The organism is Bradyrhizobium sp. RDI18 (assembly GCF_043203335.1).
GTDB lineage: Bacteria > Pseudomonadota > Alphaproteobacteria > Rhizobiales > Xanthobacteraceae > Bradyrhizobium > Bradyrhizobium retamae.
Genome location: NZ_JBICRN010000006.1, coordinates 171,920 through 229,590, shown reverse-complemented (window position 1 = coordinate 229,590; position 57,671 = coordinate 171,920). Strand labels below are relative to the sequence as shown.

Here is a 57,671-nt window from a genome sequence, read left to right as displayed (position 1 = left end):
GTTCTCGCGCACGATGCGCTTTGTCTCGGCCCATTCGGCGGAGCCGGGTGCCTTCACGCGGATCCACGCAGGCTTGCTTTGTATGGGCGTGTCGGGGCGGTTGGCCTTTTCAGGGTGGCGGTGCTTCTCGGGCCGCATCTTCTCTCGCGGATCGTTGTTGAGGAGATCAAGTAAGACTGTCATGTGGTCAGCCTCGTGAATGCGCCGTCGCGGACATTCAGCATCCAAGCGAACTTCGTCAATTCGATTCTTCATTTCCCGGCAGCGACCCTGTCGGACGCTGCGTTGCGCGTGCGCTCTCGCTTCGAGCGCGCAGACGGGTTTCTGACTTCGAGCCTTGCATTTGGAACCCGCCGCCGCGCCGTTCCGACATTTCGGGTGATCCTTCCGACCGGTTTTCCGGATCTTCAGACAGATCCGGACCGATCGCATCCGAGGGCGCGACGGCTTGCATCGCAATCTCAAGCAAAATGAAAGGCATGCGCGCGATTGGCTGCGCTCTTCGTAGTCTGGCACGAATGCTGCTTGGGTATCTGCAAAAGAAGAAGCAATAGCTCGAGAACAAGCAACCGAGGGGACGTTCAGATGCCGGCCAGTATTCAACTCATCATCTAGAGCGCAGGCGATATCGCCCGTGTTGCATTGCGCTTCCGCGCCTACGTGGAACGCAGTGAGCGTTGACGCTTGACTTCGGCTTGGCATGCAATGGAGAGGGTAATGAAGGTCGCGGACGCGCACGATTTGGATCCGCAGGAAACCCGCGAATGGCTTGATGCACTATCTGCCATCCAGGGTCACCGCGGAAATGAACGGGCCGAATTCGTCGTCAATGCGGTGGTTGACGCCGCTCGCAGCGGCGGCCTCGGCATCCAGCAGACGTTGACGACGCCCTATTGCAATACGATTCCGCTGGATCAGCAGCCGGCGTTGCCGGGCGACCGCGCCATCGAGCACAAGCTGCGCTCGATCATCCGATGGAATGCGCTGGCGATCGTCCTGCGCGCCAACAAGGAAAGCTCGGAGCTTGGCGGCCATATCGCCAGCTTCCAATCGGCTGCCACACTCTACGATATCGGCTACGGCCATTTCTGGCATGCGCCGACAGACAGCCATGGCGGCGATCTGATCTTCGTGCAGGGGCACTGCTCGCCCGGCATCTACGCGCGTGCCTTTCTCGAAGGACGGCTGAGCGAGGAGCAGCTGCTCAGCTTCAGGCAGGAGACTAGCGGCAAGGGACTGTCGAGCTATCCGCATCCCTGGCTGATGCCGGACTTCTGGCAGTTCCCGACGGTGTCGATGGGACTGGGGCCGCTGATGGCGATCTATCAGGCGCGCTTCCTGAAATATCTCGAGAACCACAAGCTCGCCGATACGTCCAATCGCAAGGTCTGGGCTTTCATCGGCGACGGCGAGACCGATGAGCCGGAATCGCTCGGCGCCATCTCGCTTGCGGGTCGGGAAAACCTCGACAATCTGATCTTCGTCATCAACTGCAATCTGCAGCGGCTCGACGGACCGGTCCGTGGCAACGGCAAGATCGTTCAGGAGCTCGAAAGCGTTTTCCGCGGCGCCGGTTGGAACGTCATCAAGGTGCTGTGGGGTTCGGGCTGGGATCGCCTGCTGCAGAAGGACAAGAGCGGGCTCTTGCTGAAGCGCATGGAGGAATGCGTCGATGGCGAGTACCAGGACTTCAAGAGCAAGAGCGGCGCCTATATCCGCGAGCACTTTTTCGGCAAGTATGACGAACTGAAACAGCTCGTCGCCGACATGAGCGACGACGAGATCTGGAAGCTTGCTCGCGGCGGTCATGATCCGGAAAAGGTCTTCGCAGCCTATGCGGCGGCGGTGAACCACAAGGGCCAGCCGACGGTGATCCTGCCGAAGACCGTCAAGGGCTACGGCATGGGCGAGTCCGGCGAAGGCCAGATGATCGCGCACCAAGCCAAGAAGATGACGCAGGATGCGCTGCGCGGATTCCGCGACCGCTTCCAGGTGCCGGTCGCCGACGCGGACTTGGCGAAGGTTCCCTTCATCCGCATGCCGGAAGACAGTCCGGAGATGAAGTATTTTCGGGCCCAGCGCGAAAAGCTTGGCGGCAGCCTGCCGCAGCGCCGGCGCAAGTCCGCATCCCTGCAAGTTCCGCCGCTGTCGACGTTCCAGCGCCTGCTCGACTCGACGGGCGACCGTGAAATCTCGACCACAATGGCTTTCGTGCAGATGCTCGGCAGCCTCGTGCGCGACAAGGCGATCGGCAAGCACATCGTGCCGATCGTGCCCGACGAATCCCGTACCTTCGGCATGGAAGGCATGTTCCGCCAGCTCGGCATCTATTCATCGGTCGGCCAGCTTTACCGGCCGCAGGATGCCGATCAGCTGATGTACTACCGCGAGGACAAGAGCGGACAGGTTCTGCAGGAGGGCATCAACGAAGGCGGCGCCATGTCGAGCTGGATCGTCGCGGCGACGTCCTACAGCACGAACAACGTGCCGATGATCCCGTTCTATATCTACTATTCGATGTTCGGCCTGCAGCGCGTCGGCGATCTCGCCTGGCTCGCGGGCGACATGCGCGCGCGCGGCTTCCTGCTCGGCGGCACCGCCGGCCGCACTACCCTCAACGGCGAAGGGTTGCAGCACGAGGACGGCCACAGCCACGTGCTTGCTGGTACCATCCCGAACTGCGTCTCCTACGATCCGACCTTTGCCTATGAGGTCGTGACGATCGTTCGCGAAGGCATGCGCCGCATGTATGAGGCGCAGGAGGACGTCTACTACTACATCACCCTGATGAACGAGAACTATCCGCATCCCTCGTTGGCCGAGGCAGGCAAGGGGGCGGAGGAGGGGATTCTCAAAGGACTCTATCTCCTGAAGCGCGGCGGCGAGACGGCCAAGAAGGGACTTCGCGTCCAGTTGGTCGGATCTGGCACGATCCTGCGCGAGGTGATCGCGGCAGCGGATCTGCTCAAGACGGACTTCGGCGTGACGGCGGACGTGTGGAGCGCGACGAGCTTCAACGAACTGCGTCGCGATGGCATGGCCGCGGAGCGCTGGAACCTGCTGCATCCGACCGAGCCGCGCCGCAAGAGCTGGGTGGAAGCGCAGCTGGAAGGGCATCCGGGTCCGGTCGTGGCGTCCACCGACTACATGCGCAACTACCCCGACCAGATCCGTGAATATGTGCAGGCGGCCGGACGCCGCTACGTCGCGCTGGGCACGGACGGTTTCGGACGCAGCGACTATCGCGTGAAGCTGCGGAAATTCTTCGAGGTCGACCGGCATTACGTCGCCGTCGCTGCACTCAAGGCGCTTGCCGACGATGGCGCGATCAAGCCGGCCATCGTGGCCGAGGCCATCGCCAAATATCAAATCGACGCCGGGCGCGCTGCGCCCTGGACCATGTGACGCGGCCGAGCCGAGGACAGAGCGATGAGTGGTCTGATCGACATCAAGGTTCCCGATATCGGTGATTTCAAGGACGTCCCGGTCATCGAGGTCTTCATCACGCCGGGCGACAAAGTGAAGGCTGAAGATCCACTGGTCTCGCTGGAGTCGGACAAGGCGACCATGGAGGTGCCGTCGCCGCGCGATGGCGTCGTGAAATCAGTGGTCGTCAAGGTAGGCGACAAGGTGAGTGAAGGCACCGTGATCATGCAGTTCGATGGCGCGGGCGCGGAACAAGCCGAGGCGCGCCCGGTCGTCAGCGCGCCGCCGTCGCCCGTTAGCGCGCCAGCCGGCATCGCCGAGGTGCGCGTCCCTGATATTGGCGACTTCAAGGACGTTCCGGTCATCGAGATCTTTGTAAAGCCCGGCGACTGCGTAAAGGCAGAGGATCCGTTGATCGCGCTAGAGTCGGACAAGGCGACGATGGAAGTGCCGGCGCCGCTCTCAGGCACCGTGCGCGAAATCAAGCTGAAGACGGGTGACAAGGTCAGTGAAGGTTCAATCATTCTATCGCTTGTAACCGGGGAATCGCCTGTGCAGGCCGACGGGCCTCCCGCGTCGCTGCCTGCGTCCTCACCGACCGCCGCCGCCGGAACGGCGGTGGTCGGTGCCTTTGACGAAGGAAGCTTTGCGCTCGCCTATGCCGGCCCGGCGGTGCGCAAGCTGGCGCGCGAACTTGGTGCCGATCTCGGCAAGATCAAGGGCTCAGGCAATCACGGCCGCATTCTGCGCGAAGACGTTGAGGCTTTCATCAAGGGCGGGGCGGCGCCTCCCAAATCGCAAGCCGTAGCTGCAAGCGGAGGCGGCGTCGGCGGCATCGACCTGCTGCCCTGGCCCAAGATTGATTTCGCAAAATTCGGGCCGGTCGAGCGCAAGGAGCTCGGCCGCATCAAGAAGATCTCGGCGGCCAACCTGCACCGCAACTGGGTTGTCATCCCGCACGTCACCACGCACGACGAAGCCGATATCACCGACCTCGAACAGTTCCGCGTCCAGATGAACAAGGAGCTGGAGAAGAGCGGCGTAAAACTCTCGCTCCTGCCGTTCATGGTAAAGGCCGCGGTAGCGACGCTGCAAAAATTCCCGGAATTCAATGCAAGCCTCGACGGCGACGCGCTCGTCTACAAGAACTACTGGCACATCGGCTTTGCCGCGGACACGCCGAACGGCTTGATGGTGCCCGTCATTCGCGATGCCGACAAGAAATCGGTGCCGGAAATCGCAAAGGAAATGAATGCACTCGCCAAGCTCGCGCGCGAGGGCAAGATCAAGCCCGACCAGATGCAGGGCGGGACTTTCTCGATCTCCTCGCTCGGCGGCATCGGCGGCGTCTATTTCACGCCGATCATCAACGCGCCGGAAGTCGCGATCATGGGCGTGTGCAAGGGTTATTGGAAGCCGCACTCGGCCGACGGCAAGACAGTCAACTGGCAGCTGACGCTGCCACTGTCCCTGTCGTGGGATCACCGCGTCATCGATGGCGCGGCGGCAGCCCGCTTCAACGTCTACTTCGCCAATGTGCTCGCCGATTTGCGGCGCGTGCTGTTCTGAGGTTGGGGAGCGCAGCATGGCTCAGCAGATCGAAGTGAAGGTTCCTGATATCGGCGACTTCAAGGACGTCGCTGTCATCGAGGTCATGGTGAAGGCAGGCGAAACTGTTGCCGTCGACACCAGCCTCATCATGGTGGAGTCCGATAAGGCGTCGATGGAGATCCCATCTTCGCACGCCGGCGTCGTCAAGGAAGTGAAGGTCAAGACTGGCGACAAGGTGAGCGAGGGGGCGGCCATCCTGGTGCTCGAGGCAGCTGGCGCCGCTGCTGCGCCAAAACCCGCGCCGGCGTCGCAGCCGGCCGCCGCCGCTCCGCCGCCACCCGCGCCATCTGCGGCATCCTATTCCGGCAAGGCGGACATCGAATGCGACATGCTGGTGCTGGGCGCCGGTCCTGGCGGCTATTCGGCGGCCTTCCGCGCTGCCGATCTCGGCATGAAGACCGTGCTGGTCGAGCGTTACGATACGCTCGGCGGAGTCTGTCTCAATGTCGGGTGCATTCCGAGCAAGGCGTTGTTGCATACGGCGTCTGTGATCGACGAGGTCAGGCATCTTCCTGACCATGGTATTTCCTTTGGCACGCCGCAGATCGAGCTTGGCAAGCTGCGCGCCTTCAAGGACGGTGTGATCAAGAAGCTGACTGGTGGCCTGGCGGGCATGGCCAAGGCCCGCAAGGTTGAGGTCGTGACAGGCGTCGGCTCGTTCCTCGATCCGCATCACCTCGAAGTCGTCTCGGCGAGTGGCAAGAAGACTGTCAGGTTTGCCAAGGCGATCATCGCCGCCGGCAGCCAGGCGGTGAAACTGCCGTTCCTGCCCGAGGATCCGCGCATCGTCGATTCGACTGGCGCGCTGCAGCTCAAGTCAATTCCCAAGCGCATGCTGGTGATCGGTGGCGGCATCATTGGGCTCGAAATGGCGACGGTCTACTCGACGCTGGGCACCCGCATCGACGTCGTCGAAATGCTCGATGGATTAATGCAGGGCGCCGACCGGGACCTGGTGAAAGTGTGGGAGAAGATGAACGCGCCGCGCTTCGACAAGGTCATGTTGAAGACCAAGACGGTTGGCGCGAAGGCAACCGAGGCTGGAATCGAGGTGAGGTTCGAGTGCGAGCAGGCGCCCGCCGAGCCGCAGCTGTATGACCTCGTTCTCGTAGCGGTCGGCCGAAGCCCGAATGGCAAGAATATCGGCGCTAAGAAGGCCGGAATCGCGGTGACCGAGCGAGGTTTCATCGACGTCGACAGGCAGATGCGCACCAACGTGGCGCACATCTTTGCGATTGGAGACATCGTGGGGCAGCCGATGCTGGCGCACAAGGCCGTGCACGAGGCCCACGTGGCCGCCGAAGTCGCCCACGGCGAGAAATCCTATTTCGATGCGCGGCAAATTCCCTCCGTCGCCTACACCGATCCCGAAGTCGCCTGGGCCGGCAAGACCGAAGACCAGTGCAAGGCCGAGGGTATCAAGTTCGGCAAGTCGGTGTTCCCTTGGGCGGCGTCCGGCCGTGCCATCGCCAACGGTCGCGACGAGGGTTTTACCAAGCTGCTGTTCGATACGGCGACCCATCGCGTGGTCGGCGGCGGCATCGTCGGCACCCACGCCGGCGATCTGATCAGCGAGATCTGCCTTGCGATTGAGATGGGCTGCGAGCCGGCCGATATCGGCAAGACCATTCATCCACACCCGACACTCGGAGAGTCCATCGGCATGGCGGCCGAGGTGTTCGAGGGCCACTGCACGGACCTTCCGCCACAAAAGAAAAAGTGACGCCGCGGTTTGAGATGAAGGAGACAGTCATGGTTTCAAGCGCGTGGCGAATTCTAATCCTTCTCGCATTTGTCCTGCCTGCGCCCAAGTTGGCGTCGGCGGCGGAGGCGCATTGGCCCCAGGTGCTCACTCTCGGCACCGCGTCGGAAGGCGGCACCTATCACGCCTATGGCGAAGGGCTGGCCCGATTGCTCACGCAAGAACTCGGCATCGCGGTGGTGGCGCGGCCGACCGGCGGCCCGATCGAGAATATCAAGCTGCTCGAGACCGGTGAAATCCAGCTGGCCTTCGTCACGCAAGGCGTGGCGTTGCAGGCGTGGAGCGCCAGCGCTGCCTGGACCGATGGGCGGCAATACCGAAACATGCGCGTCATGTTCGCGATGTATGATACGCCGTTTCAGTTTCAGGTGCTCAGTGACTCGCCGATTCAATCGTTTGCCGAATTCGCCGGCAAACGTATCGGTGTCGGGCCCGTGGGCGGTACCACCGCCAACTACTTCCCCGAGTTCCTCAAGACACTGAAGATCGAAGCCACCTTAGTTCACGGCGATTGGGCAGAACTCGCGGAGAAGTCGGTGGCGCGGAGCATCGATGCGCTCGCGGTCGGCGCCGGCGTGCCGGCTCCGTTCCTTATCGATATCGAGCGAAAGGCGAAGGTGCGTTATCTCCCTCTCACGCGGCAGGAGATCGCAACGCTGCGCCTGGCGATGCCGGAACTCTCCGCATCCGTTGTCGCGGCGGGTTCGTATCCTACTTTACGGCGCCGGTACGACACGGTCGGTCTGTTCAACTTTGCCGTTGCGCACAAGGATCTGCCGAACGATCTGGTCACGGCCATCGTCGACACGGTGTTCGCCAATAACGAGCGGATGATCGAATTCCATCCGGCGGCGGCGGAAACGATCCCCTCGAACATCGCACGCAACAATTTCATTCCGTTACATGGTGGCGCGGTCAGTTGGTATCGCAGCAGGGTTACGCCTGGGGTCGTGCAATCGGACTGAGAAACAGTTTCTAGGGAGGGAATGAGACATGGCAACAGCAGCAACGACGGACGGTCACCAATCCGTAAAATGGTATCAGCACCTCTATGTGCAGGTTCTGGCTGCAATCACCGTTGGCATATTGCTGGGACATTTTTATCCTCAGATAGGCGAGCAGATGAAGCCGCTCGGCGATGCGTTCATCAAATGCATCAAGATGATCATCGCCCCGATCATTTTCTTCACGGTTGTGCATGGAATTGCGAGTATGCGCGACATGAAGAAGGTCGGACGTGTTGGTTTGAAGGCATTGATCTATTTTGAGGTGCTGACGACGGCTGCGCTGATCATCGGACTTGTGGTGATCAATTTGTGGAAGCCGGGCGTCGGTATGAACATCGATCTGTCGACCGTTGACACGAAGTCGATCGCGGCCTTCACCGCAAAGGCGAATGAGCAGGGCACGGTCCAGTTTCTGATGGCCATTATCCCGTCGACGGTCGTCGGCGCTTTTGCCCAAGGTGAAATCTTGCAGGTGTTGTTCTTTGCGATCCTGTTTGCATTCGGGCTGCAGGCTCTCGGTCAACACGGCGAGGGCGTGCTGCGGCTGATCGACGTCGTGAGCCATGTGTTCTTCAAGATCGTGGGCTACATCATGAAAGTGGCGCCGATCGGAGCGTTCGGCGCAATGGCGTTCACGATCGGCAAGTATGGCGTTGCGACGCTGATTTCCCTGGGGAACTTCATGTTGGCGTTTTACGCAACATGCTTGTTGTTCGTCTTCGTTGTGCTCGGCTCCGTTGCTGCCCTTAGCGGTTTTTCGATCTTCAAGTTCATCCGTTATATCAAGGAAGAACTCCTGATCGTGCTTGGCACTTCGTCGTCGGAAACAGTGCTGCCGCGCATGATCGCCAAGATGGAGAATCTTGGCTGTGAAAAGTCGGTCGTCGGTTTGGTCATTCCGACCGGCTATTCGTTCAATCTCGATGGCACTTGTATTTACTTGACAATGGCCGCGATCTTCCTGGCGCAGGCGACCGGTACGGATCTGACGATCTGGCAAGAGCTCGGCATCATCGGCGTTCTGCTCCTGACATCCAAGGGCGCCGCCGGTGTCACGGGATCCGGCTTCATTGTTCTGGCCGCAACACTTGCGTCCGTCGGGACAATTCCGGTCGCGAGCATCGCCTTGATCCTTGGTATTGACCGCTTCATGTCGGAAGCGCGCGCGCTCACCAACCTCATAGGAAATGGCGTTGCGACAGTCGTTGTCGCCAAGTGGGAAGGGGCGCTCGATGAAAGAGTGCTCCATCAACGCCTGGACCTGGATCGCGATGTCGAAGCGGACGATCCGGAGGCCGTAAAGATTGCGGATGACGAGATAGAGGCAGGCGTCCCCCGGCCAGTCGTCGCTTGACGTGAAAGCGGCAGAAAGTGATGCGGAAAGCTAAACAAGGAGTTGATCATGACTGAAGTAGTAATTGTATCTGCCGCGCGAACGCCGGTTGGTTCCTTCAATGGGGCGTTGGGATCGCTAACTGCCCACGAACTTGGAGCGGTGGCGATCAAGGGAGCGCTCGAACGCGCCAGGGTCTCGCCGGCAGAAGTTGATGAAGTCATCCTGGGCCAGGTGCTGGCCGGCGGCGAGGGACAAAATCCGGCACGACAGGCCGCCATGGCGGCCGGCATTCCGCAGGAGAAGACGGCGTGGGGCATGAACCAGCTTTGCGGTTCGGGCTTGCGGTCGGTGGCTCTCGGCTTGCAGCAGATCGCCAACGGCGATGCGAAAGTCATCGTTGCCGGCGGCATGGAGTCCATGTCGATGGCGCCGCATCTGTCGCATATGCGGGGCGGCACCAAGATGGGCGACGTCAAGTTCGTCGACTCCATGCTGAAGGACGGCCTGCTGGATGCATTCCACGGCTACCACATGGGCGTCACGGCCGAGAATATTGCCACCAAGTGGCAGATCAGCCGGGAGGAGCAGGACGCCTTCGCGACCAGCTCGCAGAACAAGGCTGAGGACGCGCAAAAGGCCGGCAGGTTCAAGGACGAGATTGTTCCCGTCACCGTCAAGACTCGGAAGGGCGACGTTGTTGTCGACCAGGATGAGTATATCCGCGCCGGCACGACGCTGGACGCGCTTGCCAAGCTCAAGCCCGCCTTCAACAAGGAAGGCTCGGTGACCGCCGGAAATGCCTCTGGCCTTAACGACGGCGCGGCCGCCATGGTGCTGATGAGCGCGGACGAGGCCAAGAAGCGCGGGCTCACGCCGCTTGCGAAGATCGTCTCCTGGGCGACCGCGGGCGTGGATCCCGCGGTGATGGGGTCGGGACCAATCCCGGCTTCCCGCAAGGCGCTCGAGAAGGCCGGCTGGAAGGTCAAAGACCTTGACCTCGTCGAGGCAAACGAAGCCTTCGCCGCGCAAGCGATCGCCGTCAACAAGGACATGGGCTGGGATCCGTCGATCGTCAACGTGAACGGCGGCGCCATCGCCATCGGCCATCCGATCGGGGCATCCGGTGCGCGCGTTCTGACGACTCTCCTGTTCGAGATGCAGAAGCGTCACGCGAAGAGGGGGCTCGCGACGCTGTGTATCGGCGGCGGCATGGGCGTCGCCCTGACGGTCGAGCGCTAGGCCGATACGATCGATCGTTTCGATCGCGATAAGACGCGGACGGCATGACGCCGTCCGCGGAAGAGAATGGCTCTCCAAGAGCCACGGGAATTCAGAACAAGCTCAGCATCAGGAGGGAGATCATGTCCAGGGTTGCAGTGGTGACTGGCGGTACTCGAGGCATCGGAGAAGCGATCTCAGTTGCGCTCAAGGCGGCCGGCTACAAGGTCGCGGCGAGCTATGCCGGCAACGACGAGGCGGCGGCGAAGTTCAAGGATCAGACCGGGATCAATGTCTACAAGTGGGATGTATCGAACTACGAGGCCTGCGTCGCCGGTCTGCAGCAGGTCGAAGCCGAGCTGGGGCCGGTGGAGGTGCTGGTCAACAACGCCGGTATCACCAAGGACGGCATGTTCCACAAGATGACGCCGGAGCAATGGTACGGCGTCATCAACACCAACCTGAATTCGCTCTTCAACATGACGCGGCCGGTGTGGGAAGGCATGCGCGAGCGCAAGTTCGGCCGTGTGATCTGCATCTCCTCCATCAACGGCCAAAAAGGCCAGATGGGCCAGGTCAATTATTCCGCCGCCAAGGCAGGAGACATCGGCTTCGTGAAAGCATTGGCGCAGGAGGGGGCGCGCGCCGGCATCACCGTGAACACGATCTGCCCGGGCTATATCGCCACCGAGATGGTCAAGGCGATCAACCCGGACGTCGTGGCCAAGAACATCCTGCCCCAGATCCCGGTCGGCCGTTTGGGCGAGCCGCATGAGATCGCGCGAACCGTCGTCTTCCTGGCATCGGACGATGCCGGCTTCATCACGGGCTCGACGATATCCGCGAATGGCGGCCAGCACATGAACTGAGCGACCGCCATGACGATCCAGCCACGAGGGGACCTCACGACACGGACGCTCGCCATGCCCGCGGATGCGAATCCGAGCGGCGACATCTTTGGCGGCTGGGTGCTCTCACAAATGGACATTGCGGACGGCATCCATGCCGGACAACGGGCGCAGCGGCGCGTCGCGACGGTTGCGATCGAGGCGATGCATTTCATCAAGCCGGTGCATGTCGGAGGCGCCTTGTGCGTCTACGCGGCGCCCGAGCGTGTCGGGTGCACCTCGATGGCGATCCGCCTCGAGGCCTGGGCACTGCGCCGCCGGCTTGGAGACCGCGTGAAGGTGACGGAAGGCATCTTCACATTCGTCGCACTGGACGCCGAGGGGCGGCCGGCGCCGATCGCGTCCGATGGGCAGGGGGAAGCATCGCAGTAACCACCAATGAAGGAGAGGGAAATGTCCGACGACAAATCGAAGGCAAATGATACTGACTGGGGCTTCGCCGGGTTCGACTTCGCCAAGCTCATCGAATCCTGCCAGATCAGCGGTGTCGACATGACGTCCCTGATCAATATGGAGAAGAAGAACATCGATGCGCTGATTGAGGTCAACCGTTCGGCATATGACAGTTGGCGAAGCTTGATGGCGCGACAGAACGAGGTTCTCCAGGAAACCATGAAGGCGATCGCCGCAGAGGCCAGCAACGAAACGGTCGCGGGACGGCGCGCTGAAATCGCCCGGCAGGGGTTCGAGAAAGCTCTCGCCAACATGCGTCAGCTCGCCGAGGCAGCGACCGAACAGCAGAAGCAAACGATTGAGATATTGCGCCGGCGTTTCGAAGACGGATTGGCGGCCATGCATACGCGGGATGGGAGCGTCTGAGGTCACTTGACCGGCAGCGGGAAGAGGGGCGGAAGCGTCCGCCTCTCGAACAAGGGTAGAATCGGGGAATACGATGAACCAGGATCTGAGGGAAGCCGCACTCGAATATCACCGCCTGCCGAGGCCGGGAAAAATTTCCGTGGTGCCGACCACGGCCATGGCGACACAGCGCGATCTGTCGCTCGCGTATTCGCCGGGCGTGGCGGAGCCTTGCCTGGTCATCGCCAAGGACCCTTTGCAGGCCGATGTGCTGACCGCACGCAGCAATCTCGTGGCTGTCGTCACCAACGGCACCGCCGTGCTTGGTCTCGGCAATATCGGCCCGCTGGCCGGCAAGCCCGTCATGGAAGGAAAGGCGTGCCTGTTCAAGAAGTTCGCCGGAATCGACGTGTTCGACATCGAACTTGCCGAAGAGGACCCTGACGCGCTGATCGAAACCATCGCCAGGATGGAGCCGACCTTCGGCGGCATCAACCTGGAGGATATCAAGGCGCCGGAATGCTTCTACATCGAACAAAAACTCCGCACTCGCATGAAGATTCCGGTCTTTCACGATGACCAGCACGGCACTGCGATCATCGCCGCGGCGGCAATCCTCAACGGCCTGAAGCTGGTCAAGAAGGATATTGCCGACGTCAAGCTGGTGTGCTCCGGCGCCGGCGCGGCTGCGCTGGCATGTCTTGATCTCATTGTCAGCCTTGGCCTGCGGCACGATCGTATCATCGTGACCGACGCAAAAGGCGTCGTCTATGCGGGCCGCACTGAGGGCATGGATGACAACAAGGCGCGCTATGCGGTGAAAACGGATGCGCGAAAGCTGGACGAGATCATTCAGGACGCGGACATCTTCCTCGGCTTGTCGGCCGGCAATGTGCTGACATCAGACATGGTCAAGAAGATGGCGCGAGATCCCCTGATCTTCGCCATGGCCAACCCGATCCCGGAAATCATGCCGGAAGACGCGTTGGCGGTCCGTCCGGATGCGATCATCGGCACGGGGCGATCGGACTACCCCAACCAGATCAATAACGTCCTGTGCTTCCCGTTCATCTTCAGAGGCGCTCTCGACTGCGGAGCGACGACGATCAACGAGGAAATGAAGCTTGCCACCGTCCGTGCGCTGGCGGATCTGGCCATGACGGAAGTGCCCGAGGTGGTGGCCGCTGCGTATAAGGGGGAGAAGCTTCGATTCGGCCGCGACTATCTCATTCCAAAGCCGCTCGACCCGCGGCTCATCGAGGTCGTCGCCCCGGCGGTGGCCAAGGCCGCGGCCGACAGCGGTGTCGCCAAGCGTCCGATCGCGGACATGGAAGCCTATCGCCAGCAGCTCAGCCGGTTCGTCTATCAATCCGGCAACGCGATGCAGCCGGTCTTCTCGGTGGCGAAGGGAAGCGGCAAGTCCCTGCTTCTGGCTGAGGGCGAAGACGAGCGCGTGCTACGAGCTGCCCAGGTGGTCGTTGACGAGAGGATCGCAAGGCCATTGCTGGTCGGCCGGCCCTCGACGATCGAGGATCGGATCAAGTCGTTCGATCTCCGGCTACGGCCGGGCATGGACTGCGACATCATCGATCCGCATGATGCGGAGATCTATTCCAAATGCGCGGAAGTGTACCATTCGCGCAGAAAGCGCGACGGCGTATCGGCTGGCCTCGCTCTCTCGGAGACCCGAAGCAATGCGACCGTGCTCGCCTCGCTCCTTCTCGCAAGAGGCGTCGGTGACGCGATGCTGTGCGGGGTCATCGGCAGGACATCTGATCATCTGGCCGCCATTCGCAACGTGATCGGCACCCGGGACGATGTGCGGACTCTCGCCGTCATGCAGATGCTGATTCTGCCGCAGCATCAGCTGTTCATTTGCGACACCCATTGCCATCTTGATCCGACCGCTGATCAGGTCGCCGACATCGCCTTGCTGGCGGCGGCGGAGGTCAGGCGTTTTGGTATCACACCGCGGGTGGCCTTGTTGTCGCATTCGAGCTTCGGCAGCTCTGCCGTTCCGGAAGCCAACAAGATGCGGGAGGCGCGGGCGATCATTCGCGAGCGATCCCCCGATCTGGCGGTCGAAGGCGAGATGCGCGGGGACGCCGCGCTGTCGCCATCCGTGCTTCACCACGAGTTTCCCGATTCCGGCTTCGAGGGACCGGCGAACGTGCTGGTGATGCCGAATCTCGATGCCGCCAACATCTCCTACAATCTGCTCAGGATGGCGGCGGGCCAGGGATTGACGGTCGGCGGCATCCTGCTGGGGGCGGCAAAGCCGGCTCACATCCTCACGCCATCGTCCACGGTCCGGCGAATCGTGAACATGGCCGCCGTCGCGGTCGCAGATGCGGTCTCCGAGAGAGCATGATCGGGAGGACGCGTTTGGACGGATAGTGAACTCGATCGGTCGAGGCCATCATGAGTAAGCCGCAATTGGGAAAACCCCGGATTGTGATCGTCGGAGGCGGAGCCGGCGGATTGGAGCTTGCGACGCGTCTGGGCGACAAATACGGACGCAAGGGGAGGCTCGACATCACGCTGATCGAGCGAAACCGCACGCATGTATGGAAGCCGAAGCTCCACGAGATTGCCGCGGGGAGCATGGATATCGCAGCTCACGAGGTCGACTATCTCGCGCAGTCCTATTGGCACGGCTTTCGCTACCGCATCGGAGACATGATCGGTATCGATCGGGACCGCCATGTGGTGCAAGTGGCGCCGTATTTCGACGCTGAAGGCCGCGAGGTCACGCCGAAGCGGACCTTTGACTATGATGTTCTCGTCGTCGCCGTCGGAAGCCAGAACAATGATTTCGGCACGCCTGGAGTCGCCGACCACGCGATCAAGCTCGAATCGCAGTCGGACGCACGGCGATTCCACGAACGAATGATCAATGCATGTATTCGCGCGCATGCACAATCGTCGCCTCTCGGAGCGCACCAGTTGAAGGTCGCGATCATCGGGGCCGGTGCGACGGGCGTCGAACTTGCGGCCGAGCTCCACAGAACGACGCGTGAAGTGGTGGCGTATGGCCTCGATCAGGTCGATCCCCAGAAGGACATCAGGATCACATTGATCGAAGCCGCCCAGCGGGTGCTTCCCGCACTGCCCGAACGGGTTTCGAAAGAGACGGAGAAGTTGCTTGTCAGGCTGGGCGTCGATCTGCTGGTCGGCGCCAAGGTTTCCGAGGTCGGCTCCGACCGTGTGAACCTGACGGACGGCCGGACGATCCCCGCCGAATTGATCGTCTGGGCTGCAGGAGTGAAGGCGCCCGATTTCCTGAAAGATATCGCCGGCCTCGAAACCAACCGCATCAATCAGCTCGTCGTTCGGCCAACGCTGCAAACAACGCGCGACGACGGCATCTTTGCAATCGGCGACTGCGCGGCCTGCTCATGGGGCGAGCGCGGCAACGTGCCGCCGCGCGCGCAGGCGGCCCACCAGCAGGCCTCGCATCTTTATTCCCAGATTCTGCGCTATCTGCAAGGCGAGCCGCTCAAGCCCTATCGGTACAGGGATTTCGGATCACTGGTGTCGCTCGGCGAATTCAGCACGGTCGGCTCGATGATGGGAGCGCTGGTCGGCGGCAATCTCGTCTTCGCGGGCATTTTCGCAAGGATGATGTACCTGTCTCTCTACAAGATGCACGAACACGCGCTGCACGGTTCGGTGAAGGTTGCGCTCGACACGCTGGCACGCCTGATCACCCGGCGCACCGAGCCGCATGTGAAGCTTCATTGATATCGGGTCGCGGGGAGGGATGCCGTGCCGGTCGATGCAAGCTTGAGTGATGCGAAGGTACTGCGCCGAACCCGGAGGGAATGCTGATGGACGTACTCCTCGCGCGCATCCAGTTTGCCGCCAATATCACGTTCCACATTCTGTTCCCCTCGATTTCGATCGCGCTGGGCTGGGTTCTGCTGTTTTTCCGGCTGAAGCACCTGCGCGCGACCGACCCGCAGCGGAAGCTCGATTGGCTGCGTGCCTACCGGCTTTGGACGAAAATATTCGCGCTGACATTCGCGCTCGGGGTCGTCAGCGGCGTTACCATGAGTTTTCAGTTCGGCACCAACTGGCCGGGCTACATGGAGCGCGTCGGCAATATCGCCGGCCCGTTGCTCGGCTATGAAGTGCTGACCGCATTCTTTCTGGAAGCGGGTTTCCTCGGCGTGATGCTGTTCGGCCACCGCCGCGTCGGAGAGATGGTTCACCTTGGATCGACCTTTCTGGTCGCCCTCGGTACGCTGCTGAGCGCGTTCTGGATCCTTGCCCTAAATTCCTGGATGCAGACGCCGGCGGGATACGAAATCATCGATGGCCAGTTTCACGCCAGGAACTGGCTGGAAATCATCTTCAATCCGTCCTTCCCGTATCGCCTGATCCACATGGTGCTGGCGTCCGCGCTGACCTGCGCGTTCCTGCTCATCGGGATCAGCGGCTGGCAACTTCTGAAGGGCGTCGCGACGGAGAGCGCATCACGTGTGCTGCGGACCGGGCTCGTGTTCGCTGCCCTGGCCGCGCCCGCACAGATGGTGGCCGGCGACCTTCATGGGCTCAATACACTTAAACATCAGCCACAGAAGATCGCAGCGATGGAAGGTATCTGGGAAACAACGCGGGGAGCGCCGCTTCTCCTGTTCGCGATCCCGGACGACGCAACGAGATCAAATCGCTTCGAACTGGCCATACCAAAGCTCGCGAGCCTGATCCTCCGGCACGACGCTGACGGCGAAATCAAGGGACTGAACGAGTTTCCATCGGCCCATCCGCCGGTCTTTCCGGTGTTCTGGTGCTTCCGGATCATGGTGGGGACCGGCATCCTGATGCTGCTGGTCAGTTGGATCGGCCTGTGGAGACATTGGCGCGATGGCTGGGATTTTGGCCGGATGCCGCGGCCAATGCTCAAGTTGTTCGCGGCAATAACCTTTGCCGGTTGGGTCGCGACCATCGCAGGATGGTACGTCACGGAGATCGGACGCCAACCCTTCATCGTTTCCGGCCTCATTCGAACGAGCGACGTCGCCTCGCGTGTCCCGTCATCGAGCATTGCCCTGACGCTAGGTATCTATATTGCGCTCTATGTCGCCTTGCTCGTCGCCTATGTCGGCGTTCTGAAATACATGGCGGAGACGGCGGACAAACCGAAGGGCGTGGCCGGTTCGGAGGACCTCGCTGGCGGCCCGCGCCAGTATCAGCGCGAGGGAGAATTCGCATGACCTCGATGTCTTTCGACGAACTGCTTCCGCTGATCTTCATCGGGCTGATGGGCGTCTCGCTGCTCGTCTACGTCGTGAGCGACGGATACGACCTTGGGGTCGGCATGTTGATGCATCGGGCGACGTCTGACGAGCGAGATACCATGGTCGCCTCCATCGGCCCGTTCTGGGACGCCAATGAAACCTGGCTGGTGCTCGGCGTCGGCCTTCTTTTGGTTGCCTTTCCGAAGGCGCATGGGCTGGTGCTGTCGGAACTTTATCTGCCGACCGCTCTCATGCTGGTTGGCTTGATCTTGCGCGGCGCGGCCTTTGACTTCAGGGTCAAGGCAAAGACCAACCGGAAAGCGATGTGGGATCGCCTGTTCATTGCCGGGTCGATGCTGGCATCGGTGTGTCAGGGATGGATGCTCGGCCGCTATATCAGCGGCTTCGGCGAGGGCTGGAATTATCCGGTCTTTGCCGGCGCAATCGCGGTGGCGCTGCCGATGGCCTATGCGCTGCTCGGTGCCACATGGCTCGTGATGAAGACGGATGGGCAGCTCCAGGACAAGGCGATCCAATGGAGCAAGATCGCCTGGCCGCCCATGGTGCTGGGTCTGATCCTGATCTCAATGGCAACACCGTGGATCAGCGAGACCGTTCGCGTCAGGTGGTTCACCCTGCCGGCGATGATCGCGGTGGCGTCGATCCCGATCACGGCCGCAATTGCGCTGCTGACGGTGCGGCTCCTGCTCGGTTCGCAAGCCGTGCGTGGCAGCCTGTGCTGGCTGCCTTTCGCGCTGCTGGTGCTCGTCTTCTTCCTGAGCTTCCTCGGGCTCAGCTACAGCATCTATCCCTTCATCGTGATCGACCGGCTCACCGTCTGGCAGGCCGCCAGCAGCCCCGAGTCGCTCAAGATCATCCTGGTCGGGGTTTGCATCACGCTGCCTGTCATTATCGTCTACACGGGATTTTCCTATCGCGTATTCCGAGGCAAAACCATAGAGTTGGACTATGCCTGAGTGGTCGTCTGTCGTAGCCGACACTCCCCGGATTTGTTTGGTTCACAGCATGACGGACCTTCCATCCCTGGTGGACGTCAAGGGGAAGCCCGGAGTCAGCTCGGCGATGCCCAATTCGACGCGCTGGCTGGTTCGCGGAACAGCCGCCCTCGCGCTGGTCGTGGCCGCTTCGTGGCTCGGGTATACCGTTGCTTTCCAGCGTGGGCTGGACCAGTTGCACATTGCCGCGCAGCAGCGGCTGGCGATGGAAGCAGCAAGACTAGACGCTCATCTTTCGAGATTTGAATTCTTGCCGTCATTGCTGGAGACATCGCCGAGCGTCTTCCAGCTGCTTGGCTCTTCGCAGGATGCCGCGCTGCAGCAATCGGTTAGCCTGTATTTGAAGTCGATCAATCTGCTTGCGGGGGCCGACAACCTCTACGTTCTAGATGTTTCGGGAGACACCTTGGCAGCGGCCGATTTCGAGCAGCCAGGCACGCCGGTTGGCCGAAACCTGTCGTACCGCCCATATGTGAGCGAAGCTCTCGCGAGCGGCCGAGGAGCGTTCTTCGGTATCGGTATTACGAGCGCACGCGCTGGCTACTATCTCTCCTACGCCCTGAAGGAGGGCGGCGCGACCAGGGGGGTCGCCACCGTCAAGGTCAATCTGGATTCGTTCGAGCGTGAGTGGCGCAATACTGAAGGAGACATTCTTCTGCTCGACGAGCGCCAGGTCACCATACTCGCTTCTCGTGACGAGTGGCGCTATCGGCCGATGGCACCGCTGTCGGTGCAGATGCGAGATGACATTTCTCGATCCAAACCTTACGGCAACCACGACCTGACGCCGCTCGGATGGACCGTGGTCGCTCAATCCAAAGGCGGCGCGCGTATCACCACCGAGAGCGGAACCGCTTATACGCTCAGCGAGCTTCCAATTAACCGGGGCCTCTGGAAGCTCGTCCTTCTCGACGACGAAGCGCCTATACGGCAGACCGCGCTGGTCATCGGCGCGATGTCGGGCCTCGCGTCCATGGTTGCGTTGCTGGCAGCTGGTCTCGTGATGCAACGCCGGAGAGAGATCAGGCAACGCCTGGCCAGCCAGGCTGCGTTGCAGGCCGCGCACGACATGCTCGAGACCAGGGTGCAGGAGCGAACTGCCGAACTGCGGGCCGCGCAGGATGAACTTGTCCATGCCGGAAAGTTGGCAGCCCTCGGCCAGATGTCAGCCGGCATCGTTCATGAGCTGAACCAGCCCCTGGCGGCCCTGCAGACTGCCGCTGACAACGCGATTTCGTACGTCGACCGCGGGTCGATCAGCGACGCCCGTGGCAATCTCACCCGGATCGGCGAACTGGTGCGTCGGCTCGGGCGCTTGACCAGCCAGCTTCGGGTCTTCGCCTACAAGTCGAGCAGCCCGCTCGATACGGTCTCCGTCGAACATGCCATGGCTGAATCTCTCAAGATCCTGGCCGGGCGTGTCAAAGAGGGAGGCGTCGACGTTGTGACGGACATTGACGCCGATCTCTGCGTTCTTGCCGATCAGACGCGACTCGAGCAGCTGTTCTGCAACATCGTGGCGAATGCCCTGGACGCTGTGGAGAGCGCGGCGCAAAAGTCTATTCTGATCCGGGCGAGGCGGGAAGACGGACAGACCGCCCGTTGCCGCATCACCATCAGCAACAGCGGCCCGGCAATTGCGCCTGATGTTCTCCAGCGCATGTTCGAGCCGTTTGTAACGACCAAGCCTGCAGGAAAAGGACTCGGCCTTGGACTGATGCTCTCCAACCACATCGCGCGCTCTTTTGGTGGCGAATTGCGTGCGCGAAACCTCGGGCCGTCTGGAGCCGAATTCATCGTGATCCTTCCACTCGCTGACCCAACAGGGGCTTCGCATGGGCGATGACCAATCAATTGGCGTGATCTACGTCGAGGACGATGACGATGTCCGGATTGGCGGCATTCAGGCCCTCGAGCTTGCGGGATTCTCGGTTTCAGGTTTCGTCTCGGTCGAAGCCGCCGATGGAGCTCTTCGCTCCGAAATGCCATTTGTCGTGGTCTGCGACGTGCGCCTGCGCGGCAAGAGCGGGCTTGAATGGCTGTCGGATCTGCGGCGGCTGGATCAGGATCTTCCCATGATCCTGATCACCGGGCATGGCGATATTTCAATGGCCGTACACGCGATGCGGACGGGTGCCTATGACTTCATCGAGAAGCCATGCTCGTCCGAGCAACTTGTCTCGGTGGTGCGCAGGGCAGTCGAAAAGAGGCGGCTAACCCTCGAAGTTCGTTCGCTGAGATCCGCCTTGGCGGATCGCCAAGGCATCGAGGCAAGCCTGCTGGGCCGATCGCCGCAGATCCAGGAAGTGCGCAGGCTGGTCTCCACGCTGGCTTCGACGAATGTTGACGTCACGATCTATGGCGAAACCGGAACCGGCAAGGATGTCGTCGCGCGCTGCCTGCACAATCACAGCGTACGACGTGGCGGACACTACGTCCCAGTGAACTGCGGGGGGCTGCCCGAGTCGCTTGTCGAGAGCGAGCTGTTCGGCCACGAGGTAGGCGCATTCACCGGTGCGACGCGTCAGAGGATCGGAAAGATCGAATACGCGAATGGCGGAACGCTGTTCCTCGACGAAATCGAAAGCATGCCGCTGAGCGTGCAGGTGAAGCTGTTGAGATCGCTGCAGGATCGATCTATCGAGCGCGTCGGCTCGAACAAGCCGATCGCCGTGGATTGCCGCGTGGTAGCGGCGAGCAAGGTGAACCTGCTCGAGTTGAGCGACAAGAAGGTTTTTCGCGCCGACCTCTACTACCGCCTGGGCGTCGCCTTTATCGAGCTTCCGCCGCTTCGGGAGCGGCGCGAGGATATTCCGTTGCTGTTCGAGCATTTCACGCTGGATGCCGCCCGAAGGTTCGAGCGTGACGCGCCGATTTTGGACGACAAGACCATGTCCGCGCTGTTGGCCTATTCGTGGCCGGGAAACGTGCGGGAGCTTCGCAACGTCGCCGATCGCTTTGTGCTTGGCGTTCTCGATGGCAAGGCGATCAACAAATCCGGCTTTGGCACATCGGATGTGTCGTTGCCTCGACAGTTGGAGAACATCGAGCGATCTATCATCGAGGACGCGCTGCGGCGCAAGCAGGGCGACGTCCAGGCAACTGCGGCTCTCCTGGGTATCCCAAAGCAGACATTGTACGACAAGATCAAGCGTCTTTCGGTGAATGTTGATGGTATCCGCGAGGGCTCAATCGTTCGCTCTGGATCCTGACGATGATGATTCAGCCAGGCGCGCCATCCCGATGGGCTTGCCGGCCGATGTCACGCGATCGCTCCGACATGCGGGCGCATGGCGTCTAACAGACGGAAGGGCGCCGGACTAGAAGCCCCGGGGACAGGAAACAACAAGCATCCAATTTGCAGCGAGGGTAACTGATGAATCGGCCATTTAACATGCCGGACGAATTTGTCGACGGGTTCATGAAGGCGGGCGCGAGCCTGTGGCGGTCTCTGGGGTGGATACCGGGCGCCGATGGAGATGGTACGAAGTTAACCTCCGCCCTGGGTTCGCCGGGACGCATCGCCGAATTGCAGGCCGAGCATCTGATACGCATGTACCAACTCACCGAGCACGTCATCAAATCGGCCGCAGGCGTTCAGGCCGAGGCCGCACTGGAACCACCACGCGGCGATCGCAGGTTCAGCGCAACGGAATGGCGGGACAACGCGCTCTACAGTGTGTTGAAGCAGGCCTACCTGCTGAACTCGCGCTATTGCGTCGATTTCGTCGAAGCGCTGGATCTGGAGGAGAAGGAAAAACACCGCCTGCGCTTCTTCACGCGCCAGCTCGTCGAGGCGATGAGCCCGACGAACTTTGTCGCCACCAATCCCGACGTCATCAAGCTGGCGACGGACACCGAAGGCCAGAGCCTCAAGGCCGGTTTCGACAATCTGATCGCAGATCTCGGCAAGGGCAATCTGACGATCACAGACGAGAGCGCGTTCGAGGTCGGAAGGGACGTCGCGGCATCCAGAGGGGCGGTCGTATTCGAGAACGATCTTTTTCAGCTCATTCAGTATGAACCAGCGACGGAGCGGGTGGCTGTGCGGCCTCTGCTGATCGTGCCTCCCTGCATCAACAAGTTCTACATTCTTGATCTTCAGCCGGCCAATTCCTTCGTCCGGTTTGCGGTCGAACACGACCTGACGGTCTTCATTGTTTCCTGGCGCAATCCGGATGCCTCTTGCGGGCATTTTGGATGGGATGACTACGTCGAGCATGGCGTAATGCGCGCCATCGAGATCGCCCGATCGATTTCCGGCGCCGACAAGGTCAACGTGGTCGGCTGGTGCGTCGGAGGAACCATCCTGTCATCGGCACTCGCCATTCTCAGGACGCGAGGCGATGAATCGGTCGCTAGCGTGACGTTGCTGACGACCATGCTGGATTTCCGAGAGCCTGGCGATCTCGGCGTGTTCGTGGACGAGGAGAGCGTGCGGCAGCGCGAGCAGACGATCGGAAACGGCGGCATCTACCGCGGCGCCGAACTGGGTTTCGTCTTCCAGACCCTGCGTTCGAAAGAGCTGATATGGCCGAACGTAATCAACAATTACCTGAAGGGAAAGCCGCCGGAGCGTTTCGATCTTCTGTTCTGGAACGCCGACGTCACCAATCTGCCGGGACCGATGTATTGCTGGTATATGAGGAACATGTACCTGGAGAACAATCTCCGGGAGCCGAACCGGCTGACGATGTGCGGCACATCAGTCGATCTGGGGCGGGTCGATCTACCTGGCTATGTCCTGGCTACCGTCGAGGATCACATCGTGCCGTGGCGATCCGCCTATCGCACGACCGGCCTGTTCAGCGGCGACATTCGCTTTGTCCTCGGCGCGAGCGGGCATATTGCTGGTGTGATCAATCCGGCATCGAAGAACAAGAGAAGCTATTGGGTATCGACCGATCGATGCGACGACCCGGCAGCGTGGCTGGCGAGTGCGGATGAGAAGCCGGGCAGTTGGTGGATTGACTGGATCGGCTGGCTCAAGCCGTGGGCGGAGGAGCAACTGCCGGCGCGCACGCAGCTCGGCAGCAACCTCTATCCGCCCGGCGAATCTGCGCCCGGGCGATATGTGAAAGCGAAGGCGAGTTGACAGCAGCTATGGCGCACATGCCTCAAAAATCGGTTGTGAGAGCGTGGTCGCTTACCCGCGCGAACAAGTCAAAGCTGCAGTTTCGCCTTGGTGATACACATCGATCTGCAGACCAAAGAGATTTGGCGCATCCAACACGATTCGAACGTGTGACCTTGCCTTCGGAGGGTGATACTCATTATTCGAGCCCAATATGGGCCGAAGCTTTCGCAAGCCTGCGGTCTGATAGCGCAAACGCCAACCCCGGAATCGCCGCCCGCAGGTCTCCTTGCTCTATCACCGCCAAAACTACGATGGTGCTTGTTCTGTCCTAGGCGTAGCCAGACCAGCACGTTACTTTGCGGTCGAGGCAAACGGGATTGGTAGAGAAGGTCGGGACTAGCGCGGTACTGCACGAGCTCATTCGGTACTGCAATGCTGTGCCGGACAAGGCGCGGCACATCGAGGGACGAACAGATGATCGATCTAAGCATTTGAAGTAAAAGGAAAATGCCCCAATAGTCAGCTTCGAATTTCTGTCGATCCAAAAATCAGCTATTCCCCGATCGGACGATCAAGCGAAATAACATCAACATGTTAGCGAATCGATTTTGCATTGCACCCATGATGGACTGGACCGGGACATCTCAAAGAGCGAAGCGCGATCAGCACTTAAGCAGGGTCGTTGTCAGCGATGCTGTACCAAATGCCGTACCGTCCGACTGACGATTTCTCTTTAGCGAACAAAATTCTGCGTCAGGCGGCGTAGGCGGCCACAGAGAGTAGTAGACGTGTCCGGAATCTGAGCGATCGATCTTGCCCTGAACTTCACGATAAAGCTTGGAGGAGTGTTGGCGTGGGTTGGTAGCGCTCCCCCGATTCGAACCCCAATATTGAGACAAGACCGAGCGTCGCGCGAATGTCACTTGCGCTTAGCGTGCGCCAACCGAGCAACGCTTGAGTGGAACGCGACTGGAGGGCGGCGTGCATGATGTGTGCACCGAGAGATCCAAGAAAATCGAGCAACATCCAGCATGCGGAGGCCGAACTGAACATGCTGCGCTGTCACGGGAGGGTTGATGTTTCGGGAGGGGGAGCGCCTGAGCGACGGCCCGTGCTTGCTGAAATGGAAGGGAAGGCGGCGTCAAGATGACCGGCGCGATGTACAATTTGGAGACGGATGCGGTGGAACTCGGCTCCGAAAGCGGGCCAAATGGAAAACCGTCAGAGCATGTTCGATTCCCGTCTCATGCCATTAATGCCGCTCGTGCAACGATTGGCGCCGTCTCGACAGGCGCGGCACCGTCGAGAAAGGCTTTCACGGTGGTGCGAGCGCGCAAATCGATTTCGGAAAGCGTTGGTATGTCGCCGAGCTGAAGCACGGCCTCCAGATGGACGTTTCCGTGGAGCATTCCAAGGAACTGGCGGGCGCCGGCTTCGCAATCCGCAAGATCGATTTCGCCGGCCTGCTTGGCTTTTGCCAGAATTTTCGTAAGGACTGCGATGGCCGGCGTAGGGCCATGTTGCGCGTAGGCCCGTGTCGCATCGGGGTAGCGGTCCGCTTCGAGGATGGCTGTGTAACAGACCTCCAGCAACGACGGTGTCATCATCGTTTCGAGAAGATTGCGTCCAATGATGATGAGCAGTTCCCTTAGTGGCAAAGAAAGCTGGTCGGCACTGACACTCAGTGCGTTGGACGAGTAATGGCTGACGACTTTGGTGAACTGGTCGACGAGAAGTTGCTGCACGTTCTCGCGCCGCGTTGATCTTTCGCGGAGTAGCTGCCGGTAGAGACCGTGCGGCGTCCATGTCCAGCTCGGTCGGCCCAGCAAGAACGCCGAGAGAACCGCGCAGTTGGACCAGCCGCAGATCTGACTCGCCTTTCCCGGGACCGCTTCGCGCACGCGAAGGATATCGCCCGTGGCACCCCACCGGAGAAATCTGACGGCATCAGCCGGCGGCAGGATGGTCACCATCATTCGCGTCCACCACGGCTCCACAAGCAGCCAGCTCCCCGTGCTTATGGGTCGCATGGCAAAGACATGCTTATGCCTGTGATGGACGAAGCGATGCCACCATTGCCGTCGAAGGCCGGGCACGAAACAGACGATCCAGTCGGCGGGGTCGACCGTCACCAGGGATCCATTCTCGTCGATGCTGTTCGCCAAGTCCGCCGGGACGTCGCCGACGACCTTCAGTCTTGAAGGTTTCTCTCTCGGGCCAGACCGTCTTAACCGGGCAATATCATTAGCTGCGCTCATCGCTTCATGCTCCTCGTGCTCGGCATCCATGAATGAAGCTTTCGATCCTGGCTCTGACGCGGTCGGCGGCCGCGCCCTCCTGGCGCATTGCAGGAGTCAGCATCAGTGCCTGGTAGAGCGGTTCCCTCAGTAGCCCCAGCAATTGCTCGGCGTATAGCTGAGCGTCCGATATCGACAGGATCCCCCGCTCATTTGCTGCGGACAGAAACTCCCGCAGCTTGAGTGTGACAATCGCTTGCCCCGCCTCGTGCACCCGCTTCTTAAGCGCAGGATTGCGTGCACCTTCGGTCATCATCATCCGAATGAACCCGACCAGGGTGGTCGAGTATTCCTTCCAGGCAACGCGTCCGAACGCGATGAGTGTTTCGCGTGCATCGTCTACGGTGCCGGGGCGCGCTCTCCTCAGCAATGGCTGCGATATGAGGGAGGCTTTGTGTTCGGCGATCGCGACGATGAGATCGTCGACGCTCTCGAACGCCGATAGAATGTCTTCCTTCGAGCATCCGCTTCGATCCAAGATACTATCGAGGTCAGCGGGCGCGCCGCTCGGATTGGCGAGAGCCTCGCTGACCGCCAGCACGATCTCGGCGCGAGGGTCCGGCCTCGATACGGCATTGTCTTGTCGGGAAGATTTCGGCGCGGGATGTGTCATGTATGGCTCCTCGGTCCGGGCTAACTGCGCCACGCGTATCTTCGCGTGCAGGGCGAACGCGATCTTGATGGTGACCAGCACGGGCGCAGCGATGACGAAAAGAAGAGCGACTGCAGCGAACGCGGTGTCGAAAGCGATCACCGTGGATTGACCAGCGAGGGCTCGACCCAACAGACCCATCGCAGTCCGGCCGGCGGCTACGCTGTCCATCCCTCGTGCCGCGAGCATGGCACTCATCGTCGTCAGCCGCTCGCTGACCGCAGGAAGGCCTGCGGTCACACTGGCGCCGAGCACCGTGGCATTGGCGGTGACATTGTGATCGATCATTGTCTGGAGTCCGGCTACCCCCATGAGGCCACCGAACTGGCGCCCCGCGTTGAAAAGACCGATGCCGGACGCTCGATTGCGGTTGTTGAGGTCGATGAAAGCGATAAGGGTGATCGACAGGAAGAGGAAGCCAAGTCCAAAGCCGCGTAGCAGGATGGCGGCCATCATGTCGTCGGCGCCACTTTCGCTGGTCGAGCCGGACAGCATCCACATCGCGGCCATGATCATCAGGATTCCGAACGGCACCGTGGCGATAGGGGAGCGCCTCTGACCTGCATGAGAAAGGCAGCAATGAGGAGCGCGCCGACGAAAAGCGCGCCGCTCGGCAGCAGTAGCTGGCCGGCGTCGGTAGGCGTGAACGCGAGTACGGACACGGCAAATGACGGGATCAGGAACGCGCTCCCGAACAAGGCGGCACCGGCGACGAAACTGACGATGAAGGCGAAGGAAAAATCGCTCGACCGGAACAGGGTGAAATCCAGCAGGCCTTGGCTTTTGGCCATTACCTGTTGGCCGAGAAACGCCAGCAAAGCGGCTGCGCCGATCACGGTCAGCCACACGATGCGAGGCTCCTCGAACCAGCGCCATCGACTACCCTGATTGAGAACATAGGTGAGGCAGAGAAAGGTAACTGATATCAGTAGGAAGCCGGCCCAGTCGAACGGAGGCCGCGCAGTCGTAATGGGTCTCGGGCCCTCCGCGATCAATAGAAGTCCGATGGCGGCGAGCGCCACCGGAACAACGCCGAAGAAAATCCATGCCCACGACTGGCTGTCGATCAACCATCCCTGGAGCGCCGGGGCGATGGTCCCAGGAGCGACGACAGACCCCATCGCAAACAGTGCCTGCAGGATTGGCTGGCAGGATCGCGGATAGGCGAGAAAAAAGATCGACTGCCCCGCGACAAGCAAGGTGCCGCCGGAGAAGCCCTGTATCATGCGGAGTGCGACCAGCAGATCCAACCGATATGTGATGGCGGCGATGCCGCAGGCCGTGCCCATGACCAGCGTCGAACCGATGATCAGGCGGCGCGGACTGATGCGCGTCATGAGCCAGGAGGCGGCCATGAACCCGATCAGCTTCGTTGCGGTGTATCCGATGTCCAGCCAGGCGAACTCGTCGGGAGTCGCATGGGTATCGCCAATGATGTCGTTGCGCCCGAGCGACAGGACGGTGCTTGCGATCGCCTCCGTCAGAGTGGCGAGCACGATGCCTGCGACAAGAATGCTTCCTGCCGCGCGCCTGTCGTAGCCTGGCGTGGCGTCGGCGATCGCGGTCATGTGCCGCTTCCTCGATCGATCTCCACACGCGCGGACAGTCCGGGCACGACGCGACCGGGCAATGGATTTCTGGCGAAGCGGATTTTCACAGGCACGCGTTGAACGACACGAATGAAGTTCCCCGTCGCATTGTCGGTGGGGAGCAGGGTGAACGCTGATCCGCTGCCGGGCGCAAAGCTGTCCACCACGCCTTCAATCGTCTGGTTCGGATAGCCGTCCACTGTGATGCGGGCGCGCTGTCCGGGCCGGATATGTTCGATCTGACTTTCCTTGAAGTTCGCCACCACCCACACATCCTTGACCGGAACGATGTCGAGCAGGGAGGTGCCCGGCGCGACAAGCCGGCCGACGCGGACCTGGCGGTTGCCGACGACGCCGTCGACCGGCGCATGCACCACGGTATGGTCGAGATCGATCTGGGCGAGATCGCGTGCGGCGTGCGCCTGCGCCACTGCAGCAACTGCAGCTTCGCGCTGGCTGGTAAGGACGGCGATGCGTTGCCGCTGGGCCTCCACCGTTGCCGACGCCGCCGACACGCCCGCCTCGGTTCTCGATAGCGCCGCATCGCTTTCATCGACCTGCGCCTGGCTGACGGCGTTGGTGCGGATCAGCTCACGGCGGCGATCGGAGGCCTTGCGGGCCAGCTTCATCTCGGCCACGCTCGCAAGTCTTTGAGCTTCGGCCTGCCGTATCAGGGCGTGCTGGAGTTGGGTCTCCGCATCGACATTGGCGAGGCGGGCTTGAGCGGCTTCGACATTGGCCTCGGCTTGCGCAAGGCGTGCGCGGTAGTCCCGATCGTCGATCCGGAACAGGGCGTCGCCTGCACGAACGGTCTGGTTATCCTGAACCTCCACGGCTGTGACGTAGCCCGCAACCTTCGGCGCGAGCGAGGTCATGTCGCCGCGAATGTAGGCGTTATCGGTGAACGTCTCGTTCGAACGGGCATAGGCCCAGCCGCCAGCCACGACGGCGACGGCACCGAGGCACAGCAACAAGCCGACCACCTTCTTCTTGTTAAGATGCACCACGATACCCTCCTGCAACAGTTGTTTTCGCTGAAGCGACTGCTCACTCACCCGGGCCTACCGTGCGGTCCAGCCGCTTCAAACCTAGTTGCGCACCGTTATGGCCTTCCTATATGTCGCGGGGTCATCGAGGATCTTGACCATATACTCGGCCACGTCCGCGCGGGTGGCTGCTGAGGTGATGTTCCAGCGCAGAGCGGTCCCCGCCTTCAGGTTTCCGCGAGCACGCTTGAATGTCAGCGTTGCCGGTCGAACGATCGTCCAATCGCAGTCACTCTCCCGAACAGCTGCCTCCTGCTTTTCCTTGTCTGCCATCACCTCCTTGAGTGCCAGCTTGACCATGAAGCCTGCGCCGAAGCTCCCGGTGTGGTAGCTCTCACCGACACTCACCGAACTCTCAACGATGAGTCGGCCCCGATCTGGAAGCATGGCGGCCAGAATGTTCTTGGTTCCCACCGAGCAAACCGGGACACCGCGCTGGCGTCGACCCCGATCCTCTTTCGCCTGAGGTATCATTCCCAACGTGCAGATGACCGCATCCGCCCCTTTGACCGCAGATGCCACCGAGGCCGGATCCATTGCATCGCCCTTGACGATTCTGAGATTCGGATGCGTCAAGGGCATGCGCTTTGGATCACGGACAAAGGCAGCGACGACGTGACCCGCGGACAAGGCGGACTCAACAACGAGCCGTCCTGTCGACCCCGTTGAACCAAAGACAACGACGTTCATCACACCCTCCCGTCGCGCGGGTTCGAAGCGCGATCACCGTGCGGAGTGGTTTGGTCCGCGAAGCCAGCAGCATCTTTGCGCGGACACCCAGGTAGCGCCCGGGTCATCAACGGGAGCGCGCACTCGCCGTGGAAGGTGGCTTCCTTGACATGCATGTCCACGCAGAAGGCGCAGCCCTTGAGCTGCGAGGCGCGCAGGGTCTCGTGTTTCATCGTGGTCGAGCTCCAAGTTTGGGTAAGCGGGCCGCGCTCCCGCGCTGGAAACGCGGCCCGTGTCGGATGAAGCGCTTGCTACGCGCCATCGTTCGGACCGCGGTCAATAGTCCCAGATGGCCGGTACCCAACGAAAGGCGTCGCCGTCGACCGCCACATGGCCGATGGATGGGAACGGCAGGTGAGTGGCCACCAGCAGGCCGCCGGTCGCCGCCAACTCGCGCAAAAGACTGATACGGACGCGGGCCGACTCCTCGGGGTCGTGTTCGAAGCCGTTGTACCACTCGGGGTGTTCGAACCCGACCTGGAACACGAGGTCGCCGGCGAATGTCAGCCGGTCGCCGCCGGATGCCACGCGGACCACGCTGTGCCCGGGGGTATGGCCGCCGGTGCGAGTGACGACCACTCCCGGCGCGACCTCATACTCCTCCTCGAACGTCCGCAGATGGCTGCGGTACTCTTTCACGAACCGCTTGGCGGCCGACCGAAGCGCATCCGGGAATCCCGGCGGCATGGAGACGTGGGAGAAATCGGGCGTTTCCCAGAACTTGACCTCGGCGGCCGCCACGTGGATCCGCAGGTCCGGACGTAGCTGCTCTTTCACCCCATCGACGAGCAGTCCGCCAATGTGGTCCATGTGCATGTGGGTAAGCACCACGTCGGTCACGGATGCGAGATCGATGCCGGCGGCTTCCAGTCGCTTGATCAATTGTCCGGCCCGCGGCAAGTGCAACTCCGGGTCGAACCCCAGCCCAGCGTCGACGAGTATGGTCCGGCCGCCGCTACGCACCACGACCACGTTCAGCGCCCAATCGAACGCGTCCGGCGGCAGGAACATGTCGCGCAGCCAGGCCGCCCGGACGGCCGGATCGATGTTGTGGGCCAGCATTGCGGTTGGCAGCGGTAGCACGCCATCGCTGATCACCAGCACGTCAATGTCGCCGATCTTCACCGCGTAGCGAGACGGGACCAATTCGTTGGGGCCCGGGCTTCCGGGGTGTGAGGCGTGTGAGGTGTAGTCAAGGCTCATGTTTCTCTCCTGTTTCATTGTAAAGGCTGCTGGCTGGTCTCGGTTGAGCAGGCCGCGCAGCCAGCGCGGAGCGCGGCCCGTTTCGGATGACGCGCTTGCTACGCGCCCTCGTTCGGATTTTGTGGTTAGTAGTCCCACCAGGTCGGCACCCAACGAAAGACGTCGCCGGCGACGGCGACCCGGCCGATGGACGGGAACGGCATGTGCGTCGCCACCAGCCACGAACCGCTCGCCGCCAACTCCCGCAAGAGTCGAACCCGGACGCGGGCCGCCTCCTCGGGATCGTGTTCGAAGCCGTTGTGCCAGTCGGGGTGGTCGAACGAGACCGGAAACACGGCGTCGCCGGCGAACATCAGCCGGTCGCCACCGGACGCCAGGCGGACCACGCTGTGCCCGGGAGTGTGGCCGCCGGTGCGAGTGACGATCACCCCCGGCGCTACCTCGTGCTCATGTTCGAATGGCCGCAGTTGGCTATGGTATTCATCCAAGAACCGCTGAGCCGCTCGCCGAGCCACGTCGGCCAGCGCCGGCGGCATGGCGGTGCGGGAGAAATCGGGCGACGCCCAGAACTTGACCTCGGCGGCGGCCACGTGAATCCGCAGGTCCGGGCGCAGCCGGTCCTTCACGCCGTCGACGAGCAGCCCGCCAACGTGGTCAAAGTGCATGTGGGTCAGCACCACATCGGTCACCGACCCAAGATTGATGCCGGCGGCCTCCAGTCGAGAGCCCAACTGCCCGGCCCGCGGAAAGTCCGGGTATTCCATCCCCAGCCCGCTGTCGATGAGTATGGTCTGGTCGCCGCTACGCACCACGACCTCATTCAGCGCCCAATCGAACGCGTCGCGCGACAGGAACATGTCGTCCAGCCAGGCCTCTCGCACGGCCGGGTCGGCGTTGGTGGCCATTGACTCGGCTGGCGGCGTTAGCACCCCATCGCTGATCACCATCACGTCAATCTCTCCGACACGCAGCGCGTAGCGCGAAGGAACCAACTCGTCGGGTCCCGGTCTACCGGGGTGTGAGGTGTAGTCCAGGCTCATGTTTGTCTCCCGCTGAGTGCTCTGGATCATCTGATTCATCTTTGTCTCCTGCTGAGTGTTGCGGATCATCTGATTCGTTTCGAAAACTCTTGCGCTCGATCTTGGGCGGGCCGTGCTCTTGTGCGAGAAGCGCGGCCCGTTTCGCGTGAAGCGTCTAGAGGAAGCCGGTCACATCAGTCACACGCTCCGGATCGGCCGAGGCCAGCGCGGCGGCACGCTCGGCCCGCGGCGGATAGATCCAGACGGTGTTGATCTCCTGCTTGGTCTTCTTGGCGACGTCGCCGACCATCGCCACCTTGCGCTCCCAGCCGGTCGTGAACAGCGCACCGGCTTCTCCGAGATCGAGACAGGTGACGTAGCCCTTCTGGTGGTAGGGCTTGGTCGGAACGCCCAGCAGTTCGGCGGCGGCATTGTTGCCGGCAAAGGCACCCATCCGCGTGGCGTGCTGGCACGACATCAGCGCGTAGTTGCCGATATCGTCGCACGCGGCTCTGGCGGCATCGCCGGTCGCGAAGACACCGTCCACTCCCGGCACGCGCAGCTCGCGGTCGACGAGCAGGCGGCCAAAGTTGTCGCGCTCGGCGGGGATCTGCTGGGTCAACGGGGCAGCGCGAATACCGGCCGCCCAGACCACGGTCTCGGTTTCGATGTGTTCGCCGTCGGAAAGGGTGACGCCGGATTTGTCGAGCGAAGCGACGCCGGCGCCGAGGCGGGTCTCCACGCCGATCTTGCGCAGGGCGTCCTCAATGACGGGGCGGGGACCCGCGCCCATATCGGGAGCGATCGCGCTGTTCCGGTCGACGATGATGACGCGCGGGTTGGCATCCTTGCCAAGGATCGCACGGAGCCGCGCCGGTATCTCGGTTGCCGCTTCGATGCCAGTGAAACCACCGCCGGCGACGACGACCGTGTCGCGCCCGTTCATTGCCGGCCGGTCGGCGAGGGCATGGAGATGCTTGTCGAGCGCGATCGCGTCATCCAGCGAGTCGACGCTGAAGCCGTGCTCGGCGAGGCCCGGAATATTCGGACGGAATAGTTTGCTGCCGGTGGCCACGACCAGGCGGTCATAGGAGAGCGACTTGCGCGTGCCTTTGGCCGTTGCGATCTGCACCATGCGAGCCTTGGTGTCGATCGTTTCAGCGCTGCCTTGCACGTAGACAACGTCGATGGCGTTGAGGACATCGAGCAGAGGCGCCGTCAGGGTCTCCGGCTTCGATTCATAGAGCCGCGGGCGAATCACCAGCGTCGGCTCTGGTGCGATCAGCGCGATTTCGAGATCCTCGGGTGAGACGCCATGGATGTCGCGCAGGCGGGCAGCGGAAAGTGCGGCGTACATGCCGGCGAAGCCGGCGCCAATGACGATAAGTCGCATGTGTTTGCTCCTGTGGGTTGAATTTCTCGAACGTGCGCGCGTCATCGCCGCCCTGCATTGGCGGTACGCCTCTTGCGATCGATGACGCAAAGATGATGTGAAACGGCTGTTACGGTGCTGGGCAGTCGAGCATTAACGGCATTGGCATGGGGCGTTCACATGCCGCTCGACAGCCTCCGGATCCCAAAGGCGAGCCGCGTTGGAAGGCCATCAACGGAGCGGGCTTCGCGGGCCAGTCCTTGTAGAAGATAATGGAACTGATGGGGCTGGCGGTTTGGAGGGCATGTGCCGGAACTTCCGTTTCTTCGCCCGCTGCCGAGGTGAAGCGAACGCTCAACGAAAGTCCGTACATGAGTGCGGTCGCGACGACTCTCCGCCGCGGTGCGATTGCAAACGGGTTGACGACGTTCATCCAGGCCATCGTTTGTCTCCATCCGGTGTTGGCGTGGGCAGTGACGCTGATTTAGCGAATTAGCTTTGCGACTGCCCCAGAGCGATTGCCGTACCTGTAGAGCGATTGCTGTTACCTAATGCGTCGCCGCCAATCGCTCGGTGTCTCTCCGGTCAGCTTCCTGAACGCCGCAGCGAAGGCGGTCTGCGACGAATAGCCAAGCGCGGCCGCGATCGAGACGACGGATTCGTCGGTGTCGCGCAGCATGTTCATGGCCTGCTCGAGCCGGTGCTGGCGCAGCCAGGCATGCGGTGAAAGCCCGGTGCTTTCCTTGAAGGCGCGGCAGAAGTGGAAACGCGACAGTCCGGCATCTGACGCCAGCGCGGCGAGCGAGACGTCCGCATCGCTGTCCGAGCGCAAACGTTCGATGGCACGGAGCAGGACCTTCGGCGACAGCCCACCCATGGTCGGCTGGAACGTGGTGGGCGAGCCGGTGTGCGCAGCCAGGAGGCGTGTGGCCAGGAGGTCTGTCAGTTGATGCCTGAACAGCGTATCCAGGGCCCCATTGCCCTCCAGGGTATCCGCCGCACTCAAGAGCAATCGGGACGTAATGGGGTCGGGATACGCCGTTCGCTCCAGGAGATCGGTCGGTGATGCGATCTCGGCTTCGTCGGCAACGCGTTTCAGCATTGCGTGAGGAAGATAGAGCTGAACGACATCAACAGGTTTCGGAATATCCCACCGGGAGCTTGATCCTTCCGGAATGATTATCACAACCCCGCGACGAAACGTTCCAATCGCAACCGATCTCCCTGTCCGCCGCTCCATGCGCTGCACCGTGCCGTTGTAAGCCATGATGACGTGATGGGCCATGGGTTCGACGACGTCGTGCAACGGGTCATGTTTCCAGTGGGCGATCCCGCTACCGGAGGCATCCAAAGCCATGTGAAATGGCGTGGTCCCGAGCACGCGGGCCATCTCCGCATCGGGGGGCGCCCATCGGCAATCGGCGTGTTGCGCTGGTGCGCTTCAGGCGCGACCGGCTGATCCACTGAACGATCGTGTAAGATTGGCTTACTCATGGGCTTGTGCTCGCGTTTGGGAAGCTTTGTGCTCACTCGCACATTCATCTCTGGGCCTACGAGGCGCGGAGACGTCGGCTCGTCTGCTCGCAATGGTGATAGGGATTGCCGCGTGGCGGTATCGTGCAGCGAGTCTGATCCCGCTGGGGTCAGCAGATAGATTGACCTGTACCTTGGGATAGTACGCGCGAGATGTGTGTCGTCGGGGTCGACCGTGCCAGAGTGGAGCAAGAGCTCAAAGGTTCACTGGATTGGCTGATGCGCTTGGCCGATGAAATCGACAACGCCGGAATCGGACGGGGCGAGCAGTGGCACCGGAAGCGCGAAGCGAAAATGGGCGCCGCCGTTTGGACGATTTGAACCCGAAATGATGCCGCTGTGCGCGGTAATGATCGAATGGCAAATAGCCAGGCCAATGCCAATTCCTGCATCCTTGGTGCTGAAGAAGCTATCGAAGACATGCGCCAGGTTGGCGGCAGGAATGCCCGGTCCGTTGTCAAAAACCGAAAAGACGACCGAACCGTCTTCATCGAGCGACGTCTGGACGTCGATTCGACGGATTGGCTGCCCCGACTGGGTAATCGCCTGGACGCTATTGACCAGCAAGTTGATGATCACTTGCTGCAACTGAATCCGGTCACCCAGCACGCGGGGAAGTCCGGCGCCAAGGGTTGCCGATAGGACGATCGACTTCGCGTCAATGTCGTGGCGGATGAACAGCAGCGCTTCCTCGACGGTCTCATTGAGGTCGATGAGACGTTTCTCCGGTTCATTTTTCGCCGCCATGCCCCGGATGCGATGAATGATCTCACCCGCACGGCGCGCGCTCGATACGATCCTGGAAGTGAGCTGTGTGACCTTCTCGACGTTTTGATCGGCGCGCGCGAGCCACCTCAGGCTCGTCTCGCCGTTGGTAATGATTGCCGTAAGCGGCTGGTTGATTTCGTGCGCAATCGAGGTTGCCAGTTCGCCGAGGGTTGCGATGCGCCCGGCATGCGTGAAGTCAGCCTGCAATTTTCGAAGTTGTTGTTCCGCGTTCAACCGCTCGCTGATGTCCTGCATGGTTATGAAGGTCATGTCCAGTTGCTCGGGCGGCACCGGATATGTGACCGTGAACAGGACATCGACGACCGTACCGTCGAACGCACGAATCCTGGTTTCTTCGATGAAATTCCGGCGACCTTCGAAGTGCGCAACCATGACCCGTTCGGCGAGCCCGGGGGCGGCGGCAAAGATGTATCGAACAGACTTTATCAGATCGGCGGCGTTATCGGCGCGAAACAGCGACACCGCATCTCGGTTTACTTCCGTTACGCGCACGACGTCTTTGGCGTGTTCAACCAGGTCCGGATTCTGATCGAGATAGGTTGCGATATCGCGTACGCCGTTTGCCTTCAACTGTTCGAGCGCGTCGGCGGCGCGACGGGAGTCGACCTGCCAGAGTGCGGTCGGTAGGTATTGAATCAGCTTGCGGTATCTGTCCTCGCTCGCCTGCAGTTCCCAGGACGTGCGATCGTCACTTGCTGCACCCTTGACCGTCACAAACACGGTGCCGGGATGCTTCGGCTCCGCAGCAGGCCATGCACTGATGATGCGACTGCGGATAGTTCCGCTCGAGACCATTTTGCGAGCCTCGAAGGGCGAGCGATCGGTCGCTACTTTTTCTAGCAGGGAGGCAAGGACTGAGCGACTTTCTGCCGGCCAGAATGCGCCGACGGGTTGACCGACCATCTGCTCGTGACCGGCATGCGCTCCGAACATGCGAACCGCGCGATCGTTGACGGCCGAGATGCGGGTCGCCGTCAGGAGCTTCTCAACCCACTTCGGGTGTTCGTCGAGATCGTCGATTATGCCACGGCTTCTGAGTTCGCCGATCGTATGGAGCACAGAGCGTGCGGGCGAGGTATCAAGCTCCCAGGAGGCGGCCAGGTAGCTTTGGAGTTCGGCATCCATGCGCATGGCTGCGGCTTGGGCTATTCCCCCCGCGTCTCGTCCGAACTCAATGATATCAAGCAGGGTGCCGCTCGCGTCTCGCCTGACGATTTGCCTGACGGCGGCAGTAACTTCTGTTCCATCCGGACTGCGTCTACGGGCCACACCCTCCCACCGACCTTCCTGCAGCAGTATGCGGACCTGTTCGGCAGTGTCCGGGTCGGGCGCGCAGAACGCCGCAAAATTCTGCCCGATCATGGCCATGGCCGGCCATCCATAAAGAGCTTCCGAGGCCGCATTCCAGTACTGAATGATGCCATCAGCGTTGCGCACGATCACGCTTTCAGATGCCCAATCGGACAATTCCATTCCCGGCGCAGACGCGAACGGGCGTTCACGGCCGCCCGTGATGGCTTTGTGGATGAGGCTAGTCATCGGAAGGCGTCCCCCGCCCATTGCCATCAGAGGAAGGATCCACGTGTCTCAGGGCGGACTGCAGATGACCAAGCAGTGCTTCGCTGTTTACCGGTTTTGTCAGATATGCCTGGGCGCCGCCTCTCATGGCGCGCAATCGGGTCGCCGGTTTCGTGTCGGCAGTGACGATGATGACCGGTATTAAGGAGCCGATGCTCCGTAGTCGATGCAGCAGGTCGAGCCCGCTATGGCCCGGCATGCTCACATCGGTAATCAGGCAATCGAACCCGCCCTGGACGTATTCCGCCATGAAGGTCTCCGCTCGATCGAAAGTGCGACACGATAGATCCAGCACCAGAAGGAGGTCGGAAAGGGGCCTCTCGCACAGCTTCGTCGTCATCTACGATCGCGACTATAGGCGCTTTAGACAAGCCGGTGACCTTCGCTAGCGTGGCCGGATGGCCACCCCCGCATCTGGCCCATTGCTGGCCCGGGACTGTAACCATCCTTTGGTCTAGGGTGATCCTTCTCGAATTCCCGCAGGCAACAGTTCCCAGATGCGAATGAGTTGCCCGACGGACGTTGCCTGCATCTTTTTGGTGACGTTGCCGCGGTGCAACTTGACGGTGATTTCGCTGATACCGAGATCGAACGCAATTTGCTTGTTGAGGCGGCCCTTGACCACTTCGCGCAGAACTTCGCGTTCGCGCGGTGTCAACTTTGCATAGCGGTCGACATGCTGTTTAACGAGCCGGGCCGCGGCCCTTTGCGAGACATCTTTCTCGATCGCGGCCCTGACCGCATCAAGGAGCGTCTGGTCTCTGACAGGCTTTGTAAGGAAATCGACGGCTCCAGCCTTCATCGCCTGGACGGTCATGGCGATGTCACCATGACCGGTAAGGAAAATGATCGGTCGCGTACTGCCGTTCAGGGCGAGGTGCTGCTGGAGATCCAGGCCGCTTGCTCCGGGCATACGAACGTCGAGGATTAGACAACCCGGCCGCTCCGGAAGATCGGCACTCAGCAATTCTTGCGTCGATCCAAAGCAACAGGCATCGATTCCGACCGACAGCAGAAGTTCGCGAAGCGCGGACCGGACCTCCTCGTCATCGTCCACGATCAAGACAAGCGGATCCGTATTGTCGACAGCCAGGCTCATGAGAAGGCGGGGTAAAGCAAATGAGCCGGCGAGTGCAGTTGTACCAACCATTGCGTGCCTCCTTCATTCAAGAATGGACCGGAGAAGGGCGTTGGTCTGCGCAATAGCGCCTCGGGCCGCAGGAGTATCGGCCAATGCGTTGAGCATGACGAAATCATGAATGGTGCCGTTGTATCTCGTAGAGGTGACACGTACCCCCGCGCGAGCCAGCTTGCGCGCATAGCACTCACCCTCATCACGGAGCATGTCGTTTTCGGCGACTATGACCAGGGCGTCCGGAAGGCCGGTCAGTTGATCAATCGAGGCGTTGAGTGGTGCCGCGGTGATATGCTTGCGCGTGGCGACGTCCGGAAGATAGGCGTTCCAGAACCCCTCCATCGCTTGCTTGGTCAACCACGGACCATTTGCGAACGAGGCGTAAGACCCGGTATCGAACATTAAGCTGACGGCGGGATAGAACAGCACCTGCACGTCTATCTTGGGGCCGCGCCGCTCCTTCGCCATGAGAGTGACCGCGGCGGCCATGTTGCCGCCGATGCCGTCGCCAACAATGGCCAGGCGCGTCGAATCAATTCCCAGATGCCCAGCATGTTTTACCAGGTACTTGGTGACGGCATAGACTTGTTCGATTGCTACGGGATATCTGGCCTCCGGCGAGCGATCGTAATCCACGAAAAACAACGCAACGTGCGCGCCGACCGCGATTTCGCGGATCAAGCGGTCGTGTGTCTCCTTGCTGCCGAAGGTCCAGCCGCCATGGACGTATACCAATGCAGGCAGCGTTTCACTTGCTCTCTCCGGTCGAACGATGCAGATCGGCACCGCTCCGGTGGAGCCGGTGGGGATTATCATATCCTCAAGACGCACGGCTGGCTTGCCGGTGATGCCTGATTGGATCTCCGCCAGAAATCTTCTTGTCTCTTCGGAAGACAGGTCGCGCATCATCGGGCCGTCAACGATCGCATCGACAAACTGCTGCGTCAGGGGCTCAAGCAACGCTGCGTCGGGGACATCTGCTGGTGCGGGTTGCTCAAGCATCGATATCCATCCGAAAGCGCTCGACATGCATCATGCGCGCTGCCGCGATAAGAACCCTAACCAAAACTTGTGAATTCTCGCAAATCCGGAAGGGGGCGTGAAACCTCGCCATGAAGCATTGTGAATTTTCGTGAAATCTCAGCAGGGACGTGAAACGGCCTGCTTGGAACCGTCTGCGCTAGGGATACCCCGAGAGTTCATCCAACAGACTCTTCGCGGCCTTAAGATCGTTGGTTTCGTAGCCCTCGTTGAAGCGGCTATAGAGCGGCGAGAGCAGCTCGTGTGCGTCTCCTGCCCGCCCCTGATCTCGCCGCAGTCGCGCCAGGCAAGTTGTGGTGCGCAGCTCCCACGCGAGAGCCTCCTGCGTTCGGGCTAACTCTATCGATTCCAGAAAATCTTCCTCGGCCTTGCCCGCGGCGTAACTAGCATCCTGCTGTAAACCGACCACGCCCTTGATCCGTAACAGCTCCGGGCTGAACCAGCGCTCTTCGCTCTGCTCGCTTCGTGCGATCGCTTCGTCGATCGTGGCCTTTGCCAATAAGGCATCTCCGGCGACCGCCAGCCCCTCGGCCAGCGCGCCCAGGAAGGTCGTGAGATATTGGACAAATCTGGCTCGCCGGAGCTCGTCGATACCAGCTTTAAGCTGCTGTAATCCAGCAGCGAGATTGCCGCGCTTGACGTTCAGTTCTCCTTCGAAGCAGCGCCCGTAAGCGCGCCAGATATCAAGCTCATCGCTGGCAGTCTGATCGAGCAGCAACTTTGTGTAGCGCTCCGCGGCTAACAGATCGCCAGCCATGAGCGCAACCGGACACGCTGCTTGAGCAAGCGCGTTGCAGAGCGAAAGCCTGTGATTGATCGAAAGAGCCTCGCTGACATTAATATCGACACAGCGTAACGCCTGATCCGCAAACCCTTGCAGCCATAGCACTCGCGCGAGCGTGATGCGTGCTGTCACCCGTTGATCGAATTGGAAGCGCACCGCATGTGATCGACGGACTGGAGTTACGTAGCGCGCTAGCATTCGCTCAATGTGCTGTCTCGCACCCGATTGTCTGCCCAGAAAATGCAGCGTCGCACCTGTTAATCGGTCGCCGAGCAATCGATCATTAATATCCGCCGTGTTCTCGGCAACGGAAGAAAAAACGCCCTGCGAGGACCAGAGCTTCGCCGAACTCTCCCCGATTAACTCGCGAAGCCCACATTCCCCAGAGCGCCCTTAAACGGTAATCAGTATCGTCCAACCCTTCCGCGATTTCGAACGCAGTCGTCCATGCCACACCGGTGTCGCGGGCCGATGCCGTTGTGTACATCTGCGACCAAGCTACCGCGGCATAGAGATACATCCGGCGGCGATCATCCTTCGTTGTGCTTTCCTCAAGCGTCGTCAGCGCACGCTCGGCTCGCGTGCGACATTCCTCCATCAGCGACATCTCGAACCAAAGGGGCCCCGCCGCGACTGTCAGCTCTACACCGAGGCCAACATCGCCGCTCGGCGAGAAGGCCCAATCAAGCGCACTGCGAATATCGTCGATTTGGGGGGCGTGAGCGGACAACCATTCGGTCGTGGGCCGCGTCTCCCACTCGGCATGGGCCCGCTCGAACCGGTCGAGTTGGTAAAGCGCGTGTCGTCTCCTCACAGCTTGCGTTTCATCATCCTCGGTCAGCCTTTTCAAGGCGTAGGCTCGCGCTGTATCGGTTAGGCGATAATATACGGTTGTGCCTCCAACATCCGCCATGACGAGCGATTTCTCGACAAGGTCGGCAACGAGCCCGTCTACCTCGGACGGGATAATCCTGGCGTCTCCAGCGACGGCGGCTGCGGCCTCCATCGTAAAGCGCCCGACAAAAATGCCGAGGCGGCGCATGACGATGCGTTCGATCTCGGAGAGTAATTCGTAGCTCCAATCGAACGCCGCACGAAGCGTCTGATGCCGTGGCAGAGCGGTGCGCCGACCGCGTGTCAACAAATGAAATCGATCGTCCAGGCGACTGGCCACTCCGCGAACCCCAAAGGCGTCAACGCGAGATGCAGCAAGCTCGATTGCCAGCGCGATTCCGTCGAGTCGACGGCAGATTTGCGCGACAATAGGGACATCTTCATCTTTGAGCTCGTATCCGCCAGCGCTCGCTGCCGCACGCTCGACAAAGAGTTGTACCGCCGGGTAACTAAGCGCTTCCACAACTGTAAGTCCTGCCTCGGCAGGAGCGGTTTCCAGTGGCGGGAGACGCTGCACGCGCTCATCTTCGGCGCGTAAAGGTTCTCGACTGGTGGCAAGGATGTGAACACCCGGCGCCCCTTTCAACAGTTCTTCAGCCAGCGCTGCGGCTGCCAGCAAGACATGCTCGCAGTTATCGAACAGCAGCAGCATCTGCTTGTCCTTCAGAAAGGAAGCTAGTGCGGGATATGGATTCTCCGAGCGTATGGCAACGCCAAGCACAGAAGCGAGCGCGCTTGGCACAAGCTGAGGGTCGTTGAGCGGGGCAAGGTCGACAAACCGTCCGCCATCTCCGTAAGAGGCAATGAGCTGGTCGGCGACCGCCAGAGCAACCGTGGTCTTTCCGATTCCGCCCGGTCCGACAATCGTGACGAAGCGGCCTCGCTGCAATCGACTGCACACCATGGCAACGATATCAGCGCGGCCGATCGGTCGGGTGAGGCGGTCGGGAAAGTTGTGCCCTTTGTGGGGGGCGGCGGGGAAGGCTTGGGCTGCATCGCCCGTGAACCGTACAACCGTCGCAACGAAGCGATACCCTCGACCAGGCACCGTGACGATGTAATTCTCGCTGGTCCCGCCCTCCGCGAGGGCGCGCCGCACGGCATTGATTTGGGCCCGGAGATTCGAGTCTTCGACGGTGAGGCCAGGCCACACGCGGGCAATCAGTTCATCCTTGTCGGCGACTTCGCCGGCGTGCTCAACCAAGGCTACGAGAATTTCAAAGGCTCGACTTCCGAGCGGAACCGGATTTTCGCCTTGAAGGAGTAGTTGCTGTCGCGGGAAAAGGCGGAATGGGCCAAAGGTGAACGTAAGCTCGACTGGCGCGCTTACGTGATTGCGTCCGTTACTGTTCGTCACGGATACAGAAGGGCGATTAAGGTCGCCTCTGCTAGAGGGTGCCATTTTTGGCTCGCCCCTTGAAGCCAAGAAGGACTAGCTTATCACCTCAATCGTGGGTTGGAAAGCACTGCAGTCGATCCGTTGTTGACCGTGAACTACTTGATAGACCGAGAAAATTCGAGCTCGGGAGCAAATTGATTGAGCGCAATTAAGCGCCGCTGCCGGGTGAACGAAAGCCGTCGGCTCGGTGCGCTGGCATCGTCCCATGATCTTGCCGTGAACTTCACTATTAGCGTTGGAGAAGATGTTGGTGTTGTTATATGACAATAATCATATAAAGTAGCAATGAAATGTTGCCGCGGCCTTCAAGGAGCGCGGTTCCAGAATTGCTCGGGGGATGGGGACGGTTTGTACAGCCTGTCACCTTTGGGCTTGCACGGAGTGGCGATGCGTTACGGAGAGAACCACAGACGTCAAACCCACACTCGGATCGTGGAAAATGCCTCCTACGGTTTGCGCCAAAGGGGTGCCAAGGGGCTCAGTGTTGTCGACTTAATGAAGCTCGCGGGTTTGACGCACGGTGGGTTCTATAACCATTTCGATTCACGTGCCGCGCTTGTCAGCGAGGCAATCGCTTTTGCAATGGACCAAACCACCGAGCGTTGGAAAAAACTGACTAACGACAACGCGAACGGGGAGCGCTTCGAGGCCTTGGTCGCCGATTACCTTAGTCTCCGACATCGCGACAATACTAAACATGGTTGCGCGCTTCCAGCCTTGGCTGCCGACGTCGCTCGATCGAGCCGAAACGAGCGGCTGACCTTGGCATCCAAGCTGGAGGGGATGATCGACGTCTTGATCGAACTGCTTCCCGATGAGGCACCCCAACAGGCCCGCCAAATCGCGACAGGCGCTATCGCAACTTTGGTTGGATCGATCGTGCTGTCGCGTGCCGTCGGAGCCGGGAAGCTTTCCGACGGCATTCTCGATGCCGGACGCGTGACCGTCGGCGCCCGGATTCGGAAGCCCCAGCGGAGAACAACAAAGGCGATGCGCTGCGACAAATCATAACGTTAGGGAGGTCACCATGACGGCTGACAAATGGCTCAAGACAGCCTGCAATCTGTGTTACATCAATTGCGGGATCGAAGTCTTGGTGAATGACGGGCGCCTCGAGAAAGTACGGGGCGACCGTTCGAGCCCGAAATCACAGGGCTATCTGTGCAACAAGGCGACCCGGATTCCATATTATGCGCATCACAGGGATCGGCTCACGACCCCGCTGCGTCGTCGTGCCGACGGAGGCTTCGACGAAATCGAGTGGGATGTGGCGATCGCGGAGATCGCGGAGCGGCTGCGAGACATCGTCGACAGATATGGCGGCAAGAGTATTGCCCTTTATGGCGGCGGCGGGCAGGGCAACCATGCCGGCGGCGCCTACGCCAGCGGATTGTTGCGCGCGCTGGGTTCGCGCAGTGTCTTCAACGCGCTTTCGCAGGAGAAAACCGGCGACTTCTGGGTCAATGGGCACATGTTCGGCAGCCAGACGTGCCACACCGCCGAGGAAGTACATCATTGCGATCTCTTGCTTGTCATCGGTGCAAATCCCTGGATCGCGCACGGCTTCCCCAATGCGCGCGATCATCTCAATCAAATCCGTAAGGATCCCGCACGCAAGCTGATCGTCGTTGATCCCCGGCGGACGGAAACCGCCGAAATGGCGGATCTGCATCTTGCGGTTCGTCCGGGCACGGACGCGTTTTTCCTTGGGGCGCTGCTGGCTACGCTTGTCCGTTCCGACCGTATCGACCATGCCTTCATTGAGGAGCACACAATCGGTTTCGCGGAAGTGCGGCAGGCACTGTTGAACATCCCTATTGAGGAATGGGCTGCCGCCGCCGATATCTCGATCGCGGACCTGGAGCGTTGCGCCGCGATGATCGTAGCGGCGAAGGCCATGGTGGTTCGGGTCGAGCTTGGCATCCAGCAAGGCATCAACTCGACGCTGAACTCCTATCTCGAAAAGCTCTTGATCATGCTTTCCGGCAATTTCGGCCGTAAAGGTACCAACCAATTGCATAGCTGGCTTCAACCGCTATGGGGTAATTCTCCGAACCAGACATTCGCGCCGACCGGCGACGCGATTATTGGGGGCTTGCTACCGCCCAACATTTTCCCCGAAGCGGTGCTCAAGGACCATCCTGACCGGTTGCGTTGCGCCTGGATCGACAGTTCCAATCCCGCCAATACGGCAGCAAATACCGAGGCGGTGGAACGCGCGTTGCGCTCGCTGGAACTATGCGTCGTGGTCGATGTTGCGATGACCGAAACCGCGCGGCTCGCGCATTACGTTCTGCCGGCGTCCTCACAGTTCGAGAAAACCGAATTTACGCTGTTCAACTTTGAATTCCCGACGAACTATTTTCACGTTCGTGCCGGTGTATTGCCGCCGCTCGCCGGCACCTTGCCGGAGCCCGAGATCTACACGCGGCTTGCCAACGCCCTGGGGCTTCTACCAGGTGACAATGTGCTCGCGCCCCTGCGCGAGGCGGCGCGGCGTTCCCGAGCCGAGTTCGCCGCCGCCTTTCGTGCGTTCATCGCGGAGAACCCTTCGATCGGCGCAGTTCCTGCCCTGGTGCTCTACCATACGCTGGGGCAGACGCTTCCGGATGGAACGGCGGCCGCGGCTCCCTTGTGGAGCGCGGCACTGGCTTGCGCGAAGCGATCGCCGCAAGCGGTGCGGCGGGCGATCGGCGCATCGGACGAGGTGGCCGATCATCAGCTCGGCGATCTCCTGTTCGACACCATCGTAGCCAACCGGCAGGGCACCGCCGTTACCCAGCACCACTATGACGAAGTCTGGTCATTGATCAGCCATTCAGATCGCAGGGTTCGGCTGGTGATCCCGCAGATGCTGGAATGGCTCGCGCGTCTCGATCCGCAAGCAGCGGGCGCGCCAAAGGACTTCCCGTTCATGCTGGCGGCCGGTGGTCGCCGCATGTTCAATGCCAACCAGATCTTTCGCGATCCCGCGTGGCGTCGCGACGATCCGGATGGCGCCATGTTGATCAATTCGAGCGATTTGAACGAGTTGGGCGCGAAGGATGGCGACTGGGTCGCCGTCGAGTCGATAGTCGGGCGGCTCGTCGTCCGCTGCAAGGTCGATGACGCCATGCGGAATGGCCAGCTGGCGCTGCCGCACGGCTACGGTCAGGCATATCCCACGTCGGACGGAGAGCGCCTGATCAACGGGCCGCGTATCAATCTGCTCACCGAGAGCGGCAATCGCGATCCCATTGCGGGCACGCCCTACCACAAGAACGTCGCGGTTCGTCTGGCTCTGGTGTCCGCGCTTGAGGCTGCCGTCTATCAGTCGCAGTCCAAGCGAATTCATGTGAGAGCGGCCGGACAATAGTTCGAAGGGAGCGTTAAATGACCGAGAAACCAGTCGCGATCGTGACCGGAGTAGGGCCGGGCACGGGAGCTGCCATCGTCAAGCGGTTCTCTGCAGGGGGATTCCGCGTCATAGCTCTTGCCCGTTCGGCGGAGCTCATCAATCGCCTTGCGCAAGCGCTTCCCGACGTGCACGCGATAACCTGCGACGTCTCCGACGAGGGCCAGGTGCGGGCTGCCGTCACGGACGTGAAGCGCCGGTTCGGTGCGGCCGAAGTTCTCGTCCACAACGCGGCAGGAGGAGGCTGGGGAAGCTTTCGCGAGATCGACCCGAGGATGCTGAAGGGCAATTTCGAGGTCAACGTGATGGGCTTGTTGTACCTGGCGCGCGAGGTGGCTCCTGACATGATCGATCGAGGCAAGGGCGCGATCCTGGTGACCGGAAACACGTCTTCGATCCGAGGCAAGGCAAATTTCGCCGGCTTCGCTCCGACAAAGGCGGCGCAGCGCATTTTGACCGAGTCGATCGCACGCGACATGGGGCCTCTCGGCGTCCACGTTGCCTATGTCCTTATCGACGCTGTGATCGACACGCCCAGGATGCGCGCGCGGATGAGCGACAAACCGGATGAATTTTTCATCAAGCCTGCTGCCATCGCCGACGAACTGTACCATCTCTACGGTCAGGACCGATCGGCCTGGTCATTCCTTACGGAGCTGCGGCCATTCCGCGAAAGCTGGTGACGCTAGGCCGGTAAGAGGGAGAGGTAACGCGCTTGCGCGTGGGAGTGAACTCTCCAGACGCAGGTTGAAAGGTCAAAGCCGTGACTGATGGGGCAATCTCGATTGATACAGGGACGGACGAACTGCTGTGTGCGATCCGGGATCGCGTCGCCGTGATCACCTTGAATCGACCGGAGGCACCTCACGCCGGCGTTGCGTCGGATGATCAAGCGCAACGGTGACGATCCGGATATCGCTGTCGGCCGACTTCCTGACGTCATTGGATCATGCGGCGGAGAGGATTGTCGCTGCGGCGAGCACCGCGCAGCACGCCGAAGCCGTGCGGGCCTTCATCGAGAACCGCGTTCCCAGCCACAGGTGAAACTTTTCGGTTCATCTCCTTGAGGGCCGGGCGGCTGACGCCCGCAACCGCACCTGTTTCACGTGTATCGCCGGCGGGGCGATGCAGTGGTGGCAGCCTCGATTAGCTTTAGCGGATCACTCCAAAAACGTTCACATCGAAGAGCGCTTGAGCTTGGTCGATTGAGAAATCGTCAGCGCCGAGACGTCGGGGCACAAGACATTCTTGCCGGCGATCGCAGGTGTTTCCGGCCGGTTTACCATCGGCTCATGCGTGATGGAGATATCCGGCTATGAGCCGCCCTCGATCGATTGCCCGACTCTGATGACGACCTTACCCTTCGCGCGCCCAGTCTCGACGTAGGCCAAGGCATCCCCGGTCTTCTCAAACGGGAAAGACCTATCAACGATCGGACGGATTACGCCGGATTCGATAAGGGAAGCGATCTCGCTCAACTGCTGCCCCTGGGCCCGCATGAACAGGAATGAGAAGTGCACACCAAGGCTTTTGGCTTTCTTGCGCACACCCCGGCTCAGCAGGCGCAGCACTAGTTTCAGGAACAGGTTCAACCCTAATTCCCTGGCGAATTCTGGGTCGGGCGGCCCCGAGATCGAGATGAGGAGGCCACCCGGTTTCAGCACGCGCAGAGATTTTTCAAGCGTCTTGGTGTCCTGGCTGTGCAGGACCAGCTCGTAGCCCGACAAAACCTTCTCGAAATCCTGCGTCTTATAGTCGATGACCACATCTGCGCCGAGACCTTTTGCCAACTCGACATTTTTCGTGCTCGTCGTTGTCGCAACTGTCGCGCCGAGATGCTTGGCGAGTTGGATGGCAAAAGTCCCCACACCACCGGAGCCGGCTTGAATGAAGACCTTTTGACCGGGTTTCAGCTTGCCCACCTCAACCAGCGCCTGCCAGGCGGTCAGCCCCACCAGTGGGATGGAAGCGGCTTCTTCCATGCTGATGTTCTTGGGCTTTAGCGCCACGTCCGTTTCATTCATGGCGATGAATTCCGCGAATGTTCCGACCCTATGATCGCGCGGCCGTGCATAGACCTCGTCGCCCGCCTTGAACCGCCTGACCTTGGGGCCGATCCTGACGACTATCCCGGCAACATCGTGCCCCAGAATGAAAGGCGGACGATACGGCAGTATGAGCTTGAATTCTCCGTCCCTGACCTTGGAGTCCAGTAGATTCACCGCAGTTGCATGAACTCGAACCAGGACATCATCGTCCCGCAACTCCGGCTCTGGCACGTCGGCCAGGCGCAGAGCGCCTTTCTTTTTGTATTTGTCGACAACGAATGCCTTCATGGTGTCTTCTCCAATTGCGTCGCGGCGTCAGGCGTCAAGGAAGGACAGGGCCTTCGGCACGAAATCGGCGTGGTACTGGAAAATCCCGCCATGCCCGGCATCGTCGTAGATAACGAGTTGCGCGCCCGGGATACGGCGCGCCATATCGATGCTGTTTACGGTCGGCACCATGATGTCGTTATCGCCATTCGCGATCAGCACCGGGATCCGAATGCTTCCGAGATCTTGAGGCGCCTGCCGGCCCCAAGCAGTGATCGCCTTGAGCTGCCGCAAGAAGGCGCCGGGCGTAGGTCCTTTGTCCCGGTTTGCCTTGCGTTCTTTCAGCCGTTCCAGAAAGGCTTTTGCGGCTCGGCGGCCATTGGCCGTGGACGTGAAAAACAAGTAGAATTTCGGGTCTCGCAGCGTCAGCAAGCCCTTGATTATGAGTGGCCAGGACACTGGTCCCACCTTGTCGATGCCTTCGCCGCCCGCCGGGCCCGTGCCGGTCAGAATGAGTTTTCGCACGAGGTCCGGTGCCTTCAGCACGATATCCTGCGCCACAAATCCGCCGAGGGAAAAGCCGAGCAGATCGACCTTCTCGAAGCCCAGCGCGCGGATCAGGGCAATCGCATCCCGAGCCATCTCATCAATCGTCACAGGCGCCGTTCCGCCCGACGCACCGATACCCCGGTAATCGGTTGCGATCACGCGATGCTTGCTGGCGAGGCCGTCGACAATCCGCGGATCGAAATTGTCCAGAACTGCGCCCCAATGGTTAAGAAGAATTAGCGGCACGCCACTGCGGGGACCCAGGTCGCGATAGGCAAAAGTAGTCCCCCCAACACTGATCGAGAGATTCGGCGCATCGATGTAGCGCGTCCCCGATCCGAGGTAACTGGAAGAACTGGATGCCTTCATAGTATTCTCTCTCCAACCTTCCTGGAAGCTGACGATCCTGTTCAGGAGCGACGTAGGTCTGCTCCGCGCGGGCGCTAGTCACCACTTCTCGACCCACGGCCGCAGCACGACTTCGAACGCCCACGTCGACCGATGCTGGCGATGCAGATGCAGATAGGTTTCGGCGATGCGGTCCGGGTCAGCCATGTTGTCGTCGACAGTCGTTCCCGCCAGTCGGTGCGCGCGGGTACCGTCTTCCTGAGTCCAGCCAATCGCCGCGTCAATCGGCACATTTGCCACGTGGATCCCCTCCGGCATCAATTCCCTTGCCATGCTCTGTGCAAGGCCGGACTTGGCATGACATGCCATCGCGAAGGCGCCGCTCAACGGGAAACCTTTGAGCGCAGCGCTTGCGTTCGTGAAGATGATCGTTCCTTTCGTTCCGCCGGGGCTTGGTCTGTTTTCCCGCATGAGTCGAGCAGCCTGCTGACCCACCAAATACGCGCTGAATGCCGAGTTACGAAGTGTCTCGAGCACCATGCTTGGATCGGCTTCGGTAATCCCCTTGCGGAAAATGCCGGGAACGCGGCCGTCGATATTATGCACGACCAGCGTGGGTGCTCCCAGGTCTCGAACGACGTTCTGGAACAGCAATTCCACGGCCGCTGGTTCGGTAGCATCGCACGCGTATCGGCGCACGTCGTGCGTCTTCTCCAGATTCTGCAGGACCGATTTGTCCGGATTCCTGGCTGCGATCCCTACACGCATGCCGTTTTCAGCGAACAGTCTGGCGCAACTTGAGCTGATGCCCGGGCCGCCCCCAACGATGATTGCGACGTCCTGTACGGAAGGTGGAGTGTCGTGTTGATCCGATTGAGTCATGTTTTCGTGCTCCTATGCGCGTCGTAAGCAGATGAGCGAGGACGCGTTTTATTCCTGGCGCTCCCAAATCTGCGAACGACCCAACATTGATACGCCAATGTAGCCGCGCACGTTGAGCTTCTTGCCGCGGTCGGTCAGCCGGATTTTGCTGCGGTAGACCCTGCCATTGTCCGGATCGAGGATTTTGCCGGCGGTATATTCGGCGCCTTCCTTCTTCAGGCCGCTCAGGATCACCAAGCCGATTACCGGCACATTCTTGAGCGCGCCTTCGCATTTTTCACATTTCGGATTCCGATCTTCGGACGGCGCGCCGAACACCCTCTCAATCTTGCCCTGCAGGGTGCCATTTGATTCCGTGATGCGGATAAGTGCTCTCGGTTTGCCGCTGGCGTCATCGAGATTTCTCCACAAGCCGACAGGTGAGGCATTATCCGCCCAGGCCCCGGAGAACATGAGTGCGGCAGTCAGGGTGAGCGCGAGAGCGCCTGATCGTTTCAGAATACGCATTCCGATGGTCTCCAAGGGAGCGGGGGCCTACTGTTTGTTTCGACGCCGCGTGGTTCGATGCTCGTCGAGGTATGACCAAGCGGGTCGCAAACACGGCTACGCATTCACGTCGACGACCGTGCGGCCCTGGACCTTCCCCGCGAACATTTGGCGCACCACTTCGGGGACCTCTGGGAGGCCGACCACCTGCATGGTTCGGGCGAGCTTGTTCACGTCCAGATCGCGAGCCAAACGCGACCATGCCTCGATTCGCGCCTCCTGCGGGGCATTCACCGAGTCGATTCCAGCAAGAGTAACATTGCGCAGGATGAACGGCAGAACCGTTCCGGGAAGATCGGCACCCTGAGCCAGGCCGCACGCCGTCACCACGCCGCGGTACTGCGTCTGCGCCAATACGTTCACCAGCGTATGACTGCCGACGGAGTCGACTGCTCCAGCCCAACGCTCGCGTGAGATTGGTGCTCCCAGCTCCGAAAGCGTTTGTCGATCGATGACATCAGCCGCGCCGAGACTCCGCAGGTAATCGGCTTCCTCAAGACGTCCCGTCGATGCAACGACGCGATAACCGAGATCGGCGAGGAGAGCGATCGCGATCGAACCGACGCCGCCATTGGCACCGGTTACGAGGATGTCACCACGCTGCGGTGTGATGCCGCCATGTTCGAGGGCCAGCACCGACAGCATCGCGGTGTAACCGGCCGTACCGATCGCCATGGCGTCCTTCGTTGAAAACGGCGCCGGAATCTTGACCAACCATTCGCCCTTCAGCCGCGCTTTCTGGGCGTAACCGCCATGGTGGGTCTGGCTCAATCCCCAGCTGTTGGCGACAACGTGATCTCCGACGGCGATGCCGGGATAGGAGGATGCCTCTACCGTTCCAGCAAGATCGATACCGGGAATGAGGGGAAACTGGCGAATGATCTCTGCGCGCCCGCTAATGGCCAGCGCATCCTTGTAGTTCACGGTCGAATAATCGACTGCAACCGTAACGTCGCCAGGCATGAGATCTTGCTCGTTCATTTCGACCACGCTGGTCGAAATCTTCTCACCTGTCTTTGCAGCCAGCAGCGCCTTGAACGCCATCGCCATATCCTAGATTGGAGTTTCGCTGTCCACGCAGCTAGGGTCGCGCCGCTTGATCGCAAGAAGGCACAATTAAAGCGGATACTATCATTTATGGACGTACCCGACGCGTGCCAAAGCGTGGAGCCCGGCCTTGGCCGATATGACAGCGGGCCTGACATGGCGACGTGGCGGCCCAGAGGGCGAGCAGGCAACCTGCTACGCCGAAGCTCATCCGTGCGGTCGCTCTGGCGCGGGCTGTCGACGAACTCTCTGCCGAGGTCCTGCCGCTATTGGAGGAGGGTAACTATTGTATTGTGGTCGTCATGTGATATGCATATTTGGATCTAAACATCGACGGTAACATCCAAATCCTTCAAAGGGGACGAGTGTGACCGAAGCGTTCGGTGCCATCGAATAGGCTTCAGGCTCCGGGCATGCCGTCAGAACGCACGATCATTTATGGAGGTTTCCATGCGTCCAAAAAGGTTTGACGCGAAAAGCGGATGTGCGGTCGGAGTAACACTATCTGTCATTGGCGGCATGTGGAAGCCGCTGATCCTGTTTCATCTCTTCGCTGGCAAGAAGCGGTTCATGGAACTCTCCCGAGCGATCCCAAACGCTACACAGAGGATATTGACCCTTCAGCTGCGTGAGTTGGAGGCCGATGGCGTGATCGTTCGCCATGCCTATCCGCAGATTCCTCCGAAGGTGGAATATGAAATCTGCCTTCGGCCAGAGCCTCGGGCCCGTACTGCTTTCGCTTCGGGGTTGGGGCAAGCAATATGGAGGTTCAATTGAAGGCGTCCCTCAGCCACACCACGCGCCTGAAGATCGCCAGCTAAACGCATGCGCCCTGTAACGGTTGAATGAGTGATCGCAGAAACCTGTCCTGCATACACATCGCCTGCCTCGGTCGAGTTGAGACGTCTCACGCTCGCGCCACTTCCATTGCCGGCTCGGGTTCTTCCCGTCGAACGCTGACGCGCTCTATCATGAGCGGAAAGCTATCGCTTCAGGTGCCACGGCTCTGCCGCTTTCGCAGGCATGTGCCACAAGCGAGCCTTATCCCATGGATTTATCCGAACGACTTTCGTCGTGACGTCGAATTCCAAATAGGAATTAGGGGCGTACGATCGACGTAGGCGTGCCCTTCAAAACCGATAAACAGTCATTCGACTTGACAGTTCTATTTTAGAACTATTTACTCGATCTGCCGATCGACATGAAGGAGCGGACCTGCCCGTTTGAAGGGGGCCGCGCAGCGCTTCCGAAAAGAGGGCGCGAGGGAGGATGGCATGAGGAGCGTGGACGAACTCACTGCGGCCGAATTGCTCGATGGCCTGCCTTCAAGAGTGCACGAGGTCTACGCGCCCTTCGTCCGGGAGATCCCGGATCATCCCGCCTTCGTTGAAGGGGGACGTTCGTGGAGCTACCGGCAGTTTTCGGAAGCAGTCGACGCCGCCGCGAAGGATCTCTCGGATTTGGGGATCGGGCCTGGCGATCGCGTGATGATTGCGAGCGAGAACAGCGTAGCTCTGGGGGCGATGCTCTTCGCGGCGAGCAAGCTCGATGCATGGGGCATTGCGGTTAATCCCCGCCTCTCGGCCAGGGAGATCGATCTGATCGGGACGCACAGCGGCGCCAGACGCGTGCTGTTCAACGCAGCGCTTTCGAAGGAAGCCGCAGATCACGCCAGCCGCGCCGGTGCGAAAATTGGCGTTGTGGGACCGTTCGGTGGAATCGGCATTGGTCCTCTCAATGCGGATGCGCAAGCGGAGCCGGTCGAGAAGGATGGCGACCGACAGGTCGCGGGCCTTCTCTACACTTCGGGCACAACCGGCGCACCGAAGGAGTCATGCTGAGCCACCGCAACCTGCTCTTTACCGCAAGGACTTCGGGAGTGCTTCGCCAAAGCGGTCCGGCCGACCGCATCTACGGCGTGCTGCCGATGTCCCACATCGTCGGGTATTCGATTCTGCTGATCGCCACGCTGATGCACGGCGGCACATTGTATGTTGTGGCCAAGGCCGATCCCGCTGCACTGGCCCATGCCATCGCCGAGGAGGGGATTACGAGTCTGTTCGGGGTGCCTGCCACATATCAGCGTCTGCTTGAGTACAAGGCGGTCAAGGGCATCCAACGGCTCGAGCGAGGCAACCTACGGATAATGGCCGTCGCCGGCGCTCCCCTCGACCTTGATCTGAAGAAGCGGATCGAGGACGAATTCGGAATCCCGCTATTGAACAACTACGGCATAACCGAATGTTCGCCGGGTCTATCGGGCGTTCGTTCAGAACATCCTGTCACAGACGAGTCGGTCGGCCCCTTTCTTCCCGGTATCGAGCACCGGATCGTGGACAGGCAGGGCAAGAACGTTGCGACCGGCGAAGTGGGCGAACTGCACGTCCGAGGCCCCAACGTGATGCTCGGCTACTATCGTGCTCCGGAACTCACAGCGGCGGCGATCGATGGCCAGGGATGGTTCAACACGGGTGACCTCGCGCGGGTGAACGGCGAGGGTCATCTCTACATCGCTGGCCGAACCAAAGAACTCATCATCCGCTCCGGTTTTAACGTTTACCCTGCCGAGGTGGAGGCGGTTCTGAACGCGCACGAGCAAGTCGTCCAATCAGCCGTGGTGGGACGACCGGTTGATGGCAATGAGGAGGTCGTCGCGTTCGTACAGCTTCTCCCCGGCACCAGCGTTAGCGCCGAAGACCTGAAGGCGTACACGGCCCAACAGCTCACTTCGTACAAGCGTCCGACTGAACTGATCGTGCTCGACGCTCTGCCCTCAGCCTCCACCGGCAAGATACTCAAACACAAGCTGCGAGAGATCGCGATCGAGCGAGGGGCTGCGAAGGTGTCCGATGCGACGGCCGCGGGCTGACACATCGCATGCTGGGAATGGAACGCGAGCCCGAGGCAGAAAGTATCGGACCAGCTAGGCAGTGGACAAAGGGAATGCCGCTCCGGCCGTAACTTCTCGAGAGACTATGTCGGTCGCCGAGGCCGCAAGGAAAAAGAACGAATAGTGCGCGACGCAACCCGTCGCTGGATTAGGGAGAAGTCGATGTTCAGGAAGTCTATATTAGCGGCCGCGATCGGCGTGACAATTGTCGCAGCGCACGCGCGTGCGGAAACGCCAGGCGTCACGAGCGCCGAAGTGAAGGTGGGTGCGACGTTCCCGTTTAGCGGCCCAGCATCGCCGCTCAGCAATACCGGAAAGGGTCTGATCGCCTACATCAATTCGATCAATGATCGGGGCGGCATCAACGGCCGCAAGATTAACCTCATCACCTACGACGATGCTTACAGTCCGCCCAAGACGGTGGAGCAGACCAGGAAACTTGTCGAAAGCGATGAAGTGGCCTTCCTGTTTGGCCCGCTTGGCACTCCCGGAATCGGCGCCACCATCAAGTACGTCAACGCAAAGAAGGTGCCTCATCTGTTCGTAGTAAGCGGCGTCACCAAATTCACGAACTTCTCCGAATTTCCGATGACCACCACGGGGCTGCCCAGCTATGACACGGAAGGGCGAATCTACGCGAAGTACATCACCCAGGCCCGGCCGGACGCAAAGATTGCGATCCTGTATCAAAACGACGATTTGGGTAAGGACTTCGTCAATGCATTCAAAGGCTACCTGAAAGGCGACTTCGACAAGAAGGTTGTAGCGTCCTCGTACGAAGTGACGGAGCCGACGATCGATTCCCACGTGGTGAAATTGAAATCGTCTGGCGCAGAGGCGTTCCTGGTCGCCGGCACGCCGAAGTTCGCGGCTCAGGCTATCAAGAAGGCCGATGAGGTCGGCTGGAAGCCGTTGTTCCTGATCAATTTGGTGTCGAGTTCAGTCTCTTCAACTATCGTCCCCGCGGGGCCGGAGAAAGCTGTTGGCATCGTCGCCGCGACAATCTTCAAGGATCCGGGCGACAATAAGTGGGCCGATGATCCCGGCATCAAGTGGTACCGCGACCATTTCGCGAAATACCTGCCGGGTGCCGACGTCGGTGATGCCAACTATCTGTTCGGTACGCAGCAGGGACAGATCCTGGAGCAGGTGCTCAAGCAGTGCGGTGACGATCTCTCGCGCGAGAACATCGTCAAGCAATCGCGGAGCATACGCGGGCTGTCGCTGCCGACTCTGGTACCGGGCGTTACGATCAACACGGGCCTGGAAAGCAGCATGGCGTACACGCAGCTTCAGTTGCAGCGCTGGACCGGCAGTTCCTGGGAGCAGTTCGGAAACGTACTCAGCGCCGAGGAAAAGTAAAGTTTGCCTTTTGACTTGAAACAGGGAGCGCGAATGTCCAGCGACGCACTTTTCCGGCCCTTCATGCTGAAAGGGCTGAACTTGCCGAACCGGGTCGTGATGGCGCCGATGACGCGCTCATTCTCTCCGGGCGGAATTCCGACCGAAGACGTCGCGCGATACTACCGCCGCCGTGCCGAAGGAGCGGTCGGGTTCATCATATCGGAGGGTACGGGCGTGGATCGTCCCGCTTCACTGAACGATCCGAATGTTCCCCGCTTTCATGGCGAGAAGGAACTGGCAGGGTGGCGGCGTGTGGTCGACGAGGTGCACGCCGCGGGCGGCCTGATGGCGCCGCAGCTATGGCATGTCGGAGCCGTTCGCACGCGCGCCCAGAATTGGTCTCCTCCCGGTGCCTACGACAGTCCGTCCGGCCTGTCGCGACCGGAGAAGAAGTTCGGCGAGCCGATGAGCGAAGAGAACATCGCAGACGCCATTCGCGCTTTCGCCGATGCGGCGCTCGCGGCAAAGCGCTTGGGCTTCGATGCCGTCGAATTGCACGGCGCGCACGGCTATCTGATCGATCAGTTCTTCTGGGAGGGCACCAATCGCCGAGAGGATAGCTATGGAGGCAAGGACCTTCCCGGCCGGGCCCGGTTTGCTGCTGATATCGTTCAGGCGGTGCGCACGTCAGTGGGACCGGACTTTCCGATATTGCTCCGGATCAGCCAGTGGAAACAGCAGGACTATGAAGTAAAGCTGGCCGACACGCCCCGCGCATTGGAAGCCTGGCTCCAACCGTTGGTCGATGCGGGAGTCGACATTCTGCATTGCTCCCAACGGCGCTTCTGGGAGCCGGAGTTCGATGGCTCCGATTTGAATTTCGCCGGATGGGCGAAGAAGGTAACGGGAGTGCCGACGATTTCGGTCGGGTCGGTCGGCCTGACCGGCGAATTCATCGCCGCATACGGCGGAGAGAGCTCCCGTCCGGCATCCCTCGACGAGTTGATCCGCCGCCTCGATCGCGAGGAGTTCGACCTTGTCGCGGTGGGGCGGGCGCTGCTTCAGGATCCGCAGTGGCTACTGAAGATACGTGACGGCCGAACGGAAGAACTGATGGCTTTCGAACGGACCGCGTTCGCGGCGCTGAGCTGAGCGATGAAATGTGTCGAGGCAGGCGCATCTCCACTGAATAAGGGCTATCCAAATGTTTTGTAGCCAGTGCTTTGGCGACCGTTCCAAGCTGGCTGGCAAAGAATAATCGGCTGCACGCCAGTCGGCCGGAGGAGCCTCCGTGTCGTTGCGCAGTCGCCTGGAATCAATTCGGAGACCAGCAAATGAACGACACGAAAACCCAAGTCGGCCAGATCCGTACCGAGGTGCACGGGCATGTGTTCAAGATCATCATCGATAACGTGGCGAAGAAGAACTCCTTCAGTCCGCAGATGATGGCGCAGATGTCGGATGCGATGACGCTTCTCGACCGAACGGACGACTACTGGGTCGGGGTACTCTGCGCCGAAGGCCCGGATTTCACGGCCGGACTGGATATGCCGAAATTCTTTGGGCCCAAGGCTGAGAATAGCGAGATCAAGGCTGGCAACATCGATGTGTTCGCGCTGAAAAGCCGGTGCCGCAAGCCGATCGTGACGGCAGTGCAGGGGATCTGTTTCACGATCGGCATCGAAATGATGCTGGCTGGCGATATCGTCGTGGCGGCCGATGACGCCCGGTTCTGCCAGATGGAGTCAAAGCGCGGGATCGCGCCACTTGGCGGCGCCCACTTTCGCTATCTGACGCGGGCTGGCTGGGGAGATGCAATGTATCATTTGTTCCTGTGTGACGAGTTCAATGCGGCCCGGGCTCACAAGATTGGGTTCGTTCAGGAAGTCGTCGC

Annotated in this window: 44 protein-coding genes and 5 pseudogenes (2 of these 49 running past the window's edge); 26 read left to right on the top strand and 23 right to left on the bottom strand. The window is 60.7% G+C overall.

All coding sequences use genetic code 11. From position 1 onward, the window contains the following. Positions 1-183, bottom strand: partial view of a lipoyl synthase gene (lipA, locus tag ACFXS9_RS01970; RefSeq protein WP_392687195.1) — the start only. Its footprint begins 786 nt before the window's first position; only the first 183 of its 969 coding nucleotides appear in the window; its start codon is at positions 181-183; its stop codon lies off the left edge, out of view. Positions 184-705: 522 nt separating this feature from the next. On the opposite strand from lipA, the gene aceE reads away from it, so the two are divergent. The 16 genes from aceE to ACFXS9_RS01890 all read left to right on the top strand — a co-directional run bounded on the left by aceE (position 706) and on the right by ACFXS9_RS01890 (position 23,420). Continuing rightward, positions 706-3,405, top strand: a complete 2,700-nt coding sequence (aceE, locus tag ACFXS9_RS01965; RefSeq protein ID WP_392684531.1) for a pyruvate dehydrogenase (acetyl-transferring), homodimeric type — start codon at positions 706-708, stop codon at positions 3,403-3,405. Positions 3,406-3,429: 24 nt separating this feature from the next. Continuing rightward, the gene (locus tag ACFXS9_RS01960; protein ID WP_392684528.1) at positions 3,430-4,995 is read left to right on the top strand and encodes a dihydrolipoyllysine-residue acetyltransferase; all 1,566 of its coding nucleotides are present in this window, start codon (positions 3,430-3,432) and stop codon (positions 4,993-4,995) included. Positions 4,996-5,011: 16 nt separating this feature from the next. Further along, entirely contained in the window at positions 5,012-6,760 is a 1,749-nt protein-coding gene (gene lpdA / locus ACFXS9_RS01955) for a dihydrolipoyl dehydrogenase (protein WP_392684526.1), read from the top strand. A gap of 29 nt (positions 6,761-6,789) precedes the next feature. Then, positions 6,790-7,764: a TAXI family TRAP transporter solute-binding subunit gene (locus ACFXS9_RS01950; protein ID WP_392684524.1), complete on the top strand. Its 975-nt coding sequence runs from the start codon at positions 6,790-6,792 to the stop codon at positions 7,762-7,764. Positions 7,765-7,792: 28 nt separating this feature from the next. After that, a complete protein-coding gene (locus ACFXS9_RS01945; RefSeq protein WP_392684521.1) occupies positions 7,793-9,160 on the top strand; it encodes a dicarboxylate/amino acid:cation symporter in 1,368 nt (455 codons plus the stop codon). Between the two features lie 48 nt (positions 9,161-9,208). Beyond that, the gene (locus ACFXS9_RS01940) at positions 9,209-10,381 is read left to right on the top strand and encodes an acetyl-CoA C-acetyltransferase (RefSeq protein ID WP_392684518.1); all 1,173 of its coding nucleotides are present in this window, start codon (positions 9,209-9,211) and stop codon (positions 10,379-10,381) included. Positions 10,382-10,503: 122 nt separating this feature from the next. After that, positions 10,504-11,229: an acetoacetyl-CoA reductase gene (gene phbB / locus ACFXS9_RS01935; RefSeq protein WP_392684515.1), complete on the top strand. Its 726-nt coding sequence runs from the start codon at positions 10,504-10,506 to the stop codon at positions 11,227-11,229. A gap of 54 nt (positions 11,230-11,283) precedes the next feature. Next, positions 11,284-11,640 carry an acyl-CoA thioesterase gene (locus ACFXS9_RS01930; protein WP_392684512.1) on the top strand — a complete coding sequence of 119 codons (357 nt, stop codon included), beginning with the start codon at positions 11,284-11,286 and terminating at the stop codon, positions 11,638-11,640. Positions 11,641-11,661: 21 nt separating this feature from the next. Next, entirely contained in the window at positions 11,662-12,087 is a 426-nt protein-coding gene (gene phaP, locus ACFXS9_RS01925; protein ID WP_392684509.1) for a TIGR01841 family phasin, read from the top strand. A 73-nt stretch (positions 12,088-12,160) separates the two neighbouring features. After that, the gene (locus tag ACFXS9_RS01920) at positions 12,161-14,437 is read left to right on the top strand and encodes an NADP-dependent malic enzyme (protein ID WP_392684506.1); all 2,277 of its coding nucleotides are present in this window, start codon (positions 12,161-12,163) and stop codon (positions 14,435-14,437) included. A 50-nt stretch (positions 14,438-14,487) separates the two neighbouring features. Next, on the top strand, positions 14,488-15,810 hold the full coding sequence (locus ACFXS9_RS01915) for an NAD(P)/FAD-dependent oxidoreductase (RefSeq protein ID WP_392684503.1): 1,323 nt from the start codon (positions 14,488-14,490) through the stop codon (positions 15,808-15,810). A gap of 80 nt (positions 15,811-15,890) precedes the next feature. Further along, positions 15,891-17,285: a cytochrome ubiquinol oxidase subunit I gene (locus tag ACFXS9_RS01910; RefSeq protein ID WP_392684501.1), complete on the top strand. Its 1,395-nt coding sequence runs from the start codon at positions 15,891-15,893 to the stop codon at positions 17,283-17,285. After that, positions 17,282-18,286, top strand: a complete 1,005-nt coding sequence (locus ACFXS9_RS01905) for a cytochrome d ubiquinol oxidase subunit II (protein ID WP_392684498.1) — start codon at positions 17,282-17,284, stop codon at positions 18,284-18,286. The genes ACFXS9_RS01910 and ACFXS9_RS01905 overlap by 4 nt, the downstream gene beginning before the upstream one ends. Before the next feature lie 49 nt (positions 18,287-18,335). After that, a complete protein-coding gene (locus ACFXS9_RS01900; protein ID WP_392684495.1) occupies positions 18,336-20,171 on the top strand; it encodes an ATP-binding protein in 1,836 nt (611 codons plus the stop codon). After that, positions 20,161-21,537 carry a sigma-54-dependent transcriptional regulator gene (locus tag ACFXS9_RS01895; RefSeq protein WP_392684492.1) on the top strand — a complete coding sequence of 459 codons (1,377 nt, stop codon included), beginning with the start codon at positions 20,161-20,163 and terminating at the stop codon, positions 21,535-21,537. Before ACFXS9_RS01900 ends, ACFXS9_RS01895 begins: the two co-directional genes overlap by 11 nt. Before the next feature lie 164 nt (positions 21,538-21,701). Then, positions 21,702-23,420: a PHA/PHB synthase family protein gene (locus ACFXS9_RS01890; protein ID WP_392684490.1), complete on the top strand. Its 1,719-nt coding sequence runs from the start codon at positions 21,702-21,704 to the stop codon at positions 23,418-23,420. A gap of 1,226 nt (positions 23,421-24,646) precedes the next feature. Here the strand turns inward: ACFXS9_RS01890 and ACFXS9_RS01885 are convergent. The 17 genes and pseudogenes from ACFXS9_RS01885 to ACFXS9_RS01805 form a co-directional block, all read right to left on the bottom strand. Further along, positions 24,647-25,147 carry a TetR/AcrR family transcriptional regulator C-terminal domain-containing protein gene (locus ACFXS9_RS01885; RefSeq protein WP_392684487.1) on the bottom strand — a complete coding sequence of 167 codons (501 nt, stop codon included), beginning with the start codon at positions 25,145-25,147 and terminating at the stop codon, positions 24,647-24,649. Between the two features lie 517 nt (positions 25,148-25,664). Beyond that, the gene (locus ACFXS9_RS01880) at positions 25,665-26,312 is read right to left on the bottom strand and encodes a TetR/AcrR family transcriptional regulator C-terminal domain-containing protein (protein WP_392687192.1); all 648 of its coding nucleotides are present in this window, start codon (positions 26,310-26,312) and stop codon (positions 25,665-25,667) included. A gap of 33 nt (positions 26,313-26,345) precedes the next feature. Continuing rightward, positions 26,346-27,919, bottom strand: a pseudogene (locus ACFXS9_RS01875) (DHA2 family efflux MFS transporter permease subunit); the annotation flags it as partial. Further along, positions 27,916-28,947 carry an HlyD family secretion protein gene (locus tag ACFXS9_RS01870; protein ID WP_392684484.1) on the bottom strand — a complete coding sequence of 344 codons (1,032 nt, stop codon included), beginning with the start codon at positions 28,945-28,947 and terminating at the stop codon, positions 27,916-27,918. The pseudogene ACFXS9_RS01875 and the gene ACFXS9_RS01870, both read right to left, overlap by 4 nt. 81 nt (positions 28,948-29,028) lie before the next feature. Continuing rightward, positions 29,029-29,676, bottom strand: coding sequence for an NAD(P)-dependent oxidoreductase (locus tag ACFXS9_RS01865; RefSeq protein ID WP_392684481.1), 648 nt, complete (start codon positions 29,674-29,676; stop codon positions 29,029-29,031). A 107-nt stretch (positions 29,677-29,783) separates the two neighbouring features. Next, positions 29,784-29,873 (bottom strand): annotated as a pseudogene (locus ACFXS9_RS01860) (carboxymuconolactone decarboxylase family protein); the annotation flags it as partial. A gap of 118 nt (positions 29,874-29,991) precedes the next feature. Further along, the gene (locus ACFXS9_RS01855; RefSeq protein WP_392684479.1) at positions 29,992-30,936 is read right to left on the bottom strand and encodes an MBL fold metallo-hydrolase; all 945 of its coding nucleotides are present in this window, start codon (positions 30,934-30,936) and stop codon (positions 29,992-29,994) included. A 107-nt stretch (positions 30,937-31,043) separates the two neighbouring features. Next, complete coding sequence (locus ACFXS9_RS01850; protein ID WP_392684477.1) at positions 31,044-31,997, bottom strand: MBL fold metallo-hydrolase; 954 nt, start codon at positions 31,995-31,997, stop codon at positions 31,044-31,046. 115 nt (positions 31,998-32,112) lie between these two features. Further along, the gene (locus ACFXS9_RS01845; RefSeq protein WP_392684476.1) at positions 32,113-33,330 is read right to left on the bottom strand and encodes an NAD(P)/FAD-dependent oxidoreductase; all 1,218 of its coding nucleotides are present in this window, start codon (positions 33,328-33,330) and stop codon (positions 32,113-32,115) included. A gap of 109 nt (positions 33,331-33,439) precedes the next feature. Then, positions 33,440-33,751, bottom strand: coding sequence for a hypothetical protein (locus ACFXS9_RS01840; protein WP_392684473.1), 312 nt, complete (start codon positions 33,749-33,751; stop codon positions 33,440-33,442). 102 nt (positions 33,752-33,853) lie between these two features. Further along, positions 33,854-34,803 (bottom strand): annotated as a pseudogene (locus ACFXS9_RS01835) (helix-turn-helix transcriptional regulator). A 243-nt stretch (positions 34,804-35,046) separates the two neighbouring features. Then, positions 35,047-37,170 (bottom strand): ATP-binding protein, encoded by a 2,124-nt coding sequence (locus ACFXS9_RS01830; RefSeq protein ID WP_392684471.1) that lies wholly within the window; start codon positions 37,168-37,170, stop codon positions 35,047-35,049. Next, a complete protein-coding gene (locus ACFXS9_RS01825; RefSeq protein ID WP_392684468.1) occupies positions 37,163-37,549 on the bottom strand; it encodes a response regulator transcription factor in 387 nt (128 codons plus the stop codon). Before ACFXS9_RS01825 ends, ACFXS9_RS01830 begins: the two co-directional genes overlap by 8 nt. Before the next feature lie 114 nt (positions 37,550-37,663). Beyond that, complete coding sequence (locus tag ACFXS9_RS01820) at positions 37,664-38,308, bottom strand: response regulator transcription factor (protein WP_392687189.1); 645 nt, start codon at positions 38,306-38,308, stop codon at positions 37,664-37,666. A 63-nt stretch (positions 38,309-38,371) separates the two neighbouring features. Then, complete coding sequence (locus tag ACFXS9_RS01815) at positions 38,372-39,346, bottom strand: alpha/beta hydrolase (protein ID WP_392684467.1); 975 nt, start codon at positions 39,344-39,346, stop codon at positions 38,372-38,374. A 178-nt stretch (positions 39,347-39,524) separates the two neighbouring features. Then, on the bottom strand, positions 39,525-40,301 hold the full coding sequence (locus ACFXS9_RS01810; RefSeq protein WP_392684464.1) for a hypothetical protein: 777 nt from the start codon (positions 40,299-40,301) through the stop codon (positions 39,525-39,527). Positions 40,302-40,452: 151 nt separating this feature from the next. Then, positions 40,453-42,420, bottom strand: coding sequence for an ATP-binding protein (locus ACFXS9_RS01805; RefSeq protein ID WP_392684462.1), 1,968 nt, complete (start codon positions 42,418-42,420; stop codon positions 40,453-40,455). Between the two features lie 429 nt (positions 42,421-42,849). Here ACFXS9_RS01805 and ACFXS9_RS01800 point away from each other — a divergent pair, with 429 nt between their 5' ends. The 4 genes and pseudogenes from ACFXS9_RS01800 to ACFXS9_RS01785 all read left to right on the top strand — a co-directional run. Next, positions 42,850-43,473 carry a TetR/AcrR family transcriptional regulator gene (locus ACFXS9_RS01800; protein WP_392684459.1) on the top strand — a complete coding sequence of 208 codons (624 nt, stop codon included), beginning with the start codon at positions 42,850-42,852 and terminating at the stop codon, positions 43,471-43,473. A 16-nt stretch (positions 43,474-43,489) separates the two neighbouring features. Continuing rightward, on the top strand, positions 43,490-45,817 hold the full coding sequence (locus tag ACFXS9_RS01795) for a molybdopterin-dependent oxidoreductase (RefSeq protein ID WP_392684456.1): 2,328 nt from the start codon (positions 43,490-43,492) through the stop codon (positions 45,815-45,817). Between the two features lie 17 nt (positions 45,818-45,834). Further along, positions 45,835-46,539: an SDR family NAD(P)-dependent oxidoreductase gene (locus ACFXS9_RS01790; RefSeq protein ID WP_392684454.1), complete on the top strand. Its 705-nt coding sequence runs from the start codon at positions 45,835-45,837 to the stop codon at positions 46,537-46,539. A gap of 80 nt (positions 46,540-46,619) precedes the next feature. Continuing rightward, positions 46,620-46,884 (top strand): annotated as a pseudogene (locus tag ACFXS9_RS01785) (hypothetical protein); the annotation flags it as partial. A gap of 285 nt (positions 46,885-47,169) precedes the next feature. Here the strand turns inward: ACFXS9_RS01785 and ACFXS9_RS01780 are convergent. From ACFXS9_RS01780 to ACFXS9_RS01760, 5 genes are all read right to left on the bottom strand, one after another. Continuing rightward, complete coding sequence (locus ACFXS9_RS01780; protein ID WP_392684452.1) at positions 47,170-48,192, bottom strand: NADP-dependent oxidoreductase; 1,023 nt, start codon at positions 48,190-48,192, stop codon at positions 47,170-47,172. Positions 48,193-48,219: 27 nt separating this feature from the next. Beyond that, positions 48,220-49,089: an alpha/beta fold hydrolase gene (locus ACFXS9_RS01775; protein WP_392684449.1), complete on the bottom strand. Its 870-nt coding sequence runs from the start codon at positions 49,087-49,089 to the stop codon at positions 48,220-48,222. A gap of 78 nt (positions 49,090-49,167) precedes the next feature. Beyond that, entirely contained in the window at positions 49,168-49,950 is a 783-nt protein-coding gene (locus ACFXS9_RS01770) for an SDR family oxidoreductase (RefSeq protein WP_392684446.1), read from the bottom strand. A 48-nt stretch (positions 49,951-49,998) separates the two neighbouring features. Next, complete coding sequence (locus ACFXS9_RS01765) at positions 49,999-50,457, bottom strand: DUF2147 domain-containing protein (RefSeq protein ID WP_392684444.1); 459 nt, start codon at positions 50,455-50,457, stop codon at positions 49,999-50,001. Positions 50,458-50,553: 96 nt separating this feature from the next. Continuing rightward, positions 50,554-51,540, bottom strand: a complete 987-nt coding sequence (locus ACFXS9_RS01760) for an MDR family oxidoreductase (protein WP_392684442.1) — start codon at positions 51,538-51,540, stop codon at positions 50,554-50,556. 522 nt (positions 51,541-52,062) lie between these two features. On the opposite strand from ACFXS9_RS01760, the gene ACFXS9_RS01755 reads away from it, so the two are divergent. The 6 genes and pseudogenes from ACFXS9_RS01755 to ACFXS9_RS01730 form a co-directional block, all read left to right on the top strand. Continuing rightward, positions 52,063-52,320, top strand: a complete 258-nt coding sequence (locus ACFXS9_RS01755) for a winged helix-turn-helix transcriptional regulator (protein ID WP_392684439.1) — start codon at positions 52,063-52,065, stop codon at positions 52,318-52,320. A gap of 497 nt (positions 52,321-52,817) precedes the next feature. Further along, positions 52,818-53,899, top strand: a pseudogene (locus tag ACFXS9_RS01750) (class I adenylate-forming enzyme family protein); the annotation flags it as partial. 45 nt (positions 53,900-53,944) lie between these two features. Then, the gene (locus tag ACFXS9_RS01745; protein WP_392687186.1) at positions 53,945-54,412 is read left to right on the top strand and encodes a class I adenylate-forming enzyme family protein; all 468 of its coding nucleotides are present in this window, start codon (positions 53,945-53,947) and stop codon (positions 54,410-54,412) included. Between the two features lie 183 nt (positions 54,413-54,595). Further along, positions 54,596-55,795, top strand: a complete 1,200-nt coding sequence (locus ACFXS9_RS01740; RefSeq protein ID WP_392687183.1) for an ABC transporter substrate-binding protein — start codon at positions 54,596-54,598, stop codon at positions 55,793-55,795. 33 nt (positions 55,796-55,828) lie between these two features. Continuing rightward, positions 55,829-56,929, top strand: coding sequence for an NADH:flavin oxidoreductase (locus ACFXS9_RS01735; RefSeq protein WP_392684437.1), 1,101 nt, complete (start codon positions 55,829-55,831; stop codon positions 56,927-56,929). Positions 56,930-57,111: 182 nt separating this feature from the next. Beyond that, positions 57,112-57,671, top strand: the 5' portion of a protein-coding gene (locus tag ACFXS9_RS01730; protein ID WP_392684434.1) for a crotonase/enoyl-CoA hydratase family protein. Its footprint extends 232 nt past the window's final position; 560 of the gene's 792 nt are visible here — the first part of the coding sequence; it begins with the start codon at positions 57,112-57,114; its stop codon lies beyond the right edge, outside the window.

Coding starts and splice junctions, on each gene's coding strand:
- ACFXS9_RS01915 (WP_392684503.1), top strand. CDS start 14,488: ATGAGTAAGCCGCAATTGGGAAAACCCCGGATTGTGATCGTCGGAGGC.
- ACFXS9_RS01900 (WP_392684495.1), top strand. CDS start 18,336: ATGACGGACCTTCCATCCCTGGTGGACGTCAAGGGGAAGCCCGGAGTC.
- ACFXS9_RS01910 (WP_392684501.1), top strand. CDS start 15,891: ATGCTGATGGACGTACTCCTCGCGCGCATCCAGTTTGCCGCCAATATC.
- ACFXS9_RS01755 (WP_392684439.1), top strand. CDS start 52,063: ATGTGGAAGCCGCTGATCCTGTTTCATCTCTTCGCTGGCAAGAAGCGG.
- ACFXS9_RS01760 (WP_392684442.1), bottom strand. CDS start 51,540: ATGGCGTTCAAGGCGCTGCTGGCTGCAAAGACAGGTGAGAAGATTTCG.
- ACFXS9_RS01960 (WP_392684528.1), top strand. CDS start 3,430: ATGAGTGGTCTGATCGACATCAAGGTTCCCGATATCGGTGATTTCAAG.
- ACFXS9_RS01890 (WP_392684490.1), top strand. CDS start 21,702: ATGAATCGGCCATTTAACATGCCGGACGAATTTGTCGACGGGTTCATG.
- phbB (WP_392684515.1), top strand. CDS start 10,504: ATGTCCAGGGTTGCAGTGGTGACTGGCGGTACTCGAGGCATCGGAGAA.
- ACFXS9_RS01840 (WP_392684473.1), bottom strand. CDS start 33,751: ATGGCCTGGATGAACGTCGTCAACCCGTTTGCAATCGCACCGCGGCGG.
- ACFXS9_RS01790 (WP_392684454.1), top strand. CDS start 45,835: ATGACCGAGAAACCAGTCGCGATCGTGACCGGAGTAGGGCCGGGCACG.
- ACFXS9_RS01780 (WP_392684452.1), bottom strand. CDS start 48,192: ATGAAGGCATTCGTTGTCGACAAATACAAAAAGAAAGGCGCTCTGCGC.
- ACFXS9_RS01855 (WP_392684479.1), bottom strand. CDS start 30,936: ATGAAACAGGAGAGAAACATGAGCCTTGACTACACCTCACACGCCTCA.
- ACFXS9_RS01770 (WP_392684446.1), bottom strand. CDS start 49,950: ATGACTCAATCGGATCAACACGACACTCCACCTTCCGTACAGGACGTC.
- ACFXS9_RS01815 (WP_392684467.1), bottom strand. CDS start 39,346: ATGCTTGAGCAACCCGCACCAGCAGATGTCCCCGACGCAGCGTTGCTT.
- ACFXS9_RS01950 (WP_392684524.1), top strand. CDS start 6,790: ATGGTTTCAAGCGCGTGGCGAATTCTAATCCTTCTCGCATTTGTCCTG.
- ACFXS9_RS01795 (WP_392684456.1), top strand. CDS start 43,490: ATGACGGCTGACAAATGGCTCAAGACAGCCTGCAATCTGTGTTACATC.
- ACFXS9_RS01820 (WP_392687189.1), bottom strand. CDS start 38,308: ATGAGCCTGGCTGTCGACAATACGGATCCGCTTGTCTTGATCGTGGAC.
- ACFXS9_RS01745 (WP_392687186.1), top strand. CDS start 53,945: ATGCTCGGCTACTATCGTGCTCCGGAACTCACAGCGGCGGCGATCGAT.
- ACFXS9_RS01845 (WP_392684476.1), bottom strand. CDS start 33,330: ATGCGACTTATCGTCATTGGCGCCGGCTTCGCCGGCATGTACGCCGCA.
- ACFXS9_RS01905 (WP_392684498.1), top strand. CDS start 17,282: ATGACCTCGATGTCTTTCGACGAACTGCTTCCGCTGATCTTCATCGGG.
- ACFXS9_RS01800 (WP_392684459.1), top strand. CDS start 42,850: ATGCGTTACGGAGAGAACCACAGACGTCAAACCCACACTCGGATCGTG.
- ACFXS9_RS01850 (WP_392684477.1), bottom strand. CDS start 31,997: ATGAATCAGATGATCCAGAGCACTCAGCGGGAGACAAACATGAGCCTG.
- lpdA (WP_392684526.1), top strand. CDS start 5,012: ATGGCTCAGCAGATCGAAGTGAAGGTTCCTGATATCGGCGACTTCAAG.
- ACFXS9_RS01825 (WP_392684468.1), bottom strand. CDS start 37,549: ATGACGACGAAGCTGTGCGAGAGGCCCCTTTCCGACCTCCTTCTGGTG.
- aceE (WP_392684531.1), top strand. CDS start 706: ATGGAGAGGGTAATGAAGGTCGCGGACGCGCACGATTTGGATCCGCAG.
- ACFXS9_RS01880 (WP_392687192.1), bottom strand. CDS start 26,312: ATGACACATCCCGCGCCGAAATCTTCCCGACAAGACAATGCCGTATCG.
- ACFXS9_RS01765 (WP_392684444.1), bottom strand. CDS start 50,457: ATGCGTATTCTGAAACGATCAGGCGCTCTCGCGCTCACCCTGACTGCC.
- ACFXS9_RS01920 (WP_392684506.1), top strand. CDS start 12,161: ATGAACCAGGATCTGAGGGAAGCCGCACTCGAATATCACCGCCTGCCG.
- phaP (WP_392684509.1), top strand. CDS start 11,662: ATGTCCGACGACAAATCGAAGGCAAATGATACTGACTGGGGCTTCGCC.
- ACFXS9_RS01930 (WP_392684512.1), top strand. CDS start 11,284: ATGCCCGCGGATGCGAATCCGAGCGGCGACATCTTTGGCGGCTGGGTG.
- ACFXS9_RS01775 (WP_392684449.1), bottom strand. CDS start 49,089: ATGAAGGCATCCAGTTCTTCCAGTTACCTCGGATCGGGGACGCGCTAC.
- ACFXS9_RS01865 (WP_392684481.1), bottom strand. CDS start 29,676: ATGAACGTCGTTGTCTTTGGTTCAACGGGGTCGACAGGACGGCTCGTT.
- ACFXS9_RS01735 (WP_392684437.1), top strand. CDS start 55,829: ATGTCCAGCGACGCACTTTTCCGGCCCTTCATGCTGAAAGGGCTGAAC.
- ACFXS9_RS01740 (WP_392687183.1), top strand. CDS start 54,596: ATGTTCAGGAAGTCTATATTAGCGGCCGCGATCGGCGTGACAATTGTC.
- ACFXS9_RS01940 (WP_392684518.1), top strand. CDS start 9,209: ATGACTGAAGTAGTAATTGTATCTGCCGCGCGAACGCCGGTTGGTTCC.
- ACFXS9_RS01830 (WP_392684471.1), bottom strand. CDS start 37,170: ATGACTAGCCTCATCCACAAAGCCATCACGGGCGGCCGTGAACGCCCG.
- ACFXS9_RS01945 (WP_392684521.1), top strand. CDS start 7,793: ATGGCAACAGCAGCAACGACGGACGGTCACCAATCCGTAAAATGGTAT.
- ACFXS9_RS01895 (WP_392684492.1), top strand. CDS start 20,161: ATGGGCGATGACCAATCAATTGGCGTGATCTACGTCGAGGACGATGAC.